Origin of the sequence: Flavobacterium sp. LC2016-01 (assembly GCF_009711135.1) — a bacterium.
Lineage (GTDB): Bacteria > Bacteroidota > Bacteroidia > Flavobacteriales > Flavobacteriaceae > Flavobacterium.
This window is the reverse complement of record NZ_WMIC01000006.1, coordinates 288,358-346,028: the sequence shown is the minus strand read 5'-3', so window position 1 is coordinate 346,028 and position 57,671 is coordinate 288,358. Positions and strand designations below refer to the sequence as shown.

55 protein-coding genes and 1 tRNA gene (1 of these 56 running past the window's edge) are annotated in these 57,671 nt (G+C 32.4%); 26 read left to right on the top strand and 30 right to left on the bottom strand.

What is annotated here, in order from left to right:
* Positions 1-639 precede the first annotated feature (639 nt).
* From GKZ88_RS14570 to GKZ88_RS14550, 5 genes are all read left to right on the top strand, one after another.
* Positions 640-1,473 (top strand): 1,4-dihydroxy-2-naphthoyl-CoA synthase, encoded by an 834-nt coding sequence (locus GKZ88_RS14570; RefSeq protein ID WP_017498510.1) that lies wholly within the window; start codon positions 640-642, stop codon positions 1,471-1,473.
* 95 nt (positions 1,474-1,568) lie between these two features.
* Positions 1,569-2,531: a 1,4-dihydroxy-2-naphthoate octaprenyltransferase gene (gene menA / locus GKZ88_RS14565; protein ID WP_155103083.1), complete on the top strand. Its 963-nt coding sequence runs from the start codon at positions 1,569-1,571 to the stop codon at positions 2,529-2,531.
* 27 nt (positions 2,532-2,558) lie between these two features.
* The gene (locus tag GKZ88_RS14560; protein ID WP_155103082.1) at positions 2,559-3,236 is read left to right on the top strand and encodes a metal-dependent hydrolase; all 678 of its coding nucleotides are present in this window, start codon (positions 2,559-2,561) and stop codon (positions 3,234-3,236) included.
* Positions 3,237-3,492: 256 nt separating this feature from the next.
* Positions 3,493-4,695 carry a hypothetical protein gene (locus GKZ88_RS14555; RefSeq protein WP_155103081.1) on the top strand — a complete coding sequence of 401 codons (1,203 nt, stop codon included), beginning with the start codon at positions 3,493-3,495 and terminating at the stop codon, positions 4,693-4,695.
* A 77-nt stretch (positions 4,696-4,772) separates the two neighbouring features.
* Positions 4,773-5,804: an o-succinylbenzoate synthase gene (locus GKZ88_RS14550; protein ID WP_155103080.1), complete on the top strand. Its 1,032-nt coding sequence runs from the start codon at positions 4,773-4,775 to the stop codon at positions 5,802-5,804.
* Positions 5,805-5,936: 132 nt separating this feature from the next.
* Here GKZ88_RS14550 and GKZ88_RS14545 read toward each other — a convergent pair whose 3' ends face one another.
* Both GKZ88_RS14545 and GKZ88_RS14540 read right to left on the bottom strand, forming a co-directional pair.
* Positions 5,937-6,485, bottom strand: a complete 549-nt coding sequence (locus GKZ88_RS14545; RefSeq protein ID WP_155103079.1) for a hypothetical protein — start codon at positions 6,483-6,485, stop codon at positions 5,937-5,939.
* A 16-nt stretch (positions 6,486-6,501) separates the two neighbouring features.
* Positions 6,502-7,413 carry an OmpA family protein gene (locus GKZ88_RS14540; RefSeq protein WP_155103078.1) on the bottom strand — a complete coding sequence of 304 codons (912 nt, stop codon included), beginning with the start codon at positions 7,411-7,413 and terminating at the stop codon, positions 6,502-6,504.
* A gap of 185 nt (positions 7,414-7,598) precedes the next feature.
* Here GKZ88_RS14540 and GKZ88_RS14535 point away from each other — a divergent pair, with 185 nt between their 5' ends.
* Together GKZ88_RS14535 and GKZ88_RS14530 are read left to right on the top strand one after the other, a co-directional pair.
* A complete protein-coding gene (locus GKZ88_RS14535; protein WP_155103077.1) occupies positions 7,599-8,072 on the top strand; it encodes a CYTH domain-containing protein in 474 nt (157 codons plus the stop codon).
* 7 nt (positions 8,073-8,079) lie between these two features.
* Positions 8,080-9,045 carry a YpdA family putative bacillithiol disulfide reductase gene (locus GKZ88_RS14530; RefSeq protein ID WP_155103076.1) on the top strand — a complete coding sequence of 322 codons (966 nt, stop codon included), beginning with the start codon at positions 8,080-8,082 and terminating at the stop codon, positions 9,043-9,045.
* A gap of 132 nt (positions 9,046-9,177) precedes the next feature.
* Here GKZ88_RS14530 and GKZ88_RS14525 read toward each other — a convergent pair whose 3' ends face one another.
* Complete coding sequence (locus GKZ88_RS14525) at positions 9,178-10,746, bottom strand: protein adenylyltransferase SelO (protein ID WP_155103075.1); 1,569 nt, start codon at positions 10,744-10,746, stop codon at positions 9,178-9,180.
* A 48-nt stretch (positions 10,747-10,794) separates the two neighbouring features.
* A complete protein-coding gene (gene msrA / locus GKZ88_RS14520; protein ID WP_155103074.1) occupies positions 10,795-11,325 on the bottom strand; it encodes a peptide-methionine (S)-S-oxide reductase MsrA in 531 nt (176 codons plus the stop codon).
* Positions 11,326-11,506: 181 nt separating this feature from the next.
* Between msrA and GKZ88_RS14515 the strand changes: the two genes are divergently transcribed.
* Complete coding sequence (locus GKZ88_RS14515) at positions 11,507-12,994, top strand: aminotransferase class V-fold PLP-dependent enzyme (protein WP_155103073.1); 1,488 nt, start codon at positions 11,507-11,509, stop codon at positions 12,992-12,994.
* 207 nt (positions 12,995-13,201) lie between these two features.
* Here the strand turns inward: GKZ88_RS14515 and GKZ88_RS14510 are convergent, their stop codons facing one another.
* The 6 genes from GKZ88_RS14510 to GKZ88_RS14485 form a co-directional block, all read right to left on the bottom strand.
* On the bottom strand, positions 13,202-14,944 hold the full coding sequence (locus GKZ88_RS14510; protein WP_155103072.1) for an APC family permease: 1,743 nt from the start codon (positions 14,942-14,944) through the stop codon (positions 13,202-13,204).
* A 130-nt stretch (positions 14,945-15,074) separates the two neighbouring features.
* Positions 15,075-15,545 carry a nuclear transport factor 2 family protein gene (locus GKZ88_RS14505; RefSeq protein WP_155103071.1) on the bottom strand — a complete coding sequence of 157 codons (471 nt, stop codon included), beginning with the start codon at positions 15,543-15,545 and terminating at the stop codon, positions 15,075-15,077.
* A gap of 52 nt (positions 15,546-15,597) precedes the next feature.
* Positions 15,598-16,122, bottom strand: a complete 525-nt coding sequence (locus tag GKZ88_RS14500) for a hypothetical protein (RefSeq protein ID WP_155103070.1) — start codon at positions 16,120-16,122, stop codon at positions 15,598-15,600.
* 10 nt (positions 16,123-16,132) lie between these two features.
* Entirely contained in the window at positions 16,133-16,606 is a 474-nt protein-coding gene (locus GKZ88_RS14495; RefSeq protein ID WP_155103069.1) for a hypothetical protein, read from the bottom strand.
* A gap of 6 nt (positions 16,607-16,612) precedes the next feature.
* On the bottom strand, positions 16,613-17,290 hold the full coding sequence (locus GKZ88_RS14490; protein WP_155103068.1) for a peptidoglycan DD-metalloendopeptidase family protein: 678 nt from the start codon (positions 17,288-17,290) through the stop codon (positions 16,613-16,615).
* 11 nt (positions 17,291-17,301) lie between these two features.
* Positions 17,302-17,967 (bottom strand): fused MFS/spermidine synthase, encoded by a 666-nt coding sequence (locus GKZ88_RS14485; RefSeq protein ID WP_155103067.1) that lies wholly within the window; start codon positions 17,965-17,967, stop codon positions 17,302-17,304.
* Between the two features lie 65 nt (positions 17,968-18,032).
* Here GKZ88_RS14485 and GKZ88_RS14480 point away from each other — a divergent pair, with 65 nt between their 5' ends.
* The gene (locus tag GKZ88_RS14480) at positions 18,033-18,584 is read left to right on the top strand and encodes a 1-acyl-sn-glycerol-3-phosphate acyltransferase (protein WP_155103066.1); all 552 of its coding nucleotides are present in this window, start codon (positions 18,033-18,035) and stop codon (positions 18,582-18,584) included.
* Between the two features lie 82 nt (positions 18,585-18,666).
* Here GKZ88_RS14480 and GKZ88_RS14475 read toward each other — a convergent pair whose 3' ends face one another.
* Entirely contained in the window at positions 18,667-19,143 is a 477-nt protein-coding gene (locus tag GKZ88_RS14475; RefSeq protein WP_155103065.1) for a helix-turn-helix transcriptional regulator, read from the bottom strand.
* Positions 19,144-19,455: 312 nt separating this feature from the next.
* Here GKZ88_RS14475 and GKZ88_RS14470 point away from each other — a divergent pair, with 312 nt between their 5' ends.
* From GKZ88_RS14470 to GKZ88_RS14455, 4 genes are all read left to right on the top strand, one after another.
* Complete coding sequence (locus GKZ88_RS14470; RefSeq protein WP_155103064.1) at positions 19,456-20,610, top strand: M14 metallopeptidase family protein; 1,155 nt, start codon at positions 19,456-19,458, stop codon at positions 20,608-20,610.
* Between the two features lie 77 nt (positions 20,611-20,687).
* Positions 20,688-21,167, top strand: coding sequence for a winged helix-turn-helix transcriptional regulator (locus GKZ88_RS14465; RefSeq protein WP_007805990.1), 480 nt, complete (start codon positions 20,688-20,690; stop codon positions 21,165-21,167).
* A 91-nt stretch (positions 21,168-21,258) separates the two neighbouring features.
* Positions 21,259-23,841 (top strand): phosphoenolpyruvate carboxylase, encoded by a 2,583-nt coding sequence (locus GKZ88_RS14460; protein ID WP_155103063.1) that lies wholly within the window; start codon positions 21,259-21,261, stop codon positions 23,839-23,841.
* 10 nt (positions 23,842-23,851) lie between these two features.
* Positions 23,852-24,367, top strand: a complete 516-nt coding sequence (locus GKZ88_RS14455) for a DinB family protein (protein WP_155103062.1) — start codon at positions 23,852-23,854, stop codon at positions 24,365-24,367.
* Between the two features lie 86 nt (positions 24,368-24,453).
* Here GKZ88_RS14455 and recQ read toward each other — a convergent pair whose 3' ends face one another.
* From recQ to GKZ88_RS14425, 6 genes are all read right to left on the bottom strand, one after another.
* Positions 24,454-26,571, bottom strand: a complete 2,118-nt coding sequence (gene recQ, locus GKZ88_RS14450; RefSeq protein WP_155103061.1) for a DNA helicase RecQ — start codon at positions 26,569-26,571, stop codon at positions 24,454-24,456.
* A gap of 130 nt (positions 26,572-26,701) precedes the next feature.
* A complete protein-coding gene (locus GKZ88_RS14445; protein ID WP_155103060.1) occupies positions 26,702-27,115 on the bottom strand; it encodes a DNA primase in 414 nt (137 codons plus the stop codon).
* 9 nt (positions 27,116-27,124) lie between these two features.
* A complete protein-coding gene (locus tag GKZ88_RS14440) occupies positions 27,125-28,093 on the bottom strand; it encodes a deoxyhypusine synthase family protein (protein WP_133523891.1) in 969 nt (322 codons plus the stop codon).
* Between the two features lie 104 nt (positions 28,094-28,197).
* On the bottom strand, positions 28,198-29,601 hold the full coding sequence (locus GKZ88_RS14435) for an arginine decarboxylase (protein WP_155103059.1): 1,404 nt from the start codon (positions 29,599-29,601) through the stop codon (positions 28,198-28,200).
* Between the two features lie 299 nt (positions 29,602-29,900).
* Complete coding sequence (aroB, locus tag GKZ88_RS14430; RefSeq protein WP_155103058.1) at positions 29,901-30,968, bottom strand: 3-dehydroquinate synthase; 1,068 nt, start codon at positions 30,966-30,968, stop codon at positions 29,901-29,903.
* 120 nt (positions 30,969-31,088) lie between these two features.
* Complete coding sequence (locus GKZ88_RS14425; protein ID WP_155103057.1) at positions 31,089-33,800, bottom strand: O-antigen ligase family protein; 2,712 nt, start codon at positions 33,798-33,800, stop codon at positions 31,089-31,091.
* Between the two features lie 161 nt (positions 33,801-33,961).
* Between GKZ88_RS14425 and GKZ88_RS14420 the strand changes: the two genes are divergently transcribed.
* A complete protein-coding gene (locus tag GKZ88_RS14420; protein WP_155103056.1) occupies positions 33,962-35,131 on the top strand; it encodes a proline dehydrogenase family protein in 1,170 nt (389 codons plus the stop codon).
* A gap of 286 nt (positions 35,132-35,417) precedes the next feature.
* Here the strand turns inward: GKZ88_RS14420 and GKZ88_RS14415 are convergent, their stop codons facing one another.
* Positions 35,418-37,208, bottom strand: coding sequence for an ABC transporter transmembrane domain-containing protein (locus tag GKZ88_RS14415; protein WP_155103055.1), 1,791 nt, complete (start codon positions 37,206-37,208; stop codon positions 35,418-35,420).
* 264 nt (positions 37,209-37,472) lie between these two features.
* Between GKZ88_RS14415 and GKZ88_RS14410 the strand changes: the two genes are divergently transcribed.
* The 3 genes from GKZ88_RS14410 to GKZ88_RS14400 all read left to right on the top strand — a co-directional run bounded on the left by GKZ88_RS14410 (position 37,473) and on the right by GKZ88_RS14400 (position 40,224).
* A tRNA-Val gene (locus GKZ88_RS14410) sits at positions 37,473-37,550 on the top strand.
* Between the two features lie 258 nt (positions 37,551-37,808).
* Positions 37,809-38,765 carry an SMI1/KNR4 family protein gene (locus GKZ88_RS14405; protein WP_155103054.1) on the top strand — a complete coding sequence of 319 codons (957 nt, stop codon included), beginning with the start codon at positions 37,809-37,811 and terminating at the stop codon, positions 38,763-38,765.
* Positions 38,766-38,919: 154 nt separating this feature from the next.
* Positions 38,920-40,224 (top strand): M20/M25/M40 family metallo-hydrolase, encoded by a 1,305-nt coding sequence (locus GKZ88_RS14400; RefSeq protein WP_155103053.1) that lies wholly within the window; start codon positions 38,920-38,922, stop codon positions 40,222-40,224.
* Positions 40,225-40,427: 203 nt separating this feature from the next.
* On the opposite strand, the gene GKZ88_RS14395 is transcribed toward GKZ88_RS14400, so the two are convergent.
* A complete protein-coding gene (locus tag GKZ88_RS14395) occupies positions 40,428-41,483 on the bottom strand; it encodes a PQQ-binding-like beta-propeller repeat protein (protein WP_155103052.1) in 1,056 nt (351 codons plus the stop codon).
* A gap of 485 nt (positions 41,484-41,968) precedes the next feature.
* On the opposite strand from GKZ88_RS14395, the gene GKZ88_RS14390 reads away from it, so the two are divergent.
* Positions 41,969-42,637: a GNAT family N-acetyltransferase gene (locus GKZ88_RS14390; RefSeq protein WP_230392527.1), complete on the top strand. Its 669-nt coding sequence runs from the start codon at positions 41,969-41,971 to the stop codon at positions 42,635-42,637.
* A 108-nt stretch (positions 42,638-42,745) separates the two neighbouring features.
* Entirely contained in the window at positions 42,746-43,900 is a 1,155-nt protein-coding gene (locus GKZ88_RS14385; RefSeq protein ID WP_155103051.1) for a PQQ-binding-like beta-propeller repeat protein, read from the top strand.
* Positions 43,901-43,955: 55 nt separating this feature from the next.
* Here GKZ88_RS14385 and GKZ88_RS14380 read toward each other — a convergent pair whose 3' ends face one another.
* Positions 43,956-44,801, bottom strand: a complete 846-nt coding sequence (locus GKZ88_RS14380) for a class I SAM-dependent methyltransferase (RefSeq protein ID WP_155103050.1) — start codon at positions 44,799-44,801, stop codon at positions 43,956-43,958.
* 308 nt (positions 44,802-45,109) lie between these two features.
* On the opposite strand from GKZ88_RS14380, the gene GKZ88_RS14375 reads away from it, so the two are divergent.
* The 3 genes from GKZ88_RS14375 to GKZ88_RS14365 are packed head-to-tail and all read left to right on the top strand — an operon-like array spanning position 45,110 to position 47,709.
* Positions 45,110-45,976 (top strand): chromate resistance protein ChrB domain-containing protein, encoded by an 867-nt coding sequence (locus GKZ88_RS14375; RefSeq protein WP_155103049.1) that lies wholly within the window; start codon positions 45,110-45,112, stop codon positions 45,974-45,976.
* A 59-nt stretch (positions 45,977-46,035) separates the two neighbouring features.
* Entirely contained in the window at positions 46,036-46,533 is a 498-nt protein-coding gene (locus tag GKZ88_RS14370; RefSeq protein WP_155103048.1) for a hypothetical protein, read from the top strand.
* Positions 46,534-46,545: 12 nt separating this feature from the next.
* Positions 46,546-47,709, top strand: a complete 1,164-nt coding sequence (locus tag GKZ88_RS14365) for a chromate transporter (RefSeq protein ID WP_155103047.1) — start codon at positions 46,546-46,548, stop codon at positions 47,707-47,709.
* 15 nt (positions 47,710-47,724) lie between these two features.
* Here the strand turns inward: GKZ88_RS14365 and GKZ88_RS14360 are convergent, their stop codons facing one another.
* Positions 47,725-48,333: a class I SAM-dependent methyltransferase gene (locus GKZ88_RS14360; RefSeq protein WP_155103046.1), complete on the bottom strand. Its 609-nt coding sequence runs from the start codon at positions 48,331-48,333 to the stop codon at positions 47,725-47,727.
* A gap of 21 nt (positions 48,334-48,354) precedes the next feature.
* Positions 48,355-48,648 carry a superinfection immunity protein gene (locus tag GKZ88_RS14355; protein WP_155103045.1) on the bottom strand — a complete coding sequence of 98 codons (294 nt, stop codon included), beginning with the start codon at positions 48,646-48,648 and terminating at the stop codon, positions 48,355-48,357.
* Between the two features lie 160 nt (positions 48,649-48,808).
* Here GKZ88_RS14355 and GKZ88_RS14350 point away from each other — a divergent pair, with 160 nt between their 5' ends.
* Entirely contained in the window at positions 48,809-49,372 is a 564-nt protein-coding gene (locus tag GKZ88_RS14350; RefSeq protein WP_155103044.1) for a hypothetical protein, read from the top strand.
* A gap of 57 nt (positions 49,373-49,429) precedes the next feature.
* Here GKZ88_RS14350 and GKZ88_RS14345 read toward each other — a convergent pair whose 3' ends face one another.
* Positions 49,430-49,837, bottom strand: a complete 408-nt coding sequence (locus GKZ88_RS14345; protein WP_155103043.1) for a VOC family protein — start codon at positions 49,835-49,837, stop codon at positions 49,430-49,432.
* Positions 49,838-49,971: 134 nt separating this feature from the next.
* Here GKZ88_RS14345 and GKZ88_RS14340 point away from each other — a divergent pair, with 134 nt between their 5' ends.
* A complete protein-coding gene (locus GKZ88_RS14340; RefSeq protein WP_155103042.1) occupies positions 49,972-50,415 on the top strand; it encodes a PepSY-like domain-containing protein in 444 nt (147 codons plus the stop codon).
* Between the two features lie 279 nt (positions 50,416-50,694).
* The gene (locus GKZ88_RS14335) at positions 50,695-52,146 is read left to right on the top strand and encodes a glycosyltransferase family 2 protein (protein WP_155103041.1); all 1,452 of its coding nucleotides are present in this window, start codon (positions 50,695-50,697) and stop codon (positions 52,144-52,146) included.
* 106 nt (positions 52,147-52,252) lie between these two features.
* On the opposite strand, the gene GKZ88_RS14330 is transcribed toward GKZ88_RS14335, so the two are convergent.
* Positions 52,253-52,627, bottom strand: a complete 375-nt coding sequence (locus GKZ88_RS14330; RefSeq protein ID WP_155103040.1) for a hypothetical protein — start codon at positions 52,625-52,627, stop codon at positions 52,253-52,255.
* A gap of 224 nt (positions 52,628-52,851) precedes the next feature.
* Between GKZ88_RS14330 and GKZ88_RS14325 the strand changes: the two genes are divergently transcribed.
* Positions 52,852-53,976 (top strand): serine hydrolase, encoded by a 1,125-nt coding sequence (locus GKZ88_RS14325; RefSeq protein ID WP_155103039.1) that lies wholly within the window; start codon positions 52,852-52,854, stop codon positions 53,974-53,976.
* A gap of 36 nt (positions 53,977-54,012) precedes the next feature.
* On the opposite strand, the gene GKZ88_RS14320 is transcribed toward GKZ88_RS14325, so the two are convergent.
* The 6 genes in view from GKZ88_RS14320 to GKZ88_RS14295 are tightly spaced (at most 57 nt apart) and all read right to left on the bottom strand, a layout consistent with a single transcriptional unit that may run on beyond the window.
* Positions 54,013-54,945, bottom strand: a complete 933-nt coding sequence (locus GKZ88_RS14320) for a transglutaminase (protein ID WP_155103038.1) — start codon at positions 54,943-54,945, stop codon at positions 54,013-54,015.
* Positions 54,946-54,963: 18 nt separating this feature from the next.
* Positions 54,964-55,815 carry a substrate-binding domain-containing protein gene (locus GKZ88_RS14315; protein WP_155103037.1) on the bottom strand — a complete coding sequence of 284 codons (852 nt, stop codon included), beginning with the start codon at positions 55,813-55,815 and terminating at the stop codon, positions 54,964-54,966.
* Between the two features lie 47 nt (positions 55,816-55,862).
* Complete coding sequence (locus tag GKZ88_RS14310; RefSeq protein WP_155103036.1) at positions 55,863-56,336, bottom strand: DUF4265 domain-containing protein; 474 nt, start codon at positions 56,334-56,336, stop codon at positions 55,863-55,865.
* Complete coding sequence (locus GKZ88_RS14305; protein ID WP_155103035.1) at positions 56,336-56,728, bottom strand: VOC family protein; 393 nt, start codon at positions 56,726-56,728, stop codon at positions 56,336-56,338. The genes GKZ88_RS14310 and GKZ88_RS14305 overlap by 1 nt, the downstream gene beginning before the upstream one ends.
* Positions 56,728-56,973 carry a hypothetical protein gene (locus tag GKZ88_RS14300; RefSeq protein WP_155103034.1) on the bottom strand — a complete coding sequence of 82 codons (246 nt, stop codon included), beginning with the start codon at positions 56,971-56,973 and terminating at the stop codon, positions 56,728-56,730. Before GKZ88_RS14300 ends, GKZ88_RS14305 begins: the two co-directional genes overlap by 1 nt.
* A 57-nt stretch (positions 56,974-57,030) precedes the next feature.
* Positions 57,031-57,671 carry the 3' portion of a nucleoside phosphorylase gene (locus GKZ88_RS14295; protein ID WP_155103033.1) on the bottom strand. It continues 229 nt past the right edge of the window, so 641 of the gene's 870 nt are visible here — the last part of the coding sequence; its start codon lies off the right edge, out of view — the gene reads right to left on this strand; the stop codon is at positions 57,031-57,033.

Genomic DNA, 57,671 nt, shown 5'->3' with positions numbered 1-57,671 from the left:
AAAAAAAAACAGAAATAAAATAATTCGAATCCATTAAAAAAATAATAGCTTTAAAAATTTTAGAAATTACTTTTTCATCTGGGTATGTCTTTTAAACAATCAATACATTCATTTTTATTTTACAAAAGCTCGAATTCACGGCTAATCCATTTGGTTTGATAAAATAACTTTTAGAAAGTTTCAGTTAGTATTTTTTCCTCTTTTCGTAATCAATTCTATACTAATTACATTCAACAATTCTATTGTTTAACCGTAGGTGTTACTATCTCCTTTTTGTAGTTTTCACAAACGCATAAATCATTTGCTCACTGTTTAAGGCTTTTTTACTATTTAAAACCGTAAAAAAATGAGCGACAAATTTTTTAAATTTTCTCAAAAAAATCATTTTTTAGGTTAATAAATCAGTGAAAGAAAATCAATCTTATATCAACAAAATAAATTGTATCTCGTTGATTTCTAGGGTGTAAAATTAATTATTATTTTTCAAAACTAATGTTAAAAATTGTTATTTTTTGTAAGTAAATACTAATTGTTAACATTCAGAGCTTTTTCGAGTTAAGACTTAAATCAAATTGAGTAGGTATAAATGTAAAAATGGTTTATTTTTACACTATAATTTTTTAAATAAACATATAGAAAATGGATTGGATTACCGCCAGAGAATTTGAAGATATAACTTATAAAAAATGTAACGGAGTTGCCAGAATTGCTTTTAACCGACCAAACGTCAGAAATGCGTTTCGCCCAAAAACAACTTCAGAATTATACCAGGCTTTTTATGATGCACAGGAAGATACTTCGATTGGAGTAGTTTTGCTTTCTGCCGAAGGTCCGTCAACAAAAGACGGAGTTTATTCTTTTTGCAGCGGAGGTGATCAAAATGCACGCGGACATCAAGGTTATGTTGGCGAAGACGGACAACATCGTTTAAATATTCTTGAAGTACAGCGTTTGATTCGCTTTATGCCAAAAGTTGTTATTGCCGTAGTTCCAGGATGGGCTGTTGGCGGTGGTCACAGTTTGCACGTAGTTTGCGACATGACGCTTGCAAGTAAAGAGCATGCTATTTTTAAACAAACAGATGCGGATGTAACGAGTTTTGACGGCGGTTACGGATCTGCTTATTTGGCTAAAATGGTAGGACAGAAAAAAGCTCGTGAAATTTTCTTTTTAGGCCGAAATTATTCCGCTCAAGAAGCAATGGATATGGGAATGGTAAATGCTGTAATTCCGCATGACGAACTTGAGGCAACTGCTTATGAGTGGGCACAGGAAATTCTTCAAAAATCTCCAACTTCTATTAAAATGCTGAAATTCGCTATGAACCTTACAGATGACGGAATGGTTGGACAACAGGTTTTTGCTGGAGAAGCAACTCGTTTGGCCTATATGACCGAAGAAGCTAAAGAAGGAAGAAATGCTTTCTTGGAAAAAAGAAAACCAAATTTCGGTGAAAATAAATGGCTGCCTTAAAGAAGTTATAAAATAATTTCAAGTTTCAGGTTTCAAGTTCAAAGCGCGAAACCTGAAATTTGAAACCTGAAACTAAAAAAACTAAAAATAAAATAATGAAACATTGGATTGAAGCCGCGAGACTGCGCACATTGCCTTTATCAGTTTCTGGAATTATTGTTGGAAGTATTTATGCTTTATCAAACCCAACAGAAACTATTAATACGCCAACAGAAGTATTTAGCTGGAAAATTTTTGGTTTTGCACTTTTAACAACTTTAGGATTACAGGTTTTATCCAATTTTGCCAATGATTACGGCGACGGAGTAAAAGGTACCGATAATGCTGACAGAGTAGGGCCGCAACGCGCTATTCAGAGTGGGAAAATTACGCCTCAAGCTATGAAAAAGGCGATTATAATTACGTCATTGCTTACTTTATTGTCAGCTGTGATATTAATTTACTTCGCTTTTGGAAAAGACAATTTCGGATATTCTATTTTCTTTTTATTATTAGGAATTGCGGCTATTATTTCTGCAATTCGCTATACAGTAGGAAATTCAGCTTATGGCTACAAAGGATTTGGAGATGTTTTCGTTTTCATATTCTTCGGACTGGTAAGTACTCTTGGGGTTAACTTTTTATATTCTAAAGAAGTTGATCCGCTTTTAATTCTTCCGGCAATTTCAATCGGTTTGTTAAGCGTTGGTGTTTTAAACCTTAACAATATGCGCGATGAAGAATCAGACAGAAAATCGGGTAAAAACACTATTGTCGTGCAAATTGGAGGAGCAAAAGCCAAAATTTATCATTTTACACTTATCATTACTGCTATGATTTTAGTGGTTGTTTTTGCAATTTTAAGTGATTATAATTTTGACCAATATTTGTTTTTATTAGCTTATATTCCTTTAACTAAACATTTAATTACAGTCGCTAAAAATCAAGATCCTAAGCTTTTAGATCCAGAATTAAAAAAAGTAGCACTAAGTACATTTTTACTTTCTATATTATTAACGGTGTGTATGATTTCATTGATTTCAGACATTATTGTTAATCTTTTTCTAGGTGGAAGATAAAATCAGTTCAACTTAAAAAATAAAATCATGAAAATTACATTTTACGGACATGCATCTTTAGGAATCGAAGTTGGAGGAAAACATATCATTGTTGACCCATTTATTACAGGAAATCCAGCAGCTGCTTCAATCGACTTAAGAGATTTAAAAGCAGATTATATTTTACTGACACACGCTCACGCTGATCACGTTCTAGATGTTCAGGCTATCGCAAAACTGACTAATGCTGTTATTGTTTCAAATGCAGAAATTGCCAGTTATTACGCAAAATTAGGATTTAATTCTCATCCAATGAATCACGGCGGAAGCTGGAAATTCGATTTTGGTAAAGTTAAATTTGTAAATGCCATTCATTCAAGTACTTTTCCTGATGGTACAAACGGCGGAAACCCAGGTGGATTTGTAATTGAAAGCGAACATAAAAATATTTACATCGCTGGTGATACGGCACTTACCTACGATATGAAGCTGATTCCATTGCGAACAGAGTTAGATTTAGCTATTTTGCCAATCGGAAATAATTTTACAATGGATGTTGAAGACGCTATAATCGCTTCTGATTTTGTAGAATGCGACAAAATTCTGGGATACCATTTTGATACTTTTGGTTATATCGAAATCAATCATGAAGAAGCAATCAAAAAGTTTTTTGATAAAGGAAAAGATTTGATGCTTTTAGAAATTGGCGAATCTATTGAATTATAATTGCCATCCTGAGCATAGTCGAAGGAAGGAGCTAATCCCGCTATCCGCTGTATCTTTTGTGCCGAACCCCGGCACAAAAGGATGCCGCTTCTATCGGGGCTAGGGCACTCGGTTTCATAAGGAATATTTTGGCATAATTTTTACTAAGATTATTGAAATCCTTGGAATTAACAACAAATTAAAAATTAAAGAAATTTGTGTAATTGCTTCGCCAATTCGCTATCGCTCGAGTTGTGGCAAAAAACAATCATTCAATATGACTTTCAAAAAAATAATTTTATCTCTTTTAATTACAATTTCTTTTAATTCTTTTGCACAAAAAGACGGTTATTGGGATAAAGAGCGTGCAACAACAAAAGAAATTATTGTTTCTGCTCGTGACCGAATCACCATAAATACGGAAGATCTTCCCGTTGGAACAACTGAAATTGTATACCGAATTACACTTTTAGATGAAAACCAACAAATGGCAAACAGCCTGGTTTCGGTACTAAAATCAATTCCGGATCCAACCGGAGTCAGTCAGGGTTCGGCCGGAGCTGTATTTTTAATGTCAAAAATTTCTGGAGACGATACTTGTACTTACGCAATGTTTACTTCGTCTGAAAATGCTAAAAAGTATATCGAGGACGGAAAAACAGACAAAGCTTGTTATGCACAAGAAGAGCCTTTAAGTAAAGATGCCAAAAGATTATCGCTTGATAAATCGTCTTGTTTAGGACAAAATGTAAGTACACTTTGGTTTGGATTTCACAGCAAAAACTGGGTTTTAAAACAAAAAGTGGTTTTAGAAGTGGTGCCTTGGGTAGATATCAAATTAAATCGTGGCTGGAATCAGGACAACAAAAACGAAATTATCAGCTTGTGCAAAACATCTACAATGGCGCAAAAAATGGCCAATTCTGATGATTTCTGTGTTTGTATTTTAGATAAAATTATAAAACAGTATCGTTATACTGAATTTCAAAAATTGCTGCCAATCGAAAAAAACAAAGTCTATAAAGATTTTGGAAATGCCTGTTATAAAGATGCTGATATTTCTAAAAATGTTTTTAGTGACCTAAGAAATGAAGTTTCAGTTTTAATTAAGCAGCAAAAATATAACGAAGCAATTCCGAAATTAAACACTATAATTAGTGAAGGAAAAGCGAATGCATTAGATTACAGCTCAATTGGTTATTGTTATATTTTGACAAAACAATACGAGAAAGCACTGAAATTTTTGCAAGAAGGTGAAAAACTGGACAATACAGAGTTATTGGTAAAATTGAATTTGGCGCATTTGTATTTAATCAGCAATAATTACGGTGAGGCAAAAACTATTTACAAAAAATATCAAGATCAAAATGTAACGGACAGTATCAGCTGGAAAGACAAAACAAAATCTGATTTTGAGATTTTCCAAAAAGCAGGCCTTCCGTCAAAAGATTTCGAAAAAGTTTTAAAACTTTATAATTAAGTTGCTAAGACACTGAGATACTAAGTTTCTAAGATTTTAGTATCTCGGTGTCTTAGGTACTTAGCATCTAAAAAAAAATGATAGCATCTTACCAAAAATACATGCTCGAGTTCAAACGTCCATCAGGAACGTCACGCGGTGTTATGACTGAAAAAGAAACTTGGTTTATCATTTTAGAAGAAGATGGCAAAAAAGGAATAGGCGAGTGCGGTATTCTTCGTGGTTTAAGCGCTGATGATCGTGAAGATTACGAAGAAAAACTTCAATGGGTTTGTGAAAACATTCATTTAGGAGAAAAAGAACTTTGGGAAAATTTACTTGAATTTCCTTCGATACAGTTTGGTGTTGAAATGGCTTTTTTATCTTTAAAAAGTAAAACTCCTTATCTATTATTTCCTTCTGATTTTACTGATAATTCGAAATCAATTAACATAAATGGTTTGGTTTGGATGGGCGAAGCTACTTTTATGAAACAGCAAATCGAAGAAAAATTAGCTGACGGATTTACGTGCATAAAATTAAAAATTGGAGCCATAGATTTTCAAAAAGAATTGGATTTACTGCAGTTTATTAGAAGTCATTTTTCCCCAGAACAAATCGAAATTCGTGTTGATGCAAACGGTGCTTTTGTTTTAAATGAAGCTTTAGATAAACTTAATCAATTAAGTCAATTTCAGCTTCATAGTATTGAACAGCCTATTAAAAAAGGAAATATTCAAGCCATGTCAGATTTATGCAAAACAACTCCTTTTCCAATTGCATTAGATGAAGAATTGATAGGCATATTTTCATTTGAAGAAAAAGAAAAATTACTGAAGGAAATCAAACCTCAATATATTATTTTAAAGCCAAGTTTTATCGGTGGTTTCAGAGGAACCAAAGAATGGATTGATCTGGCAGATAAATACGGAATTGGCTGGTGGATAACATCCGCTTTAGAAAGCAATATTGGCTTAAATGCCATTTCACAGTGGACTTATATCCAAAACTCAAAAATGCCCCAAGGATTAGGAACCGGAGCACTTTACACCAATAATTTCGATTGTCCCCTTGAAGTTTCTCAAGGGCAATTATGGTACAATACTTCAAAAAAATGGGATTTTTTTTGAAGGTTAAAGGTGACAAAGTAACAAAGAGACAAAGTAACAAAGAGACAAAGTAACAAAGGAGCAAAGTTGTAAAAGTTCAGATTGGAAAAACCTCTGAACCTTTGTTACTTTGTCTCTTTGAACCTCTTAAAGTTACTCTTTCCCTCCAAGTAAATTTTCTTGCCAGTCTTTTAATTCCTGCCATTTCCCTTGATAAGCTAATAATGCTTGTTTAGCCCAAGTGCTCGGATTATGAATCGAATAATTTTCACCGCCAGCATCTAGAATTGACTGCGATTTTTCAGTTGATGTATGAGACAATTCGTGCCAAGTTGTTATTCCGGCTTCATGGTATAAAGCTTCGATTTTTGGACCAATTCCTTCCACTATTTTTAAATCATTTTCTTTTATTTTTTTACCAAAAACAGTTGCGGCCAACGCACCGTCAAATATGATTAGCGGTGCTGATGCAGCAAATGACTGTGGCGTTGCTGCAATTTTTGCTTTTGCAGCTAAATCAGCCTCTAATTGCGCTATTCTTGCATTTAAATTTTTGGTGTTAGCTTTGCAGGCATCTAAATCTTCTTGTAAAGATGTTGCAAGTGAATTGTCGCTTTTTGAATTCATTTTCCCTAGTAAGTAACCTAAAATTCCACAGATTAACCCCACTAATGCCGGTATTAAGATACAAGGTATATTCATGATTATATATTTTTAATTATTTGATTGTAATGACAGTTCTTCTGTTGTTAGCTTTTCCTTCAGCGGTTGTATTTTCTCCCGCTGGCTCATCAGGTCCTTTTGATTCTGTTGTAATTCGAGAAGCGTCAATACCATTTTTAGCTAAATAATCTTTAGAAAACGCTGCCCTTTTTTGACCTAAAACAACATTGGCATCACGATTTCCAACATCATCTGTATGTCCCACAATTAAAACAGAAGCATCTTTTACGTGCTCCATATATTTGGCAATATCGGCTACTTTTTGCTTTTCGACTGCGCTAAGGTTATCGCTGGATTTGTTTGTATTAAAATGAAGAATTAATGGATCAGCATTTATTTTTTCTTTTAAGATGCTCCATTCGTCACTACCAACTGCAGTGGTATCTGCTGTTTCAAATTTATAATCGGCTGGGCCTAAAAGTGTATCTAAATTGGTTTTCCATTTATCTATAATTTCGCCTTTTGTGTCAAATTGAGCTCCAGACAAACCTTTAGAAACAAAATAATTTTTGACATCATTTGCCCTCGCTAAACCAAGATTTTCAAATTTAGTGGTATTGGTTTCATCAGAAGTTGCGTAACCCGTTATAGTCACTTTTTGCTTAGGATTGGAAATTAAAAATGCTTTTAAATTTTCAATACCAATTGCCACAGAATCACCGACAGGCACAATCAATGCAGCACTGTTTTTTAAGAATTTGAGGTTGTCATTAGTTCGGAAATTAATTCCAGAACCATTAAGAATAAAAGGAACAAAGTTATTGTCCTTGACTGCAACTGTTGGTACTTTTTCTGTATCAGCCGCTGGTGCTTCCATGCTGCAATTGCAACAAAATTTTACATACAAAAATGTACCTAAAATAATTGTTAATGCAATGCCTAAGAGATAAAGTGCTTTTTTAGACATAAGTTCACAAGTTAAGATTCTATCAAATTTAGCGAAATAAATACAGCTAACATGTTAATAATCAATTAAATTGGTAATGTTTTAAAGTTAAGAGACCTGTATTTTGCATTGGATCGCCTTTTAAAATCATTTCACGACCTTAATTAAATTGAGTAACTTGCATTAAAATTAATTGAAGTATCAAAATGGTTGAAATTGAAAGAAAGTTTCTTGTAAAATCGGAAGATTTTAAAGAACAGGCTTTTACTCAAAATAAAATTGCCCAGGGTTATTTAAGCTCTATTCCTGAAAGAACGGTTCGCGTACGAATTAAAGGAACAAGAGGTTTTTTGACTATAAAAGGTATTGGGCATCAAGGCGGTATGTCGCGTTTTGAATGGGAAAATGAGATTCCGTTTGAGGAAGCACAGGAATTGCTGAAATTATGCGAAAAGGGAAAAATTGAGAAAACTCGATTCGAAATTAAATCTGGAAATCACGTTTTTGAAGTTGATGAATTTTATGGGGAAAATGAAGGCTTGATTATGGCCGAAATTGAGCTGAAATCAGAAACAGAAACTTTTGAAAAACCAGAATGGCTTGGTGAAGAAGTTACAGATGACGAAAGATATTATAATGCTTATTTGAGCAAAAATCCATTTAAAGACTGGGAAAAATAATTGATTTATGACAGATTATGATTTGATCATTGTGGGCGGTGGACCAATTGGGCTTGCCTGCGCAATTGAAGCTCAGAAGAAAAACTTACGTTATTTAATTATTGAAAAAGGCGCAATTGTAAACAGTATTTTCAATTATCCGCTGTATATGACTTTCTTTTCTACTGCTGAAAGATTAGAAATTGGAGATATTCCGTTTAATTGTCTGGCACCAAAACCTGGCCGCCAGGAAGCATTAGAATACTACAGAAACATTCACCGTTATTTTAATTTCTCCATTAATCTGTTTGAAAAGGTTACAGGAATTGAGAAAAAGGGTAAAAATCATTTTGAAATCGTAACTGATAAAAACATTTATAATTCTAAAAACGTTGTTATTGCAACTGGATTTTATGATATTCCAATTTCAATGAATGTAAAAGGAGAGGAATTATCAAAAGTTCGTCATTATTATAAAGAAGCGCATGAATATGCTTTCCGAAATGTTTTAATCGTCGGAGCTAATAATTCATCTGTTGATGCAGCGCTGGAATGCTGGCGAAAAGGAGCGAATGTAACAATGGTAATTCGTAAAAACGAGATTAACAATAGAGTGAAATATTGGGTAAAGCCAGATATCGAAAACCGAATTGCAGAAGGAAGTATTAAAGCTTATTTTGAATCAAATATTACTGAAATTCGAGAAACTGAAATAGAAATCGAAACTCCTGAAGGGAAAGTTACGATTGAAAATGACTTTGTTTTGGCTTTGACAGGCTATAAACCTGATTTAAATTTTCTTGAAAATTGTGGAATCCAGCTTTCTGACGACGAATTGAAAATTCCGGTTTATAATGCTGAAACAATGGAAACAAATGTTGAAGGACTATTTCTAGCGGGCGTCGTCTGCGGAGGAATGCAAACACATAAATGGTTTATTGAGAATTCAAGAATCCATGCCAAAATGATTGTGGATTATATTACTTCGAAATAGTTTTCAACCACGAATTCATGAATTAAAGGTTGTCAGTTCGAGCGGAGTCGAGAACTTTCGCAAAGCATTTCGACTTTGCTCAATGTGACAAACGTATAAAGTAATTAATGAATTCGTGGCTAAAAAAAAACTTTAAGAACTGCAAGAAAGCATTGAACAGCCTACTTTAGATCTTGCCCAATCTGGACGTTTTGCATACCATTTTTCATATTCTGGCTGCTCGTCATATGGCTTTTGCAAAAGCGTATAAAGCTCATCAATTAGCGAATAATCTTCTTTATCGGCAGAATCGATGGCAAGTTGGGCCATATAATTTCGAAGCACATATTTAGGATTGATAAGGTTCATTTTTTGTGAACGCTCATCATCTGATAGACTTTCAACTTTTAATCTTTCCAAGTAATCAGAAAACCATTTTGTCCAGATTTCTGAAATTTTTCCTGAAACTTCTTCTGGTTTGTAAAATGAATATTTGATTTTTTCAATTGCTTCTGGTGCAAAATCTGACTTTTCAACCGTGCTTAAATTTCTGAAAAAGATGGTCATATCTGTTTCTGTCAATTGTAAATTCTTTTCTAAATCGGCAATTAGTTCATCATCAGTTTCAGTTGAAGTAAATAATCCTAATTTACTCAAAAACATTGCTTTATAATCTGAATCAAAATCATTCATAAATGATTCTAATATTTTTTCTAAAGGTGCGGCTTCATTAATCAGTGGATAAATTGCATTGGCTAATTGAAATAAATTCCACTGTGCGACTTGCGGTTGATTGCCAAAACGATATCTTCTGTTTTGACTGTCGGTTGTATTTGGTGTCCAGTTTGGATCATAATTTTCGAGCCAGCCATATGGACCGTAATCAATTGTGATTCCGTGAATCGACATATTGTCTGTATTCATTACACCATGCACAAAACCTACACGCTGCCAGTTCAAAATCATTTCACGTGTTGTATCGGCAACTTTTTTGAAAAATTGCAGGTATTGTTCTTTTGGTTCACCGGTAATTTCTGGAAAATAATGTTTGATAGAAAATTCAACAAACTGCTTTAAATTTTTAAGTTCATTTCTAGAAGTAAGCATTTCAAAACTTCCAAATCTTATGAAAGAAGGAGCTACACGGCAAACAATTGCGCCATTTTCATATGCAGGATTTCCATTGTATAGAATATCACGCAAAACCTGATCTCCAGACAAGATTAAAGAAAGCGATCGGGTAGTGGGAACTCCTAAATGAAACATTGCTTCTGCACACAAATATTCTCTGGTGGATGAACGCAATACGGCCAGACCGTCGGCAGTTCTTGAATATGGAGTTTTTCCTGCACCTTTTAATTGAAGCGTATAAAATTGGTCGTTATTTTCAATTTCAGTTAAATTGATAGCACGCCCGTCGCCTAATTGACCGGCCCAGTTTCCAAACTGATGACCCGCATAACACATTGCAAACGGCTGTGTTTCTGGAAGAACTTCTTTCCCTGAAAATACATTTAGAAATTCTTCAGACTGAATTTCTTCTTTTGAAATCCCAATTAGTGACGCAACTTCTTCCGAAGCATGAATCAGTTTTGGATTTGATGGTGTTTTTGGATTTACATACGAAAACAAAGTATTTTTTACCTGACGAACTTCATTTGTTGTTTCTGGGTCTGCAGGTAATTCGGCTGTAAATCGATTATTTATTTTTAGATTTTTCATTTGGATTTATTTAGCCACTCCTAAAAGTTATGAGGAGTGGCTGAAAATTTAAATTAATCTGTCGGCGTACATTTTTTTCAGTTTCTGCACTTTTGGATCTATTACGATTTGGCAGTAACGTGCATCCTGATTGTTGTTGTAATAATTTTGATGATCTTCCTCGGCTTCATAAAATACCTCAAAAGCAGTCAGTTCTGTTACGATTTTATCATCATAAAAAGGCTTTACCTCTTCAAAAACTTGTTCTGCGATTGCTTTTTGTTCCAAATCATGATATAAAACAATCGAACGATATTGTGTTCCAACATCTGCTCCTTGACGGTTTAAAGTTGTAGGATCATGACTTGTCATAAATATAAAAACCAAATCGTGATATGAAATTATGTCAGGATCAAATGTGACTTGTATAACTTCAGCATGTCCGGTTCTGCCAGTACATACTTCGCGATACGGCGGATTCTTAATAAAACCGCCAGAATATCCTGATTTTAAGGATTTTACCCCATTTAAACGCTGAATTACAGCTTCAATACACCAAAAACATCCTCCACCAAAAGTGGCTGTTGCTAAATTTCCCATAGAATTGTATTGTTTAAGTTTCTATTGTCCCATTAATCCGATAGAATATTATGATAAATTACTAAAATAATGCGTATTTAGTTAAATATACTAAACGGTTATGTAATATTTGAAGTTTACAATTGATAAATTCGCAATTTTATAAAAAAGCCTTTATATTTGCATTCAAACTCTCACTGTAATGAATAGCAAAAATAGTACCATCACTTTAGAAACTTATTTTCAGGATTTTCGTAAAAATATTGTTGGCATAAATCAAGAATTTACTTCACCTTATGGCAAAAAACAAATCATTTATACTGATTGGACTGCCAGCGGGAGGTTATATCGCCCAATAGAAGAGAAACTTTTGAACCAATTTGGGCCTTTTGTTGCAAATACCCATACTGAAACTACTGTGTCAGGTACTGCCATGACAAAAGCATATCATCATGCCAGACATATTATCAAGCGTCATGCAAATGCTAATCAGGATGATGTTTTAATTACAGATGGAACTGGGATGACTGGCGTTATCAATAAATTTCAGCGTATTTTAGGATTGAAAATTCCTGAAAACCTTAAAAATTGTACAACTGTTCCAGACGAAAAAAGGCCAATTGTTTTTATTTCTCACATGGAGCATCACTCCAATCAGACTTCTTGGTTAGAGACAATTGCAGATGTTGAAATTATTCCGTCTTGTGAAAAAGGACTTTTCAGTCTTGATCATTTGGAAGAACTTTTAGAAAAATACAAAGATAGAACGATAAAAATTGCCTCTATTACTTCATGTTCGAATGTTACAGGTTTAAAAACGCCTTTTCATGAAGCGGCAAAATTAATGCACCAATATCATGGTGTTTGTTTTGTAGATTTCGCCTGTTCAGGACCTTACGTAGAAATCGACATGCATCCAGCAGATCAGGAAGCTTATTTAGACGCAATTTTCTTTTCGCCACATAAATTTTTAGGCGGACCTGGAACTTCGGGTGTTTTGATTTTCAACAAAAAATTATACAACAATATGATTCCGGATTGTCCTGGAGGAGGAACTGTGAGCTGGACAAATCCTTGGGGCGAACATAAATATATTGATAATATTGAAGATCGTGAAGATGGCGGAACTCCTGGATTTTTGCAGGTTATAAAAACGGCGCTTGCAATTGAGCTGAAGGAAGAAATGGGAATTGAAAACATTTTGCAGCGCGAGCACGAAATCGTTGATTATGTTTTCAATGAATTGGAACCTATTGAAAATATTAAAATTTTAGCAGGACAGCATAAAGACAGATTAGGTGTAGTTTCGTTTTTTATTGAAAATCTTCATTTTAATTTAGGTGTAAAACTGCTAAATGACAAATTTGGGATTCAGACTCGTGGAGGATGCAGCTGTGCTGGAACTTATGGACACTTTTTGCTTCATGTTGATCAGGAAACTTCAAATAAACTGGTTAATGAAATTACGATTGGTGATTTGATCAAAAAACCAGGATGGATCAGAATGTCAATTCACCCAACAACAACGGATGAAGAAATTGCTTATGTGTGTGACAGCATTAAAGAATTAGCTAAAAACCACGAAACTTGGGCTTTGGATTATTCTTATAATAAAAATACAAATGAGTTTGTTCATAAAAATGCAACTTCATTTGAAGATGAATTAGTAGAGAGCTGGTTTAAATCTTAAAAATTCTAAAATAGTAAACCCGACAGGTTTTTAAAACCTGTCGGGTTTGTTGTATAAAACAGTTTGTTATTTCTTAAGGAAAAGACATTTCTAGTTTAGCCCCGATAGAAGTGGAAATCCTTTTGTACTGGGGTTCAGTACAAAAGATTGAAACGGATAGCGGGACTTCAGGTCTTGAAAAATCGGATAATTTCTGCTTCAAAAAAATCACATAATTAATCGGACGCCACCTAGGTCTGAAACTCGATAAGAGAACTTGTTTCCGGGTGAGGCAATGAACATGAAGTTTTTTGGAATGTTCCATTTCGTGGAAAGTTCATCAATAAGGTCTGGGCCAAAAGTGCCATTTATTTCAATGTATTCAATATCAATATCGTCGTAAGCTCGGTCTAAAACTTCAAGATCTTTTTTTAAAGCTTCATTGTTTGTTTCGTCGTTTTTAACATGGACAATTTTTAGCTTTTTGGTTGTTTCATTATTTTCGACATATTGGAGCACTTTATTTAGCATTGCAATGTCATCGCCTTTGGTAAAAAATACAAATTCCTGCGAATTAATTTTTACGCTCAAATTTTGGAGATAGCGATTGCTCAAAATCACCATTCGGCGCAAAGGCTGATAGAAATATTCGAGGGCTTCGATAAGAAGTTTGATAAGCGCGACACGGTTGAGCATTATTCCAATGAAAATCAAGGACGGAACCATGTATTTTAAAAAGGTATAAAAGGCATTAATGTTTAATTCCATGTTGCCAATAAATGCTGCAATTACAAAAATTACGGCTGTCACAACTGCAATACCGCGGGCACGCTCGGGTCTGGGAAGTTTTCGGCGCTTGAATTTCAATAATAAATTCCCGATTCCAAATAATGCCATTACAGCCAGAAATGAAAAAGTATAAACTCCGGCAAGCGACTCTAAATGTCCTTGTGTAGCGAAAAGCACTGAAATACAAAGAATTAAAAAACTGACTACAATTCTATAATGAGAACCTCTTTTGTTTTGTTTTAAGAAATAGTTTGGCAAAATTCGATCTAAAGTCATTCGGTTTAAAAGTCCCGAAACACCAACAAATGAGGTTAGTACAGCACCGCATAAAACCAAAACCGCATCGATTGAAATTAACCACGCCAACCATGAACCTCCTGTTGTTTCGCCTAAATGTGCTAGAAGCGATTCTTTGTTTTCGCCAACTTCGCTTAATGGAATTACACTGATTAATAAAATTGCAATTGCAGGATTAAAAAAACTGACAATTGCCCACATATTGCGGAGTGTTTTTGGAAAAACTCCTTGTTCTTGTTCTTCTACAAAATTTGCGGAGCTTTCGAAACCTGAGATTCCGAGCATTGCTGCAGAAAATCCTAAAAAGAGAGCCGTTTTAATATTTCCTGTCGCGAGTGGTGTCTGCCAATTTAAATGAAAAGTTTCAAGACCGTTATAAAATAAAAACCAAATTGAAGCGAGAACCAGTAAAGTTAAAGTGGTAATATGAGTAACAAAAATGATTACGGCAACAAAAGCTGATTCTCCAATTCCTAAGATTGCAAGAAAAGTGAATAGAATTAAAATAATGACCGTAGCAATGGTGACATTTAATCCTTCAAAAATTCCATGCAAATAATGCATACCCTCGGAAGCCGAAATTACTGCGGTCGCCATATAAGACAAAACGGTTAATGTTGCCGCGAGAGAGGCTAATTTTTTTGTTGAAGTATTTAATAAAACATTGTAAGCTCCACCATTTAAGGGAATTGCGCCAACAACTTCGCCGTAAATTTTTCGGAATAAAAATAAAACAACAGCAACAATTAATAAAGAAATCCATGCATACTGTCCGGCATATAAAATAGTCAGCGCCGAAACATAAAGACAGGAAGAACTGATATCGTTACCACAAATGGCTGTTGCCTGTAACTGATTTAATTTTTTGTGTACAATTTCTTTCATGATTATTCAAGATTACAACACGATTTACTTTATAATTAACAGCAGTAATTTTATCTGCAGACAGTTTTCTGAAATATGAAACCGAATTATATCAAGTTAATCTGAATTTTGAATACTCAAGTTACGAAGATTAATTGGATTGCTGGAATTTTTTAAGAGAGAGCAAAGCCTGCTCCTGAATTTTATTGTGAAAAAATCCTGTCCATCCTAATAGATAACCGGTTACTCCAAAAGCTTGTTTGGACCATTTCCATACATCAAAATTATCAGTATGTTTGATAATTAATCCGTCTTGAAAAACAAATTCAGCAGCAATATGGTTGATTACTTTTCTGTTGGTTTTGCTAAAATTGTATGTTGCCACCCATCTTGCAGACCCAGAAAATTCATCGGCTTTTACATTTGAAAATTCAATTTTAATATTGCCTTTACTTTTTAAAATAAGCATTTCCCACATTTGTGAAACTTGTTCTTCTTTAAGTAAGCCAAAAGCGGGATCGATAAAATGCACTTTTGGATGATAGCATTCGCTCATTGTTTTAGCATCGGCGTTTGAAAAAGCGGTATAAAATTTTGTAATTACACTTTCGTTGGCGTTCATATGGCTTTTAATTAGACTATAAATATAATATTTATTACCTTAAGTTTTTTCTTTATAAAACGCTAATTTCTTTTGCCGTATCAAAAGTCTTTTTTGATTTGTCGTATGCCGTTGAAAAATAAGAACTTCTGTTCACGGCAGTAAAATACCCAGTTTGGTTGCCAAATGAATTTGAAGTACCGGCAATAATAAATCGGATTGCCTGAATATCTGTTTTTTTGAGCTTGGCCATTTCGGCCGGAGTGAAGTAATAGTAGGCAGTTGTTTTTCCGTCAACACTTTCCTTAACATTTTTGTCAACACACGGAATCACGTCACCATTTGCCAAATCAACATAAACGCCTCCAGAAATTCGGGCTTGATCATTTGCAGTGGCAATAGTTAGTTTTAAAATGCCGCCTTTTTCTGTTTTTGCGATTTGAACATTTGTCTCGCCTGAGAAAGCATATTTTTCACAAATGAAAATATAATTCTGCGTTGCCGGATAAGGTTTTGAACCTTTTACACTAATGGTTTCCTGAGCATTAGCAAAGTTTGTAATCAACAATAATAAAAACAGCGGTATTTTTAAACTCATATATTTTTTGTTATTCGGTTATTTTAGCATCAAATTTTTCATCCCAATCCATTGATTTTATGGCAGAAATCAAATTATTTTCATCTACAAAAACTCGAAGTTCTTTATTTGCTACTTTTTTAGAATACAAAGCATGATAACGATAAATAACTTCTTGTTTGGTTTTATAAACACCATCCAGTTTCAAATCAATAAAACTTCCATAATACTGTCTAAATTTTGTACAGGTTTTAGTCAGCCTTTCTTCAGTTGTATTTTCCATTACTGATTTGGTTACTTCCGTTTCATTAAATGGTTTAAATTTAGAAGTATTGCAGGTTTCTAAAACACGTTTGCCTAATTCGTATGCTTTTTTTTGCTGGTTCGAATTAATTTCTGAAACCGCAACTTTTTTAATTTTCAAATCGTCAGTATCTCTGCTGACCGTTTTTGATTTACATCCTATAAGCAACAACAAACATATAATCAATCCTGCTTTCTTCATAACTATTTATGTTATTTTTAATAATAAATTGGGGTCGGGGCAATTTTCTATATAAAAATTAAGGTCACTTGAATTGCATACGCCAGGGTAATCTCCCCAAAAATCTTCGATATTTTGTATAATCTGAAAATGAACATGCGGTGCATAATCACCATTTACAGTGGCATTGCCAAGAGTTGCAATTTGTTCTCCTTTTTTAAAAATTTTCCCAACACTTAAGTCGTTTAAACTTTCTAACGATAAATGTCCGTATAAAGTATAAAATTTTACATTTTGTATTTCGTGTTCTAAAATAATTGTTGGACCATAATCGCCAAGACCAACATTATTTTTGAAACTGTGTACTTTGCCGTCTAACGCTGCAAGAACTGTTGTTCCAACTTTGGTCCACAAATCCAGACCTATATGAATATTTCGTTCTGGAATAGAATCATTTCTAAAAATCGTACTCCTCTTATATAAGGTACGGCCTTCAATATAACCGCCAAAAGCTACTTCAGCATTGTTTCTTGATAAATAATCTGAAATAAAAACTTCAAATTCTGCAGCATTTTCTGGTCGGATATCCATTAATTCTTCATTATTAGCTGATAAATCTAAAGGAATATACTTTGATAAATCAATACTCGAATCAATGATTTTAGTAGGTGGTAAGGCATTTAAGATTGCGGAAAGGGGTTTCATAAAAATAAAATTTAAGCTACTTTTTCTATAATAATTAATTCATTATGAACCTCAATGCGAGGCAGCATTTTTGAGGCAAACAATGTAGGATTTATTTCTGAAATGTACTTCCTATTTCTCACATTATGTGCTTCATCTAAAATCATAGTATTGAAAAGTACAAAACCTTGATTGTTTAATAAAGAGCAGACACGTTCACTGAAAAAACTTTCAAAAAGGAAATTAGGCATTTTAATATCTTCAAAAATATCAATAATAATTAAATCGTATTTCTCTTTTGTTTTTAAAACAAACTCAAATGCATCATCGATAACCAATTCGAGCTGTTCTATTTTATTTAAATTAAAATATTGATTGGCAATCTGAATCATTTCAGGATCTATTTCGACTCCAGTAATCTTGCCTTTATATTCAACTTCATCGACTAAAGTTTTTATAACACTTCCGCCGGCAACTCCCAATACTAAAATATGATCCATTTTTAGAATAGTATCGTAGCCAATATTTCGCAGGCCGTACCTTAATATACGCTGCAGACTTCCATACGAATAATTGGTGTTTTCAGAGTCTAAGACCAATTCGCCATTTGCCCATGTAACCTCAATTGTTTTGCTTCGGGCCGATTTTTTTTTGAATATTTTTATTGGAATTAGATAACTGAACAGTTTTTGAATCATTTTATAATGCTTTTACTCAAAAATACATTTTAAATCTTTTATTTTTGTAGAAATAATAAATTTTAATGAAAAAACAGTTATACAAATTCATCTTCTTTAAGCTAATGGGCTGGAAAATCGTAGGATTGGAAAATGCCGAAGTATCAAAATGTATCTTGATGGTTATGCCTCATACGAGCAATCATGATTTCTACCTTGGAATTTTTACAAGAGGGATTTCAGGTCTAGAGATGAATTGGGTAGGGAAGAAGGAATTATTCAAATTCCCTTTTGGTTATTATTTTAGAAACGTCGGAGGCGAACCGCTTGATCGCACCGGCGGGTTGAATAAAGTAGATTCGATTGCAGCAATTTTTGACCGTAAAGAAACTTTTCGTTTGGCAGTTGCTCCAGAAGGAACCCGAAAAGGCGTAACCGAAGTTAAAACTGGTTTTTATTATATAGCGCTCAAAGCAAATGTTCCAATTGTTCCTGTTGCTTTTGATTGGGGAAAGAAAGAAGTTAATTTAGGAGAACCATTTTTCCCGACTGGCAATTATGAAGCTGATTGGGAAATCTTAAAAAATCATTATAAAGGAGTAGTGGGTAAAATTCCTGAAAATGGTCTGCAAGTCTAAAATTCAGTATTTTTTCAAATGCGTGAGAATCTCTTAAATGAAAAATAATTTTGAAAATTTTCAAATACGCAAAATTTCTGAACTACGGGACATATGCCTTAAATGTCCCGTTTTTGTAAAAAATCACGATTTTCTCAATTTCTTTTTCTTCCAAAGAAAAAATAGGATTTTTTTCAAGGGCAATATTTTTATTTTCGACACTATTTTTTTCCTCGTTACTTATTTCAGAAAATAAATCAGTTCCAGAAAAATTTTCATTTAATAAAGTAGGAGGGACGGTTTTTTCCATTTCTGAAGTTGAAGTGACTTTTGAGAATGAAATTTCGTCAGCACTTTTAGGGAAGTTTCCAGTTCCGTTAAGAAGCCAATACAAATCGACATCTGGAAAAACTTCAAGAATTTTCATGACAAAATCCAGACTTGGTTTGTTTCTTCCAGATAAAAGATGAGACATACTAGAACGCTGTACCCCAATTTTGTCAGCAAATGACGAGGCGTTTATAGCATAATAATCCAATATAATTTCCAGTCTTTTTACAAAATCATCGATGTTTACCATTGTAAATTATTTTAAGCGACAGCTATGTTTACAAATGTAACAAAAAGGAATTAGATAAACAATTTTACAGTTGTAAATTATAATAATAGCGTATTTTAGATCTAATTAATACTTTATATAATAACTTATAACTTGTTGAAATACATGTAATTAATAAATATGTATTTAAAGTGTAACATTTGTTAATTCAAGGATTTAAGAAGCCTTTCAAATAATCCTAAATACTGTTTACAATTCTAAATTTTCGATATTTTTTAGAGTTTACAATTGTAAAAATAAAGATGTTTACTTTTGTAAACAAATCAAAAGACAATGAATTTAGAAGAATTATTTAACCAGAACAAGGAGCAATCTATATCAGGCCGTTATCTTACTTTAGATCATATTGAGCCTTTATTAACCAAATTAAATACCAACAATCAAGTTTCAGTTATAGGAAAATCGGTTTTAGGACAACCTATATATAGTTACCAAATTGGTACAGGAAGTACGCGTATTTACCTTTGGTCACAAATGCATGGAAACGAAAGCACAACAACAAAAGCACTATTTGATTTCATTAACGTACTAAATAATGGATCAGAATTTGCTCAGAAAATGCTAGATACATTTACTTTTTACAGCATTCCTATACTAAATCCTGATGGAGCGAAGTTATATACACGTGAAAATGCCAATAAAATCGACTTAAATCGTGATTCACAAAATCTGACACAGCCAGAAAGCAACGTTTTAAGAGAAGTTTTCGAAAGTTTTAAACCTCATTTCTGCTTTAATCTTCATGATCAAAGAACAATATTTGGTGCGGGAGAGACGGGAAAACCTGCAACTGTTTCATTTTTGGCGCCTTCCTATAATGAAGAAAGAGAAATTAATGAGAACAGATTAAAAGCTATAAATGTGATTGCTGGAATTAATGATGAATTGCAAAAATATATTCCAGGACAAATTGGTCGTTTTGATGATTCGTTTAATCTAAATTGTATTGGAGATACTTTTCAATTTTTAGGCGTTCCTACGATATTATTTGAAGCAGGGCACTATGCAGGGGATTATGACAGAGAAATCACGCGAAAGTTCCTATTTTTCTCACTAATTACGGCGTTTAAACTCATCTCCGAAAACGATTTAGTTAATAATAGAATTAATGATTATTTGAATATTTCACAAAATAAAGTGGTTTTTTATGATTTTATGTATAAAAATATCAAAATAAATTATGATGGTATCGAAATTATTACGAATTTTGTCGCACAATACAAAGAAGAATTGATTGAAAATAAGATTCATTTTAATGCTTATATAGTTGAAGCAGGAGAATTAGAAAATTATTTTGGACATTACGAATATGATGCAAAAGGTGCAATTTATTCTGATGACTATGGTAATTTTCCGAAATTGAATCAAAAAGCAGATTTTTATTTAAATAAAAATACTAAATTTGTTAACGGGTTGATAAAAAGTTAATTTTTATGTGAATTTGTTGTTTTTTATATATATTTTTATACTTTGTAATAGCAATTAGTAATATTAATTAAAGAATTATGAGTAAATTTCGTTTAGATGAAGTAGATCACCAGATTTTAGATATGTTAATAGACAATACGAGAGTTCCGTTTACTGACATTGCAAAAAAACTATTGATATCTGCTGGAACAGTACATGTTAGAGTAAAAAAAATGGAGGATGCCGGTATCATCATGGGATCTTCACTAGCCTTAGATTACGATAAATTAGGGTATTCATTTATTGCTTATGTGGGTGTATTCCTTAATAATACGTCTCAAACTAAATTTGTATTAGAGAGAATCAATCAAATTCCTTTCGTAACAGTAGCTTCTGTAACGACTGGTAAATTCAACATTTTTTGCAAAATTAGAGCAAAAGACACTAAGCATGCGAAAGAAGTTATTTTTATGATTGATGATATCGAAGGAGTTTACAGAACAGAAACTATGATTTCATTAGAGGAAAGTATTAACGATAAGAAGCGTTTGATGCATACTATTTTTAAAAATATGTAAGAATTCCTCTTGAATGCTATATTAAAATATACCTCAAGTTTATTCTTGGGGTTTTTTTATGACTAATTAACCAAACAACTACAACACAATTATGTACACGTTACCCAAAATTGAGCGTTTTAACCAAGACGTTCTTTCTAAATACCACATCTATAATAGTGTCTTTATAACTTTGCCATTTGACTCTATAGATAATACGGGGGTTTTATTACCTTTATTTACAGAGACTTGTGAAACGGGATTTAAAAAAGAAGAGACACCCAAAGAAATTTTTGATTTTTTCTCAAATAAGTTTCTGAATAATGCTTCAGAGACGGAAAAAATCGATTTAATGTTTCGTTTTATTCAATATATAGAGCGTCAAATCGTATTGTTTGATGCAATTGAAGATGCTGCTTTTCCGGAAGTTAACAATATGGAAGGGCGAGGTTCTTTGCGTGATATTAAAGAGAAAACGGATGCAAAGGAAAAAGATGAGGAATTAATCGAATTTTTAGAAAATTTCAATGTCCGCACGGTTTTAACGGCACATCCAACGCAATTTTACCCTGGTCCAGTTTTAGGAATCATAAACGATCTGACTGAAGCGATTCGTCAAAACGACCTATTACAGATCAAACAATTATTAGCGCAATTAGGAAAAACTCCTTTTATTCAAAATGTAAAGCCAAATCCTTACGATGAAGCTGTAAGTTTGATTTGGTACCTTGAGAACGTTTTTTATGCAACTTCTGGTGAAATAGTTCATTATCTGCAAAAAAACATCCTTGCAGGAAATGCAATTCAAAACCAATTAATCAAACTTGGATTCTGGCCAGGAGGAGACCGTGATGGAAATCCATTTGTGACTACTGATATTACTTTAAAAGTAGCAGACCGTTTGCGTACTTCTATTTTAAAGTGTTATTATGTTGAAATGAGAAACTTAAAACGTAAGCTAACTTTCTCAGGTGTAGATGTTTTGGTTGCAGAACTTGAACATAAACTTTATCGTTCTGTATTTTATTCTAAAGGTGAGATTTTTATCACTCTAGATGAATTATTAGCGCAGCTGGATAAAATCAGAACAATTATTATTGAAAAACACCAGTCACTTTATCTGGACGAGTTAGAGGCATTATTAGTTAAAATAAATCTATTTGGTTTCCATTTTGCAACTTTAGATATTCGTCAGAACAGTAAAATTCATAATGCTGTATTTAAAGATGTGGTGAATTATTATTTGAACTCAGGTTCATCAATTTTTCCGAAAAATTATTACGAACTGACAGAAGATCAAAAAATAGATGTTTTATCAAAAGTAAAAGGAGACTTAAATCCGAGTGATTTTGAAGATGAAATTACAAGATCAACTTTAGAATCTGTTCAAGCAATAAAAACAATTCAGCAAAATAACGGTGAAGAAGGAGCAAATCGCTACATTATCAGTAATAATGAAAGTGCTTTGAACGTAATGGAAACTTTTGCCATGATTCGTTTGAATAACTGGGAAAATCCAACGGTTGATATTATTCCGCTTTTTGAATCAGTTGATGATTTGCAGAATGCGCATTCGATTATGGAGCAGTTGTATACAAATCCAGAATATGCAAAGCATTTACAGGCGAGAGGCAATAAACAAACTATTATGCTTGGTTTCTCTGACGGAACAAAAGATGGCGGTTATTTAATGGCGAACTGGAGTATTTATCAGGCTAAAATTTCATTGACCGAAATCTCTAGAAAATACGGCATTAAAGCTATTTTCTTTGACGGCCGTGGTGGACCTCCAGCCCGTGGTGGTGGAAAAACACATAAATTTTATGCTTCATTAGGACCAAAAATTGAAAATAATGAAATCCAGATAACAGTTCAGGGGCAAACTATCAGTTCAAATTTTGGAACTTTAGATTCATGCCGTTACAATATTGAAAATTTATTAACTGCGGGAATTACAAATCAAGTATTTAAGAAAGAAGAAAATGAATTAAGTCCAGAAGAAACTGCCATTTTAACGCAATTGGCTTCTTTAGGATATGATAAATATTTGAGTTTTAAAAATCATCCAAAATTTATTCCATATTTGGAAAAAATGAGTACGCTGAAATATTACTCAAAAACGAATATTGGAAGTCGTCCTTCAAAAAGAAGCAAATCAGAATCTTTGGATTTTGCTGATTTAAGAGCAATTCCATTTGTTGGTTCATGGAGTCAATTAAAACAAAATGTACCAGGATTTTTTGGAGTAGGATCTGCTTTAAGACATTTTGAAGAATCTGGACAATGGGATAAAGTAAGCGATTTGTATCATAATTCGTTATTTTTCAAAACACTGCTTGAAAACAGTATGATGTCATTGGCAAAATCATTTTTACCTTTAACGGCCTACATGAGTAAAGACCCTGAGTTTGGTGAATTTTGGCAAATTATATTTGATGAATTTTCTGAAACAAAAAGACTCTTATTGAAAATTGCTGGACATAAAACTTTGATGGAGAATTATCCTGATGGTATTGCATCAATTCAGATCAGAGAGCGAATTGTTTTGCCTTTATTGACAATTCAGCAGTATGCTCTTTTGAGAATTAATGAATTGAACAAAAAAGAAGGCAACGAAGATTTGATCAAAGTATACGAAAAGATTGTTACACGATCACTTTTTGGAAATACAAACGCGAGTAGAAACTCTGCTTAAAAATTATAAAATGAATTCAGATCAATTATTAGAAAACGAATATTCTGGCGGATTTGCTAATTATATTCGCGAAGCTGGAAATGTAAATTTGATTGAAGAATTAGAAATTTCGCTTCATAGCTTCATCAGATTTGTACAAGACATTCCGATGGATAAGTTTGATTATCGCTATGCAGAAGGAAAATGGACGATCAAAGATATCATTCAGCATCTTATAGATTGTGAGCGTATTTTTGTTTATCGTGCTTTAAGATTTTCACGAAATGATAAAACGCCTTTGCCAAGTTTTGAGGAAGATGATTATGCAAATAATACCGAATCAAACAAAAGAAGCATTCAAGATTTGTTAACAGAATTCTCGGCGTTAAGATATTCAACTTTATTGTTTTATAAAAGCTTATCTGAAGAACAGCTTAAAAGAATTGGAACTGCTTCAAACAATCCAATTTCTGTTAGAGCGTTAGGTTTTGTTGTTATTGGGCATCAAAAACATCATCAAAAAGTTTTTGAGGAAAGATATTTATAAAATCAAAAAAAAAAAATCCTGTGAATTAACTTCACAGGATTTTTTTATACAATCTTGTTATTTCTCCTTTGTTAAAAGGATAAAAATTATTGAATAGTTTGATGTTTTCTCTCCAAAAAAGCTAATCCAAAGCGAATTTTATCATAAGACACTTTTTCTTCAAAATATTCAAAGTACGGTTTTAACGCAGTAGGGTTTTCTAATTCTATTTGCGCTTTTTGTATTGCAGCAATTTCTTGATCAGAAACAAATTGGCTTAAATCTAAATCATTCCCGTCAACATATAATTTTGCTAAATGAGAAACAATTGTGGTTTCGCCGAGATTTCTTTGTCCGGCAATTTCTTCTATAGAAAGCCCGTTTTGAAATAACTCTAAAGTTTTTGCGTACGTGCTATCTTTTTTTTCTTTTTTAACAACCGATTTATTTTTATAAAATTGAATGATAGCATTTATAAACTCAGAACCATATTTTTCAAGTTTAGCCTTTCCAACACCTTCAACAGCAAGAAAATCCTCGTCGCTCATTGGTCTTAAGATTTCCATTTGTCTTAGAGATGCGTCACTGAAAATCACATATGCCGGAACTTCTTCTTCTTGTGCAATTTCATAACGTAATTTTCTAAGCGTTTCAAATAATGAATTTTTAGAGGCTTTTGCTTTCTCTTGTTTTATTTCATTTTTATCAATTACTTTCTTAACTACAGTTGTCAGCTTTACTTTTTCACCTTCAAACAAAACTTTTTTAGCAAAAGATGTCAGTAAAATTTTATTATGCTGATGAAAGGCAATTTCGCAATATCCCAAATTAATCAGCTGAATTAAATATTGATTCCAATCGTACCAAGAAATATCAGCTCCAATTCCGTACGTTTTTAGCGTTTGATAATTTTTTTCGTAGATATATGCGTTTTTCGAGCCTCTCAAAAAATCAACAATTACAGCCAAAGGTTCTGATTCCTGTAATCTAGTGATAGCAGAAAGTGCTTTTTGCGCGAGAGTCGTTCCGTCGAAAAATGTTGGAGGATTTTTACAGATATCACAATTACCGCAATTTTCAGTTACTAATTCTCCAAAATAGGAAAGCAATATTTTTCTGCGGCAGCTTAGAGCATCTGCATATTGTTTCATTCGATCTAATTTGGCAAGTTGAACATCAGAGTTCAATCCTTCAGAAGCAAATTTTTGAAGCTGAATCACATCGGCATAACTTTCAAATAAAACAGTTTCAGCAGGCATGCCATCACGACCAGCGCGACCAATTTCCTGATAATAACCTTCAATGTTTTTTGGAAGATTATAATGAATTACCCAGCGGACATTCGATTTGTCAATTCCCATCCCAAAAGCAATTGTGGCACAAACCACTTGGCAGTCATCATTGATAAATTCATCTTGCGTTTTTGCTCGTTTTGTATTGTCTAAACCTGCGTGATATGCTTTTGCAGCAATACCATTTTTGGATAATTTCTCAGCAAGTTCTTCTGTAGTTTTTCTGCTTAAGCAATAGATAATCCCAGATTCGTTGGGTTTGTTTTCAACAAAATCAATAATTTGTTTTACGCGATCTAATGCAGGTCGTACTTCAAGACTTAAATTCGCGCGATCAAATGATGCAACAAAAGTTTTCGGATTTTTTAAATTCAACTGTTTTGTTATATCTACACGAGTTGCTTTATCGGCAGTAGCGGTTAAAGCCAAAACTGGAGTAGAAGGGAAGCGGTTTTTTAAATATCCTAAATTTGTATATGCGGGTCTAAAATCATGGCCCCATGACGAAATACAGTGTGCTTCATCAATAGCAATTAAACTGATAGTCAATTCGTTAAAGGCATTATCCAAATAAGACAAACTTTCAGGTGCAATGTAAACGAGTTTAAAGGTATTTGATCTTAAATTGTCAATATAATACTGCTGTTCCTCAGAAGATTGACTGCTGTTAATAAAACAAGCAGCGATACCATTTGTTTTTAAACTGTCGACCTGGTCTTTCATTAATGCAATTAAAGGAGAAATTACAATTGTGATTCCTGGTAAAATAAGGGCAGGCAATTGAAAACAAATTGATTTTCCGCCACCTGTTGGCATAATTGCAAGCGTATCTTGACCAGATAAAACGGTTGTTATGATCGTTTCTTGATTTGGCCTGAATTTTTCAAATCCGAAATTCTCTTTTAGTTTGGCATGTAATAATTCTGAAGTCATGTAATAATGGGTATAATTTAAATAAATTGCAATAAAAAAATAAATATAATTAATTTCTTACAAATATAAATAGTAGTTGATAAAAAAAAGGAACTCAAAAGAGTTCCTTCGTTTTTATAATTTTAAATGATTAGTCTTCATCGTCTTCATCATCATCTTCTTCATCAGCGATATCGTCTGGGTCTCTGTCTTCGTCATCATCGTCACCGCCATCAGTGTCTGGTTTGTCTTGATTGTCATCATCTTCATCATCGTCAGCAGCATCATCGTCAAGATCAAGTCCTTTTACCGGTTCGATTGTATCAACATCAAGATCGATATCATCATCTTCGTCATAATTTTCAATTCTGTCAGCAAGCTTGGTACTAATTTTTACTAAATAAATAGTGTCTTCAGTACGTACTTCAACAGCTTCTACTAATTCGTTTTTAGCGTTTCTAAAACGGATAACATCCGAATCATCATAACCATCAGGAAATTTTTCAACCAAAAGGTTTAAAATTTCGTTTGTCAGTTTGGCGTAGTCTACTATAACTCTTTTCATAAAAATATCCTATAAATCTAATAAATATGCAAAAATTAACGGCGCAACGATTGTAGCATCCGATTCGATAATAAATTTAGGGGTTTTGATATCTAATTTACCCCAAGTGATTTTCTCATTTGGAACAGCTCCTGAATATGATCCGTAACTCGTTGTTGAATCAGAAATTTGACAGAAATAACTCCAGAAAGGAACATCGTGCATTTCCATATCTTGATAAAGCATTGGCACAACACAAATAGGGAAGTCACCTGCGATACCACCACCAATTTGGAAGAATCCGATACCGTTGCTGCTGTTTTTTGAATACCAATCTGCTAAGAAAGTCATGTATTCAATACCAGACTTCATTGTTGAAGCTTTTAATTCTCCTTTAATTACATATGATGCGAAAATATTTCCCATTGTACTATCTTCCCATCCTGGAACGATAATTGGAAGATTTTTTTCAGCTGCTGCATACATCCAGCTGTCTTTTAAATCAATTTCGTAATATTCTTCAAGAACACCAGACAATAACATTTTATACATGAATTCGTGCGGGAAATAACGTTCTCCTTTATCATCTGCATCTTTCCAAATTTTGTAGATATGCTTTTGAAGACGTCTGAAAGCTTCATGTTCAGGAATACAAGTATCTGTAACACGGTTTAATCCTCTTTCAAGCAGTGCCCATTCATCTTCTGGTGTCAAATCACGGTAGTTAGGAACTCTTTCATAATGAGAATGAGCTACTAAATTCATGATATCTTCTTCTAGATTGGCTCCAGTACATGAAATAATTTGTACTTTATCTTGTCTAATTATTTCTGCAAAAATTTTACCAATTTCAGCTGTACTCATAGCACCAGCCATACTTACAAGCATTTTTGAGCCGTTAGCCAGCTGTTGCTCGTACTCTTTAGCCGCATCTACTAGAGAAGCAGAGTTAAAGTGTAAATAATGTTTTTCAATAAACTGACTGATTGGTCCTTTCATTTCTTTTTTTTTTGTTTTTGTTTGAATTAAAAGTTTTTAACCTTTTACGATCTTACTGCAAATTAATAAATTTAAAGCTATTAACTTTTTAATTTGCCTAATTTTTATATTTTTTTCTTGTAGCCTAAAATTTTCAATACATCATCAGAAGTCTGTTGTTCTGAGAAAACTTCTGTTGCCAGAATACCATTTTCGTCACGATCTATCAAAATGTGTTTTGGCTGTGGAATCAAACAGTGGTGTAAACCGCCGTAACCTCCAATTGTTTCCTGATACGCACCTGTATTAAAGAAACCAATATATAATGGTTTTTCTTTGCTGTATTTAGGCAAATAAATGGCATTCATGTTTTGTTCAGAATTGTAATAATCGTCACTATCACAAGTCAGTCCGCCCAGTAGAACCCGTTCGTAAGTATCATTCCAGCGATTTATCGCCAGCATAATAAAACGTTTATTTATAGCCCAAGTATCTGGCAAAGTAGTAATGAACGATGAATCGATCATATTCCATTTTTCTCTATCATTTTGTTGTTTTTGATACAAAATCTGATAGATTGCGCCACCACTTTCACCTACTGTAAACGAACCAAATTCTGTAAAGATATTTGGTACATCAACTTCGGCTTCATCACAAGCGATTTTAATTTGATTGATAATTTCATCAATCATATATTGATAATCATATTCAAAAGCAAGTGAGTTCTTAATTGGAAAACCGCCTCCAATGTTCAAGCCATCAAGAGTAGGGCATTCTTTTTTAAGTGCAATGTAAACTTTAATACATTTTACAAGCTCATTCCAGTAATATGATGTATCGTTGATTCCGGTATTAATGAAAAAGTGAAGCATTTTAAGCTCTAGTTTATCATTCTCCTGAATTTGTTTTTTATAGAACGAAACAATGTTTTTATAACCAATTCCTAATCTTGAAGTATAAAACTCAAATTTAGGCTCTTCCTCAGCTGCAATACGAATTCCAATTTTGAATTTTCCTTTAATTTCGCCTTGAAGCAAATCAAGTTCTTCGTAATTATCAATAATCGGAATAGTGTTTTTATGTCCGTTATTAATTAATCTAGCAATATTACTAATGTATTCGTCTCTTTTAAAACCATTGCAGATAACATACGTACTTTTATTGATTTTTCCGTTTTCCAACAAATTCTCAACAATGTTGACGTCAAATGCTGACGAAGTTTCAATATGAATGTTATTCTTGAAAGCTTCATTCATAATGTATTCAAAATGAGAGCTTTTGGTGCAATAACAATAGTAATACTTTGCTTCGTATTTGTTCTTTTCCATTGCTTTTCTGAACCAAGATTTTGCCTTGTTGATGTTTTCAGAAATTTGAGGCAAATAAGTAAACTTTAAAGGTGTACCATATTGTTCAACCAGTTTCATTAAATCGATGTTATGAAACTGAAGGTTGTCCTTGTTTAGTTTAAATTCCTCCTGTGGAAAATAGTATGTTTGGTTTATTAGATCAGAATATTTTGTATTCATTTAATTTTCAATATTTTAATTTGTATTTAAATTTAGTAAAAAAACGGCGCTAAATCTAAAATTCAAACTCTAATATTGGCGAAAATAATCGGCAGTTTTTCGTGCTCGGCTTTTGAACATAAGAAAACATCAAAACAAAACGGACTTTTACTATTATAAAAACGGTTCAGCATTCTTAATAAAGAGCTGTTGAGTCTGTTTCTATATGAGCTGAAATGTCTTTGTTTTCTGTTTGTTTTCATCGAGGCAAATGTAAAAAATAATATATACCTAAAGCAATCCTTTTGATTAAAAAATATTTAAGATTTATAATCTTGAAACGCTTCTAGAATTAATTTATTTTCAACTGATTGGTTAATTTTTATTTTTCCGATTCCTTCGATCAGCGCAAACTGAATCAAGCCATATTCATTTTTTTTGTCGTGAATCAGTAATTCTAATATTGGATCAATGTCGTTTTCTTCGACAATTACATCATCATAAATACTTTTTATAGCAGTTTTGATTTCAGAATATTCGGCAACAGTAATTAAACCTTTCTGCAGCGAAATATAACTTTCCAGAATCATTCCGATGGCAATTGCTTCACCATGCAATAATGTTGTTTTAGTTTCGCTTTCTAAAAAGTAGCTTTCTATAGCATGGCCAAGCGTATGCCCGAAGTTTAATGCTTTACGAATATTTTTTTCAGTTGGGTCCTGAATTACAATATCATTTTTAATTTCAACAGAACGATAAATAAGTTCATCCAATCCGTTATAATCAATAGCTTTTATGTCTAAAAACTCTTTCCAGTATGCTGTATCATAAATAAGACCGTGTTTCAGCATTTCAGCTAATCCTGAACGCATTTCGCTTTGTGATAAAGTTTGAAGATATTCGGTATCGATCAAAACCATCTGAGGTACATTGATTACACCAATCTGGTTTTTAAGGTTTCCTAAGTCAACACCTGTTTTTCCGCCAACTGAAGCATCAACCATTGATAATAAAGTTGTTGGAATATTTATGAAATTAACACCTCTTTTAAAAGTAGAAGCAACAAATCCGCCTAAATCAGTAACAACACCGCCTCCTAAATTTATAATAAGTGCTTTTCTGTCGGCTCCAAGTTCAGTAAGTACATTCCAGATCTGAATACAAGTTTCGATATTTTTATTTTCTTCACCCGATTCAAATTCAATAATTTCGATATTTAAATCAGTTTCAATTTGAGGCAAAAGTTTAGAAAGACAATATTCATTTGTTTTATCGTCTACTATTATAAAGAGATTTGAATACTTAGTTTCTTTTAAATGCTTATTTAAAGCTTCGTACGCATTTTGGTTAAAATGCACGAAATAATTATTTGCTTGAATAGATTTCATACTTCCTAGGTTAATTGAGAGCGCAAAAATAAGGCTTTTTAACCTAAATAATATTCAAACTTTAGGCCTAATTTGTTTTAAAACGAATGATTCTAAATTAGGCATTCAATAGCATCAAAACTATTTACAGATTTTTGTTAATAATTGTTCTGCATCAGGATAGTTTTTGTTTTTTGATCTATTTAAATATTTGCAAGCATTAGTTTTATCATCTTCTTGCAAATAACATATTGAAAGAAAATATTCTGTTTTTCCATCATTTAAACCAGGATATTTTAATGCATTCAGCAAATAGGTGATTGCTTTTTTTGATTGTCCTGTCTTAAAATAATAGAAACCAATATTTTGTGCTGCATAAATACTCTTAGGGTCGATCTTTTCCGCTTTTTCATAAGACAAAAGAGCCTCACTCATTTTTTTCTGTTCTTCAAATTTTTGTCCTTCTGTAATATATTCAGCAATCAAAAAATCATTTTTTTGTTTCAATACAGTCTTTTCATCAACCATTTTTATGTTTTGAAAACTGGATATTATTTGCTTGGCTGCAGGATAACCTTTGTTTTTGGAAAGATGGAGATATTTTAAAGCATTCACTTTATCGTTCACTTTTAAATAACAAATGCCAAGATAAAATTCTGTTTTGCCATCATTTAAACCCGGATAATTCAGTGCATTTAATAAACTGCTGATCGCTTTTTTAATTTGGCCTTGCTTCAAATAATTAAAGCCAATATTTTGAAATGCATAAACATTTTCAGCGTCAATCTTTAAAATTTTTTCATATGATTCCAAGGCTTTGTTTAGTTTCGAATCGGATTCGAAATGCTGCCCGCCAACAAGATAATTGGTTATTAAAAGATTGTTTTTCATTTCTTTTAATATACTATCTTTTGGAAAAACTTTTAAACCTTGATTTACAAAAACAAGTAAATTTTTATAATTGTATCCTGATGTTCTAAGGCCTTTAGCGGCTTCTGCCCAGGTTCGACTCGTTGGTCTGTATTGATTAAACAATTTATGTTCTTTTATAATTTCTAAAGTATCTTTTCTAAATATCGCAAATTCGGAAGAAGCTTTATAAAGATCATAATCTCTAGGCCTTAAATAGAAAGCCTGTTTGGAATAAACGTAAGCGCTGTCCAGATTCCCTTTATTTCTGGAAATAATAACTTTATAAAATGGAATGCGACCAGAATAACCATTTATTTTACTTGCTTTTGAAAAACATTTTAGAGCCTTGTCATATTGTTTTTCACGAACATAGTAGATTCCTGCATATTCATAAAATGATTCTGAAGTGTTAAAAACATTTGGATATGCTGGCATTCTTTTAATGACTTCATCACCAGTAAGTACTCCCTTATTGCTCATGTTGATATTGTCACTAAAAATTAAATACTCTAAATGAGACGCTTTATAAATTACATATGCAGAAAAGCTGGTGATTAACGATATTCCAATTAGTATTGCAATTATAATTTTGGTCGGGGAATTGTTTGTAGATAATTTTGTTTGTAGAACTTCCGAATTATTTAATAAACTGAAAGCAAGCATTAAACTGAAAAAAATAGCCATTGTAGGCCTGTACATTGGAAAATTGAACAGGGAATCTATACCATGAACAACTAGTATCATTAAAATTAAAATAGAAAGCAACTCACATTCTTTATTAATTGATTTAATTACATTCTTTAGATTAATAATTAAAAGATAGACGAAAAGTGAAAAGTAAATAAGCCCATTGATAATTCCGGTTTCAGCTAAAATTTCAAGAAAATCATTGTGTGCATGCAACGAAACGACTGAATCGTTAGAAGTTGTTCTTTCATATGGAATTGATTCTATTTGATAATTACCTAATCCAATTCCTAAAAATGGATTTTTTTCACTCATTTTAAGTGCATTATTCCAGTATATCAGACGTGCTTTTGATGAGGCTTCTTCAGTATTTATCTGTTCAACTCTGTTTTTTAGTGAAACATATCGGGCGTTGTCTTTTGATTTATTAAATATTGAACCAGTAAAAATGATTGAAAGAAGAATTGGGAGGATTAAATAAGAAATTCTAATGAACGTTTCTTTCTTAAACGAATATTTTCTCCATACATATATAGTATAAATGATACACAATAAAAATATATTGATTAATGGTGTTCTTGCTCCAGTTAAGAAAATAACCGCCGTAACTGAAAAAAGGGCAACAATTAGAAAAAGCTTTTTGTAGTTTTTAAAGTAAAGTATTCCAATTAGTATAAATGGAATTTTTATTGTTAAACTAGCGGCTAAGATGTTTATATTACCCGTGTTACCTTTCATTCCGTTTAAAAGATTAATAACTGCAACATGTTTTGGGATAATAATAAATTGCGCTAATTGCTGCCAAGCCTGTATAAAAGCACTAAAAGAAACAATAAAAGCTATTTTATAAAATAGATCTAGTTTGTTTCTGAGAAAAATAGAAAGATTTATAAATAAGCAAAATACAATTACAATTTCTGTAATTTTTGTAAATACAAGTGATGTGTTTTTGGCTGTGAGATAGGATAAAGCGCAGAAAAAAACAAAGGAAGCATAAAGTTTTAAAATATAACTTTTCTTGAAAATTTGAATAATATTCTTCGAAATGAGATTTGAATTGAGATATAAATAAATCCCAGTTACTGCATTCACTAAGGATAAATATAAAAACTGTGGATTGATAATTTCCAGACTTTTAAAGTAAGGAAAGAAGTCAATAATTAATAAGGAAACTATAAAACATAAAACTATTAAATTTGGAAATGAACTTTTTCCTTTAGTTTCATTAACTATATTTTCAACAGTATCCTTCATGATGATTTTTATTTTTTTGCAAAAATACACAAAAACAACAGTAAAATCCTACTTTTTAAATATGAAATTTTCCTAAGCCAATTATAGATATTAAAAAATATCATACGATTTCGTGAATAATATTCAAAACACTCTATATCTTTGCACAAAAACTAAACTTAATGGAAAAAATATTCGATAACACTCAAGTAGCATTTTCGCTAAAAAGTGATACTGAACTTGACAGAGCTTACTTTCTTTTTAAAATGATTGACAGCGAGCCTCTTGTAAGAATTGGAACTGCTGTAACTAATTTTGCTCTTAAAGCGCACCTTCCGGTGGAAGGATTGATTCGCGCGACTGTTTTTGATCACTTTTGCGGTGGTGTAAATGAAAATGATTGCCTTTCGGTAGTAGATAAAATGTTTACAAAAGGTGTTTCATCTGTATTGGATTATTCAGTTGAAGGAAAAGAAGAAGAAGAGCAGTTTGATGCCGCTCTTGAAATGACATTGAGAACTATTGATTTTGCTAAAGAACGTTTGGCAATTCCGTTTGCGGTTTTCAAGCCAACTGGTTTAGGACGTTTTGAATTATATGAAAAAATAGGAGAAAAACAAACGCTAACTCCTGCAGAGCAAGCAGAATGGGATAGAGTAGTGGCACGTTTTGATCAAGTTTGCAGTGAAGCTCATAAAAAAGATGTGGCGTTGTTAATTGATGGTGAAGAAAGCTGGATGCAGGATGCTGCTGATGATTTAGTAACCAATATGATGCGTAAATACAATAAAGAAAAAGCAATTGTATTTAATACGTTACAGATGTATCGTTGGGATCGTTTAGATTATTTGAAAAAATTACATGAAATTGCCAAGAACGAAGGTTTCTTTATTGGAATGAAATTAGTTCGTGGTGCTTACATGGAAAAAGAAAATAAGCGTGCAGAAGAAAAAGGATATGTTTCGCCAATTTGCGTTTCTAAAGAAGCTACAGATGTAAATTATGACGCAGCTGTACAATATATGTTAGAGCATTTAGACACTATGGCCATTTTTGCAGGAACTCACAATGAATTGAGTTCTTATAAATTAATGGAAATGATGGCTCAAAAAGGAATAGCTAAAAATGATAACAGAATCTGGTTTGGTCAATTGTACGGAATGAGCGATAATATCAGCTACAATCTTGCTGAAAATGGTTATAATGATGCTAAATACTTGCCATTTGGACCAGTTAAAGACGTTATGCCATACTTGATTCGCCGTGCTGAAGAAAATACTTCAGTTGCAGGACAAACAAGCCGTGAATTATCAATGATTAAAGCGGAACGTAAACGTAGAAAAGGGAAATAGTTTTCCGTTTTCTGTCTCAGTTTACAGTTTATATATAAAAAGCTCCAATTTTTAATTGGAGCTTTTTTTGTTTTATTTGGATATTCCTTTATAAACTGGACTGAAGTCCAGCTCTACAATATGGTTTGTTCCTTCGGAACTGCTAAAGAGTCTTTGGCTCGATTATATTGTAGGGCCGGACTTTAGTCCGGTTTAAATCGATTTTAGATTTTCCCATAAAAAAAACTCCATTTGTAAAATCAAATGGAGTTTTTTTATAATTGGAATTTTTAAATTGAAATTTAATTTAAGAATTACTAAACTGTAAATTACTTAAGTTTTTATAAATTCCGTTTTCAAGATTTATTAATTCCTGATGCGTTCCTTCTTCGGATATTTTTCCGTTATCTAAAACTAGAATTTTATCAGCATTTCTAATAGTCGAAAGTCGGTGAGCGATGATAATACTAGTTCTTCCTTCCATTAATACTTCTAAAGCTTCCTGAACCAGTTTTTCGCTTTCGCTGTCTAAAGATGATGTTGCTTCGTCTAAGATCAAAATACTCGGATTTTTCAGCAAAGCTCTTGCAATTGCAATACGCTGACGTTGTCCACCGGACAGTTTAACACCACGTTCTCCTACTAATGTTTCAAATTTTTCTGGAAAGCCTTCTACAAAATTAAAAGCATTTGCCTGTTTTGCAGCAGCGATAATTTCTTCGTCTGAAGCATCTGGCTTTCCGTAAGCAATATTTTCTCTGATTGTTCCTCCAAATAAAATCACATCCTGAGGAACAATACTCATATTTCCACGCAGATTTTCTAAATCATAATCATGAATATTTTTTCCATCAACAAGAATTTCTCCAGATGTAATATCATAGAAGCGCAGTAATAAAGACGAAATTGTCGATTTTCCTGCACCACTAGGTCCCACAATGGCAATTTTTTGTCCAAATTCGGCAGAGAAATTTACATCTTTCAAAACCTGAACTTCTTTTCTTGATGGATAATGGAATGCCACATTTTTAAAAGTAACATTTCCTTTTATCTTCTCAATTGCATGTACTTTTGAACTTGTATTGATTGCTTCTGGAGTTTCTTCTAAAAGTTCAAAAACACGTTCAGTTGCACCAACAGCTTTTTGAATCTGAGCATACATTTCGGCAATTCCTCCAAAAGAAGCACCAATAAAAGTAGTATAAAGAACAAAGGAAATCAAATCACCAACGCCTTCAACTTCGCCTTTTATCGTTAAGGTAATTCCGTACCATACGACGGCAACCACGCATCCAAAAAGACATAAAATAATAAACGAAGCAAAATAACCTCTGTATTGTCCGCCTTTTATAGCAATTTTTACAATTTCTCTGATCTTGTTTTTGTAACGCTGGATTTCATACCATTCATTGGCAAAAGCTTTAACATTGCTTATTCCTTGTAATGTTTCTTCAACAATTACCTGGCTTTCGGCCACTTTATCTTGCGTTTTTTTTCCGTATTTGCGAATAAATCTTCCAAATATTACTGCAGCAACCGCAACGACTGGAACAATTGCCAGCATCATGAAAGTCAATTTCGGACTTATGGTTCCTAAAATCACAAATCCACCAATAATTAAGATGAATTGACGCAGAAATTCGGCTATTGTTGTGGTGAAAGTGTCTTGCAATTGCGAAATATCAGCACTAATTCTACTGTTTAGTTCACCAACACGTTTTTGCGAATAGAATGACATTGGCAGTTTTACCAGATTTTCATACAATGCAAAACGAATGTTCGACAATGAATTTTCGGTAAAATTTACAAATAATGAGATTCTGAAAAAAGAGAAAATCGCCTGCAAAGTCAAAATTCCCATTAAGGCAATGGCAATTTCATTTGCCTTATCTAGATCTTTATTGGTTACACAGTCAACGAGCATTCCCATTAATTTAGGAAAGGCTAGGGCAGTGGCACTAGTTAATAAAAGGAAAATCAAGCCAAGGAAAAATTTCCATTTGTGGTTCTTGGCATATTTAAAAATTCGGAGTGCTTTTTGAAGGGAGTTAGAGTCTAATTTAGCTTTCGGTAAATCGTTTTCTTGAAATCTAGCCATTTGAATATACAATTAAGGTACGCAAAGGTATGATTATAGCAAGTGAATACAAAAGAATATTATGAATTAGCTTTTGAGTTTTTGATTTTTAACTAAATTTAAGAAAATAAAGATTTTTTTTAGTTTTTTAAATCACTGAAAAATAGCTTTCTAAATATTTTATTAAAATTTTCTTTTACTTTTTTTTGAAAAACGCTTGCAAATTCGAAATCTAGCTGTATATTTGCACTCGCAATCACGAAATGATAGCAACCTAGTAAAATAGGGCGATTAGCTCAGCTGGTTCAGAGCACCTCGTTTACACCGAGGGGGTCGGGGGTTCGAACCCCTCATCGCCCACCAAGAAACTCCTTAAGAAATTAAGGAGTTTTTTTATCTATCATACTTCTATAATTCATTATTGTTTCAAAAATAATCTCAATTTATTAAAAAACACCAATTCTAGCATTTTGTTTTTGCATACTATTGCAAAAGCTTTTACTTGATTACCTAGCTCATATACATTGAAAAAAAGATAGATTTATATTATAAAGTAGTATATATAAGCAAGTTGCTAGTAATTTTGCAAGACAGGAATCTTAACAATATTTAGAAAATTATATGATAATAGATATTTGGAAACAACCTGCAGAAGGTTTTACGGAAAAAACAATTGGAAGAACAGAAGAGCAAATCCTTCAAAAAGAAATCGAAATTGGATTTAAATTTCCAGCACTTTATAAAGAACATATGAAACTACAAAATGGTGGTCTTTTATGGAAAAGTGCTTTGAATTATAACGGAGAAGTAAATGAACTTTTGTGTAATGATGCTCGTTTTGATCCAATAATTAATCACAATGGTTATAAGACCTTAAAGGATGTTTTAGTAGAATATATGGACAAAGAGAAATTAGAAAATTCTTCAGATACAAATTTTCTTTATTTAGACAGACTTCCTATTCTTTCCACTATGAATGGTCATACAATATTGTGTTTTGACTATGGTTATAATGTTGAAAACGAATATGAAACACCCGAAATTGTATATTTTGAATTAGAATGTGCCGAAAATGGCTATGAAGAGAGAATAAGATTAAAATCTTATGATGAATTAATTAATAATTTAGTTTATTATGGCTATGAATCGACTTCATTTTATATTGGTATAAAATCAAATGAATCCATTGATAAAATTGCTGAATTGATTGACAAATCACTTGAGTTACAACTTGAAACAAAGACAGATGATTATTACGGTTGGTACAACTTCGAAAAATGGTATTTGGGAAAATTAAAGCTAAATACAAGCCTGTTGGCAGATATTAAATTAACACCCAATCAATTTTTGAGTAAAACATTCCTTTTTCAAAACAACAAAGAATTTAATTATGTTATTGATATTGATCTAAGACTTGGGGTAGATTCTTTTCAAGACAACTCCAATAATTTAAAGTCAATCATAATGGAAAAGTTTCAACCATTTTTATCGAATGTAAATTGGAACTTTTTAGAAATACCATTTCATAAGGAGAATAAAATTGAATTAGAAAAGGTAATGCAAACGTTCCAATATTAAAAAACAAACGAATCAAACTAAATGACTGGAAATTACTATAACTGAAAGTTACAAAACCTCATATTTTTCAATTAAAAACGTTTTCGGACACTTAATTTTGTAAATAATTAACTTACTTTTGGTTTAACTCAAATGTTATTTATAAAAGTAAAATATGAAAAAAATTATTGTAAGTATTTTTGTTCTAAGTCAATGTTTTAATGTACATGGACAATCGATTGATAAAATTATTACGAACAAGGAAGTAACTCGTATAGAGAAAATACTTTCTGCTGATGATATGCAGGGCAGGAGAACTTTTACTCCGGGTATTGACAAAGCGTCAGCCTTTATAGAATCAGAGTTTAAAAAAATTGGTTTGCAAACTTTTAATGCTGCAACGAATTACAGACAAGAATTTTCGATGACGGCCTCTAAAGCAGTTTCTTCAAAAATTACTATTGATGGCAAAGAAATAAACAATAATCAAGTTGTAACATTCTCATACCTTCCTCAAGTTTCTTTAACTGAAAAAAGCGATATTTCTATTGTAAAAATTAATAAAGGGGATAACATTGGTCAGAAATTTAATGAATATTATAAAAGTCCAAAAAATCTTTTGGTCCTAGTTGACCCTTCATTTGATAGTGTTTTACCGAATATTCAACATATTGATCGAGTAACTGCTAATCCAGGAAACAATACAATTATGTTTGTTTTTGGCACCATCGAAGCGACCACTTTTTCTGTTGAATTAACGAATACAATCTCCAAAAAAACATTGAATAATGTTGTTGGAATATTACCCGGAAAAACGAAACCAAATGAATATGTGATTTTTTCAGGGCATTATGATCATTTAGGAGTAGGCTCTCCTGAAGAAGGTGCTCCGCATCCTGCAACAGATTCTATTTATAATGGTGCAAATGATGATGCCGCTGGAACAACAGCCGTAATTATGCTGGCGAAATATTTTAAAAAACAAAACAACAACGAGCGTACTATTATTTTTACCACATTTGTAGCTGAGGAAATAGGTGGTTATGGAGCCAAATATTTTTCTAAACAGCTTGTGCCAGAAAAAGTGATTGCAATGTTCAATATTGAAATGATAGGAACAGAATCTAAATGGGGTAAAAACTCTGCTTACATTACAGGCTTCGAAAAGTCGAATATGGGACAGATTTTACAAACTAATTTAACCGGAACAAGTTTTACGTTTTATTCAGATCCTTATCCAGACCAACAATTATTTTACCGTTCAGACAACGCTACATTAGCCAGGCTTGGAGTTCCTGCTCATACCATTTCTACTTCAAAAATGGATAATGAGCTAACGTATCACACAGCCGATGATGAATTTGAAACGTTAGATATTGATAACATGACCCAAATAATAAAATCAATTGCATTAAGCTCTTCTTCGATTATTAGTGGAAAAGATACGCCTACAAGAGTAAATACTACTCAATTGAAATAACTATTAAAAGGAGTGCTTTTTATAGCGTTTTCCAATTGTAATTTTCTTCAAATCCTGCATAAAATGGTTCGTAATAACCATCAAGAAACTCCTTAAGAAATTAAGGAGTTTTTTTATAATTTGATACCGAAATCTTTCTTTATTTCTCAAACAATAGTCATAGAAATCCAAAGGAAAGTCAATTTTCAATTCAAGTGGATTGGCTATTTTAAAACCCATATTTCATTACCACCCGTTGGGAAATAAATTTTATTGTTCTCTATAATTGGTGTTATAAGACCAAAATTAAATTGCTGCATAAAATTGATATTTCCAGTTTTCTTATTTACAGAATATAGTTTTCGATTTATTGTTCCAAAATACACGCTTTCTTTAAAATTTACTACACTAGTTTCTACTTGATCATTTTTCAAATTCAATAACCAGTTCGTTTTACCGTTTTCAATATTTATTGATAGAACCTTGTTGTTGTATGTGCTGAAAATTACATTGTCATCCGCTAGATTTGGTTCATAGTGCAGATCACAATTTATTGATTTTGACCAAATTTCATTTCCATTTTGATAGTCTAACATCAAAATTTTTCCTTCTTTTAAATCTTTATTAAGAAAAACTAAAAGTCCTTTGTCTGTTGTATATTGGCTAATCGTTTTAAAATTTTCATATTTGTTTTCCCATATAATTTTTCCATTTTGATTATTAATTGCTGAAAGTTTAGCATTAAAGTCTGAAAAACCTAGATATATCATTTCTTTAAAAAAAGCAGGCCCATTTGTTTCTGTATTATTAGAAGCTTCTGGAAGAAACCAAATTACTTTTCCAGTTGTCTTATCTATTTTACTAAATCCATTTCCTAAGACTGACCCGTAAATGAACTGATTATACTGAGATAAATCATTTCTTAAATTTATTTCACCTTTAATCTTCCACTTTAATTTACTCGTTTTATCAAAACAATTTAGATCCGAATTATATTCTGTTAAAAACAAGTTTTGATCTACTATCAAAGGTTTATGGATTGGATTGTAGTCTGTTTTAAAGTTTAGCTCAACTTTTGCATTTTCTAAGTTTACAGCATAAAAATTTCTGTTTAAATCTGCAAAATACAATAGATTGTCTTTTAAAACTAAAGAAGATGGCATCCAATCAAACGTATCGTTTTTCCAAAGCAGTTGTACATATTCTTTATTAGTTTCTACTTTTTTACAATTTAAAAGAAGTATAAAAAAAGAGCATATTAGATATTTGATGATTTTCATTTTTGATGTGATTTATTTTATGATGCTACTTGTGCGGGTTTACACAAAAATTTAAAAATCCCTTTCATTTTGAATAGCCAACCTTATCATTTTGATAGTTTTTTAAAAGATAAAAATTCTTTTTATTTTATAAAATAATGATATTCAGTGTTTTGTTTCGTTTTGTTTGATATGGCATGCCATTTGTTTTTGTTCGGTAAATCAATAGGATAAGCATTGATTTTGAAACAAGAAAAGTTTTTTCGACAACCGTCATAACTATCAACACTAATTCAGAACAAATATGAAAGCAAATAAAACAAGAAGTAAGGAGATTGCAAAACTATATGCAACAAATAAATCGATGCGTAACAAAGATAGGTTCATTAATTTAATGGTGTTTGGCATCGTTTTTTTTATTGCTGTTTTGCTAATCTCTCAAATCGTGTAATCATATCATTTAGAACTTTCACATTGTATTTCCTCACTATATACCTAAAAAGATTATGAAAATTATAGACCCCATAATAGATCCAAAAATAAACCTAACAAATAAAAACTTCTTTTTTTCCAGCTCATTTCGTAACAGAAACACATTTTCGGCTGTCGAAGAAACTGAGGAATCGGTTGAATTCACTATTGAAAAAGCCAGATCAGCTCATACTTTCTGGATCAGGGAAATCTGCGAAGTAACATTATCCTCTGCACTAGCACGCGGCACCGGTATTTCAGGTCGCTCACCTGAATATCTTGAAACGAAGATGACAAAAGGCGAGGCAGTGATTGCTTTTGCATCAGATGGGCGATGGGCTGGTTTCTCTTTTATTTCTTCTTGGGAGAATGGCAATTTTGTTTCTAATTCAGGACTCATCGTAGCACCAGAATTCAGACATACCGGACTTGCAAAAAAAATTAAAAGAAAGATTTTCGAGCTGAGTCGTGAAATGTACCCTGATGCTCGCATTTTCAGCTTAACTTCGGGTCTTGCGGTTATGAAAATGAATCATGAACTCGGTTTTGAACCAGTTACTTTTGCAGAACTGCCTTCAGATGAAATGTTTTGGGAGAGCTGTAAATCATGTGTAAACTGTCCGATATTGATGAGCAAGGAAAGAAAAAACTGTTTATGCACCGCAATGCTTTATGATCCAAAACAAAATGCTGCAGTTGTTTAATAAAGAATAACCTCTAAAACATTTTAATTATATTTGGCATAGAAATTTATTTGTTTGGCAAATTTATTGCTGAACAAATAAATCAAATCATCAAACCCAAATCTTAAAATGAAGAAAAACCTAATAACGCTGCTGTTTCTATTTACAGTTGTAAATATTTTTGGACAAGCTCCAACACTTACTGACGTAGTCTCTAACAAAGTCATAAGACCGCTTAAAAAAGTGCCGTTAGATGAAGCATCGATTCTAATTTATGATTACGACGGATCTCTTTTTTCGTATGATTTAGAATCGGAACAAATTGGCTGGACTGTAAAAGCTACGGATCACTTTACTGAAATGTGCGCAAATCTGGTAACGCTGCACGATGGCGTTGTGTATGTTCCGTTTATAAATGGTGAAATTTTCGCAGTTGATAACCAAACCGGTGATATTTTTTGGAAATCGAGATTAGGAAATAGTACAGATCAAATTGTCCTAAAAAACCAAATTCCGATCATCAACAATGGAAAACTTTATATAACTGCCCAAAATGGCAACATTTACGCGCTTAACACAAAAGACGGCAGTTTAGCATGGAGCTACAAGCTGGATTCTACTAATAATGATATTCCGGTTCTCTATCTTAATAACAAAATTTTTGCTCAAAGCGCGTCGAGCCTATATAGTTTTGATGCCAATACAGGAAAAGTTCTTGCCCAAAAAAGCTTTGAAACGCCTATCTACGGAAAACCAGCAACTGATGGTGAAAATGTATTTATAGCAAATGAAAAAAATGTACTTTATGCCTTAAGCCCTGATAAATTAGATGTTTTATGGCAATTTAATTTAGATGAAAATCAATTTAATGTGAAGGAGCGCATATTCTGCAAAGACAAAAAAGTATATTTTGCAGCGCAAGGAACCACGGTTTCTACTTTATACGCAGTTGATTCAAAAACTGGAACTCAAATATGGAGAAGAGATTTTGCAGCTGATAATATCGAATATATTACTGAAGACAATGATAATATTTGGGGATATACCCGCAAAAGAAAACTTTTTCAAATTGACATAACAAATGGCGAAATAGCATTTGAAATGAAACTTACAACCATGCCTATTTCAAATATTGAGTTTCCTGTTGACGATACGATATTCTATTATTGTGATGCTGGCTTAATTAAATTTGATTTAAGCACAAAAGATGAAGACATGTATTATATGCGAACTTCTCTTAAAGATGATCCTTACAGCGCCTATTTAAAGATAATCAAACAATAAAAAAAGAAGCCTTCTCCTCATAGAGAAGGCTTTTTTTACTTTAACTAAAATTATTTTATTTCTCTCCATAAATAACCAATGCACTTGAATCAATTACAACATTTCCATCTGGATATTTTTGATTTACTAATGCAAAGGTTTCCTTTTTTATTTTTTCTTTCATTTCATCACTGGCTGTACTGAGCGCAGCTACAACAGGTGCTGCAACTTCTGTCTGCATTCCCCAATAGGCATCGACTGTTTTGCAGTTTAATTTTCCCGGCACTTCGACTTGAGTAATATTTTTTAATCCGGCTTGTGAAAATAAATCGGAAATAAAACCATCTTTTGCGCAGCGAAACATTCCCGGCGCACCAGGAGGAGGGGGTGGAAGTTCTAAATTCTTATTAATTGTCCCCAAAGTTGCAGTGACCCAAAAGTTTTTTTCAGGAACATTCCATACTGATGTTGCGATTCTACCTCCAGGTTTCAGTACCCGAACCATTTCTTTGGCTGCTAATTGCATGTCTGGAAAAAACATAAATCCAAATCGGCAGCTTATAGCGTCAAATGTATTATCACGAAAAGGAAGTTCGCTGACATCGCAAGTCAAAGTTTCAATGTTTTCAATCCCTCTTAACATCGCATTTTGTCGCGCTATTCTTAGCATATCATCGGCAAGATCTGTGAGCATTACTTTACCGCCGTTCAATTTTTCTGCAATTGTCAATCCAGGTTCTCCAGTTCCTGAAGCAATATCTAATATAAAATCTTTATTTTGTGGATTTATTAGCCTGATTATTTCATCTCCCATTGGTTTTAAAAAATCCATTACAAGGTCATCCCATTTCTTCCAGCCTCCAGAAAATTTGTTCCAAGACTGCTTTTGCTGATCGCGAATTTGTTCGAGGTGCGGTTCCATTTTCTTTAATTTTGATGGTTTATAATTGCTTTTGTTTTTACTAAAGTTAGAGGAGGGGCCTAACCGGTTTATATCAATTCAGAAATAGAAGAAATAAGATGAATGAGAATTTGTATTTTGGTATAAATTGATGCTTTTTTGAACATGCGAATATAAGAAATTTTAAAGCATAAATATTTGATTTTCAATTTATTAATTCTTATAACTAAAAACTTAGATTGATTACTAAAAAATCAGTTTAATTTATAAATTCTTGAAACCAAATGATTTTGTTAGATTTGAATATCAAAATCCTAAAGATTTAAATAATGAAATGGATTACCAGAGAGCGACCAAAAATAGACCGAATTGCATGTCCTTGGCTAATAAAAAAGTTTGTTGACAATGAAGCTGAATTTATTTATGTTCCATTTAATGAAGTTTTAGAGAAAGCAAAAGAATTAAATGCTACGCCATTTGATATTCCAGATGTTGAATTTACTCATTATGATGATCAAAGCACCTTCGACTATATCGTAAAAAAATATGAAATTAACGATCCCGCAATTTCAATTATAGCCGGAATTGTCCGTGGAGCAGATACAGACCGACATGATATTGCAAAAGAATCGGCGGGACTTTGGGCAATTTCAGCTGGGCTTTCTTATAATATTACAGACGATCACAAACTTCTGGAGACAGGAATGATTTTGTATGATGCCTTATTCAGCTGGGCAACGCATCTTTATAAACAAAATCATCTTCAGAACAGTCCTTTTGAAAACTTGCTTCATGAAGTTTATAATAAGTTTCTAAAAGACAAGAAATCTGGTATAAAAACGCCGACTTGGGTCAAAGATTTAAAAGAAATAATCCAAGATCAGATTGATGCTCAGTTTGCATTTGATCTAAAGAAAATTTCGAACGAATTAGATTTAAATCCGTCTTATTTATCTCGGGAATTTTCAAAGCATTTTGAAGATTTGAATTTTGGCGAATATGTAAGGAAACTTCGAATCGAAAAAGCAATAAGCCTTATTTCGAATTCATCGCATTCATTAACCGAAATTGCCTACATGACCGGATTTTCAGATCAAAGTCATTTCACCAGAATTTTTAAAGCGCATACTGGTAAAAATCCATCGTCTTATCGAAAAAAAACCGCAAAAAGTAATCCAGATACAAAAGGTAAATAAGATTCTATTTTAAAGGGGTATTGAACTTTAGTTTTGTTGTAATAACTAAAACTAAATCAATGTATTTAAAATTAACCTTTCTATTTACTATATTACTATCAAGCATTACGATTTCAGCTCAAACAACTTATCCTAAAATAACGGGGTATTTTGGTATTATGCATCCAATCGTTACCTTCAGCAGCGATGAAACGACAGTAAACTTTAGAGATTATTATGCTGTAGGTTTTCCAACGGGAATTAATATTTGGAAAAGTCAAAAGATTGGTTTTTCATTTGAGATGGTTCCAAATATAAAAGATGATAATGGCACAAGCAAAGTGAGTAATTTATTGTTTCATCCTGGAGTTTTGGTTGCATTAGGAAATGGCTACACATTTGCCGGACGAGCTGCTTTTGAAACAAGCGGAAGATACGGTTTTACACCTGTTTTTAATAAAACGTTTTTTAAAACCAGCAGTTGCAGTTACTACGCTGCAGTGCCTTTGCCAGTGCGCTTTGGCAACGATCACCCGAGCACTTTTACTATAGGTTTTCAATTTGGAATTGCTTTTTAAGTTTGTAGTATTATGATTGTGAATCCAAAATATACTTTAAGAGAATTAACACTTTATTTTCTGAAATTGGGAACAATCGGTTTCGGGGGACCAGTTGCTTTGGTGGGCTATATGCATAAAGATTTGGTGGAAGATCGGCAATGGATTTCTGACGAAGAATACAAAGAAGGCTTGGCATTAGCACAATTAGCTCCAGGTCCTTTAGCAGCTCAGTTGGGAATATATCTTGGATTTGTTCATTACGGTTTTTTAGGAGCTACTTTAGCTGGATTTGCTTTTATTCTTCCCTCTTTTATCATGGTAGTTTTGCTTGGAATGATATACAAAGTATACGGCGGTCTGGCATGGATACAGGCTGTATTTTACGGTGTAGGAGCGGCTGTAATTGGAATTATTGCAATTAGCTCCTATAAACTTACCTTAAAATCTATCGGCCAATTCAAGTTGGAATCTTTAAAATCAAAATGGCTGCTATGGCTGTTTTTTATTTTAGCCATAATTATAACTTATACAACGGAGCAAGAACAAATACTGCTTTTTATAGCTACGGGACTACTTTATATGACCATAAAGGCACCGCCTAACTGGTGGACTACCAAAACCGCAAATTCATTCGTATTTTTTCAAATTGCTTTTTGGGATTATGAAAGTACAGTCCTTGCTAAAATAGCAATTTTCTTCGCTACAGCCGGAACTTTTGTCTTTGGAAGCGGACTGGCAATTGTTCCTTTCCTGCATTCAGGAGTGGTTACAGAAAATGGATGGCTTACTGAGCAGCAATTTCTAGATGCGGTTGCTGTAGCTATGATTACGCCAGGTCCCGTTGTAATAATAGTTGGATTTATAGGTTTTTTAGTGAATGGGTTTCTAGGTGCATTGGTTGCGGCATTGGCGACATTTTTACCTTGCTATTTGTTTACCATTGCAATGGCTCCATATTTTAAAAAAATTGCACAAAACAAACCTGTCAAAGCTTTTGTTGAAGGGATTACTGCAGCGGTAGTAGGAGCACTTGTTGGATCTGTTATTGTAATAGCCAAAAGAAGTATAATTGACATTCCTACAGTATTCATCGCCATTTTGACTATTTTGGCTTTGATTTATGTAAAAAAAATTCAAGAGCCATACATTATTTTGATTGCTGGAATTATTGGAATATTCATAAAACTAATATAAGCCTAGAAAAATAAATTATTTTTTCTGAACTAAAACAACCCAGTCTCGTTGTGTATTCTCTTCTACAAAATTCTCGATTTCGTATTCTAACCGAAAGCCTAAATCGGTCATTATCCGCAAAACATTATCTCTCGACAAACAGCTGTAATAAAACGGTTCGCCAAACATTTGATCGGTATGTTCGTCATCTTTTTCTTTTCCATGAGTAAAAAGAAAATAGCCGTTGGGCAACAATAAATTATAAACCTTTGAATAAATTTCTTCCTGTCGTTTTTTTGGAAAATGAAAAAGAGAATCCCAAGCAATTATTCCATCGAATTTTTTATCGGTTTCAAAATCAAAAAAATCAGAGACAATAAACTGCGCGTTTTTAATTTCTTGTGATTTTGCAATTTCAATCATCTTTTCAGAAAAATCTATTCCAATTACGGAATGATAGTTTTCTGAAAAATACTTTGCAATTGGATTTCCTGTTCCACATCCAATATCAAGAATATTTCCGTTTGGTTTAATTTTTTGCGAAAAATCTATAATTGGTTTATTTACAGATGAATTATTCCTGATTTTGGCCCATTCGGTTACAATTTTATTATAAGATTTTTTGTTTACAGATGCCTTTTCCATGCTTCAAATGTATTTATTCCTTTATTTTTTCAGCTCAAGTTGACTATCTGAATTTTTACTTTTGGCATTCATCGCCCACATTAAACAAACAAACCATCCCAAAACTGTCCAGCCTGTTAACAGATTTAACAAAAGAATATATTTAAACTGAATCTTGTCACGGGCTATTATTGTTGGTATAAAATAGATTCCTAATGCAAAGAAACCTGCCATTATTTTTTCAATCGTAATTTCGTTATTTTCAAAAGGAAGACTGCTTTCTGGTAAAAAGGACTGAAAAAGAAAAATTTGAAAATCAAGGAAAATTATTTTCATTTAGTTATTTTGATTTATACTTAGTTGATAAAAAATTACTTTAAAATTTAATAATCGAATATAGAATATTTTTTGATTTAAAAATCAAGAAAAACTTTATTAAAACGAGTATATTCGTACTAACTGAAATCCAAATTTAAACCAACCCAAAACATAAACTATGATTAAAAAATTGCTTTTTTCCGTCCTAATAATTGGCGTTTTATCATTTACAAGCAATACTAGTGATGGAACAATTGAATTTAATTACCCCAAAAATAAGGAAGCGGTCTTGTTTATGAAAACGGATCAATTTGAAAATTTTGAAAAAGAATGGCGCGGTGAAGATTACTATTATTTATGCAAAGGCGGAAAAGACGATATTATTTGTTCGGTTCTTTTTTATAAGCTCAATAAGGATGAACAGAAAATGATGGTGGAGCCATTTGATCCTAAAGACCATACTACAAGTCCTATTATTCCATTAACTTATTTCTTGAATGGAAATTTGAAGAAATACGAGAAAAACAATGATATATGGGGCGAGCCAACAGATGATTTTATGTTTAGACAAAACGATATTACAGAAGTTGAGGGAATAAAAACAAAACAAAAACATATGTATGCCTACGGAATGTTTGGCAAAGATTTATTTATAAATGTGCATTTATCAAAGATTAATTATACAGCAAAAGATTCCATTACAATGAGGAAAATTTTAGCCGATTTGCAAAAGAAGAAATAAAAAAAAACTCCAGAATTATTAAGTTCTGGAGTTTTTTTTTATTTCTTCTTTTGTTTATTAAACCGGTTCCCAAAGTTCAATTTTATTGCCGTCAGCATCCATTATATGAGCAAATCTGCCGTAATCGTATGTGACAATATCGTCTAAAATAGTTACGCCGTTTTCTTTAAGTTTATCAATTAAACCTTCAATATTTTGCACTCTGTAATTGATCATGAATTCTTTTTTTGAAGGCGAAAAATATTCATCATTTTTTTTGAAAGGACTCCATTGAAGCGCTTCTTTCAAATCTGGATTATCAATGTTTCTTGATTCAAATGTCGAACCCCAGTCGTTTACTTCAAGTCCTAAATTTTTAGCATACCATTCTCTTGTTTCTTTTGGATTTTCAGTAAAAAAGAAAATACCGCCAACTCCAGTTACTCTTGGAATTGTCTTGTCATGTTGTTTATTTGAATCTTCCATATTTTTTTGGTTTTGAAATTTAAATATACAAAAAAACACTGCGCATAAAAACCAAATGCTTTCTTAAATTGATTTGAATAAAATGTTAGTTGTTGTAAATTAGCTACATATGATAAATTTTAAAAATTAAAATCATGAAAACACAACATATAATTACCGCATTATTATTCAGTTTTGCAATAACAGCCAATGCTCAAAAGAGAATTGAAACTTCTGAATTACCAAAACCTGCTCAGGAGTTTCTTCAAAAGCATTTTAATTACACCACCGTTGACATTGCTAAAAAAGATGCAGAGCACGGCGAAAAAGGATACGAAGTCAAATTAAAAGACGGAACCGAAGTCGAATTCTGGAAAGATGGCTCGTATCGCGAAGTTGATGGAGGAAAAAATCCAATTCCAACTGATTATATTCCGGCAAATATCAGAGATTATATTTCGAAGAATTATCCCAACGAAAAAATTACGCATATCGATTACGGGCATAAGGATGTTGATGTCGATTTGACAAACCAAATTGATTTAGAATTTTCGAAAGATGGAAAAATTCTCAAAGACAAAAACAATAACATTAAATAAATTTCGTTTTTAAAGTTCCGGAAGCTTCATATTTCGGAGCTTTTTTCTAAATTTTGAGTATAAACTTTTTACAACTGTGTAAAGTTTACACAGTTTAATTTTAGCTCAATTTTGCTAAACCTCTCAGTATCAATTTAACATTCATTATGGCACGGCGCTTGTAAAAATGGTTGTGATCAATTCTTTGGTTTAATTTTTTTGTCTTTCTCTGAAAAGAAAATAAAACCAAGAAAAGATCAGTCTAAAAGCCATTTTTACAATTAAAGCAATAGCCTCTCAATGAAAAGCGAAACGATTATTTCAGAACAATTTTATTCTTCAGATAAAACTCTCAACAGAAAAGAACAAACAGCAAAAAGCTCCAATTTTATTTCAAAAGTCCAATTTTTCAAAAACACATCACAAAAATCAGGAACACCTCTGGGTTCTCTTGTACTTGCAGGTACATTTTTATTGATGTTCGGTGGTGCATTTGTGGTTTATAATTTGCAATCCGACTTTGATCAATTTCAGATCGACCGAATAAATTCGAGCTGGGGACTTCCATTTCTAATTTTAGCAACAGCATTATTTTTTTTCCAGACAGGTTCATTTTTATACAATTTGTATCTCTACTTCAATTATAAACCGATTGAATCAGTTTCTGATGATTTATTGCCAACTTGTACGGTAATCGTTCCTGCTTATAACGAAGGAAAATTAGTTTGGGAAACATTATTAAGCCTTGCAGATAGTGATTTCCCTGAACAAAAACTTCAGATACTTGCCATTGACGATGGGAGTAAAGATGATACTTGGTACTGGATGCAACAGGCAAAAATAAAATTGGGAGATCGTTTATCAATTTACCAACAGCCTGAAAATAAAGGGAAACGTCACGCATTACACCGCGGTTTTGAACTTGGAACTGGCGAAATTTTTGTGACTGTAGACAGTGATTCTATTGTTAAAAAAGATACTTTAAGAAACCTTGTAAGTCCGTTTGTTGTTGATGAAAAATGTGGTGCAGTAGCTGGAAATGTTCATGTTTTGAACAATAAAAAAGCGTTGCTTCCTAAAATGCTTAATGTAAGTTTTGTTATGAGTTTTGAATTCATGCGTTCAGCAGAAAGTATGCTGGGTTCTGTTTTATGTACGCCAGGCGCTGCGGCGGCTTATAGAAGAGATGCTGTTTTTGAATGTCTTCCAGAATGGATTAATCAGACTTTTATGGGACAGCCATCGGATATTGGCGAAGACCGAGCAATGACAAATATGATTTTAAAACAAGGACTTCATGTTTTGTTTCAAAGAAATGCCTATGTGCTGACAAATGTTCCAGAAGAATATAAAGGTTTGTATAAAATGTTTATCAGATGGGGAAGAAGCAATGTGCGTGAAAATATTATGATGGCGCAGTATGTTTTTAAAGATTTTAGAATTGAATCTAAATTTGGTGCAAGACTGTTGTTTTTAAATCAATCTTTAAAAATTGTTATGGCATACCCGTTCTTGCTGTTTATGCTGTTTTTTATAGCAGTTCATCCAATATTATTTTTCAGTTCCACACTTTTAAGCATTTTGATTGTGTCAACCTTTTCAGTGTTATTTTATGCTAAAAGATATAGTTTTACAGATGCTTTCTGGGCATATTCATACAGCATTTTTTATACTTTCAGCTTGTTTTGGATTACACCTTATGCAATTGCTACAGCAAATAAGAAAGGGTGGCTGACACGAGGATTATCTTAAAAAAAACAATTTATATTAAAATAAAAAAACTCCTAAATTTGAGATTATTTAGGAGTTTTTTTTTATTCTTTTAATGTGGTTATGTGCTTATTCTCAATGAGAAAAATTAAATCTTCTTAAGTGTAAGTTTTACTTCATCAGCCTCTAATATCAGCTCATCTTTTGTAATCGTGCTGACGCAAGGCCAAGGAGTACCTGTTTCATCTTTAATTACGAGACTTTTTCCTTGTTTTGTTAAGGCATAAGTACCGTCTGTCATTTCTCTTAGTAAAAATCCTGTTACATGACCATCTTCAGTAAACGTTAATTGACCGTTAGTAAGAATTACATTTTTCAATGAATCAGAAAGTGGTTTTTTGCTGGCTTCGACACCAGTAACTTTCCAAGAGCTTACTAATTCATTCCTTTTTGCCATGGTGCATGAAAGAACTAAAACTGCTGATAATAAAATTCCGAAGACAAATAATTTAGATTTTTTCATAATTCTGTGATTAAAAAATTAGACAGGAAAAGTTACAAAAAAAATCAATAGTTAAAATATTTATAATCAAATATTTACAAGACCTGAATCTAAAAAGAGAAAAAACAGCCTAAACAGGCCTATTTTATAATTATTTGAAGATAAGCAAACTATCAAAAATTTAATTAAAGAGTGAAAACTAATATGTAATATTTATATTTGAGATTCTATTTTCAACTCGAATTATGCCGGTATTTAAAAAATGTATTTTCTTTTTTGTCGCTTTATTGTTCTTTAGCTGCAGTTCTAAAAAAAATGTTTTAGAAAAAGTTTTAGCTTCTAAGGATGAAAAAATAAAAGAAGTAATGAAAAACCCGAAGCAATATGAACTTCAAATCATCTATACCCAAATTATTCGAAATAAGGAAAAAATTACGTTTAAAGACTTCACATATCATTTAGATGCATCGAATTATTATTATCCAGCAAGTACGATAAAACTGCCAATCGCAATTTTAGCGCTTGAAAAATTAAATACTGTTGCTAATACTTCTGTCAACAGTACTTTTACTATAGAAGGAAGTTCTGAAAAACTAAAATTTGCAGACGAAATCACTAAAGTTTTTGCTGTAAGCGATAATGTTGCCAGCAGCAATTTATTTGAGTTTACAGGTTTTGATTATATCAATCAGAAAATGAAAGAGAAAGGATTAGCCCCTTTCAGAATAACTCATAGACTTTCTGGTTCTGAACCTTCAAATCCTCTTGTAAAATCGGTTACGCTATATAAAGATGACGGTATAGCCGAAGTTTTTCCTTCAAAACTAAATGAAAAAAGTACCGAATTAGTTCTTAAAAAACTCAAAAAAGGGACAGGTTTTATGAAAGATGAAAAACTTGTAAATGAACCTTTCGATTTTTCTAAGAAAAATTATTATCCGTTAGAAACACTTCATAATACCTTAAAAAGAATTGTATTTCCTGAGGCTTTTAATGAAAATGAGCGTTTTAAAATAACAGATAAAGAACGAGAATTTATTTTATTCTCGATGCAGAATTTACCTCGAAATGCTGGTTATGATCCAAAAGAGTATTATGACAGCTATTGTAAATTTTTCATGTTTGGTGATTCAAAAGATCAAATCCCAGAAAACATAAAAATATATAATAAAATTGGCCAAGCATACGGAACAATGACGGAAACAGCTTATATAATTGACAGCGAAAATAAAGTTGAATTTATGGTTTCAGCAACAATGCTGGTCAATAAAGATGGCGTTTTTAATGATAATATTTACGAATATGATTCGGTTTCACTTCCATTTTTTGCTACGCTTGGAAGAGAACTTTACGCAAAATCAAAAATGTGATTTGTGAAATGCAGAATGAATTTTGAAATTGATTATTTAGTTAAGCGTCAATTCTCCCAAAATCTCTTCATACAAAAATGGACCGCCTGGATAAGTAGCGGTATAATCCAAATTCATCCATACCTGACCGCGTTCATCGATGTGATAATGTATTTTTTTGCCATAACTTTCTTTGACAAAAAGTACATTTTTAATTAGGAAATTGACTTTCTCCAAATCAATTAAAGAACCTATTAAAATTTCTGGATAAATATGCCCTTTGGTATGAATCAGCCTTGGTGTACCGCCAATAGAACGAATTGCCGCTGCCATTAAAATGGAATGGTCGTCGCAGTCTCCAGAAAAATATTCCAATGACTCACTTGCAGTTGCAATATAATCGCCTTCTTTTGGATCATTAACATAATTCCAACGGCTGTTTATTTCTTTAAAAACAGCAAAACATTGAATCGTAGTTCGATAATCAGAATATCCTCTAATGCCTTTAAAATGCTTTGTAGTAGCCATTATAGCAAAATTTCGAACCTTCGGATTCTGATATTCGATGGCGTTTATAATTTTTGTTTTATTTGGAAAAGGAAGCAGTTTTGCCACAATGATATCCTGCGGAAAAGGATTATCAGACATCGTATAAATCATCGAATTATAATCTTCAGAAATCTCACTGAAACCATAATTTCCTATCACACTTCCGTAAAATAATACCAGTAAGTAAACAGCAACGCACAAAATAATTATGGTTCGCAAAAGCATCAGCAGAAAAAAGACGGCTGCAAAAACGAATAAAAAAATAAATACGCGATCTAAATTGAAGGTCCAATTTAAATCGCGGAGATTTTGATGCAGAATAATGAATATCGGGATTGTAATTAAAAGACTTAACACCATAATAATAATCCTATCCCAAGGTGATTTCACCTGTAATTTGGATTTTAATCGCGGAAAGTCAATTTTAGGGAAATTCATCATAAAAAATCAAAGCAGATTTTACAGCGCTTTTACCGTTTCAACAAAAGTACTTTTTTTATCAATAATTCCCAGATCAAATAATTGATTTTGAATTTTTAAAAATGCTTTTTCACTTAAATGTTTTTGAGACCACTGCGTCAATTTTAACCATTCTTGAATATCTTCAATTTTTTGGTTAAAAAGCTCGGCTAAAGTTTTATCTATTTCTGGAATTTCTGCAAAATCATGAGTTGTTTTATTGATGATTTCAAGAATTTTCTCCACAACTTTTGGATTTTTTTTCAAAAATTCATCGCGAACCGTGATAACAAATGATGGCCAAGGAGTAGGGCAGTCGCCAACACGTCTGAAAATGCCTTTGTCAACAAGCGGTTTTGTCATAAAACGTTCCCACATAAAATAATCTGCTGTGCCATTTGTCAAGGCTTCAACAGCGCCATCAATCGTATTGATAATTTCAAATTGAAGATCGTCAGATTCCCAGCCTTGTTCAGCTGCATTTACGTATGCCATTAATTGAGATCCAGATCCTAATCTTGAAATAGCAACTTTTTTGTTTTCAAGATCTTTTACAGAATGAAAATCAGATTTTGAAGCTACATGAATTCCCCAAATTAAAGGAGACTGAACATATATCTGGACAATCTTGCTCGGATTTCCGGCCAAAATATCTTTGACAATTCCTTCCGTCAAAATAACCGCAATATCGGCTTCGCCATCTCGCAGCATCTGGCACATTTTACCAGTTCCTTCTGGAATATCTTTCCATTGCAAATCAATATTTTCTGCTTCAAATTCACCATTTTCAATGCATAAATGCCATGGCAAATTGAAGTGTTCGGGAACACCTACAATGTTTACAGTTTTCATTACAGTTTAAGTTTAAGTTAAGTTTGGTATGCGTATTTTAAGTTTGTTTAGTTTTTTAATAAATCAGCTCGGTGTTTTTCAGAAATGTAAGGTTCTGCAAATTCTATAACTGATTGGTTTTCATATTCAATTAAAACGTTTTTAACAATCGCATAATCAACATCTCTCACAATTTCGACTGCCAAAAATGTATCGTTCAGACTTTCAGATAAACAATTAATTGCCTGAAGTTTTTCTTTAATTATTGCTGCATCAAAACCGGCTTCTAAAATTAATATCTGAACAATCGAGTTTCCTGAATGTTCGATAGTTTCTTTGTAAACCAGTTTTTTTTCTTCTTCTTCGTATTCGGCATAAAATAAATCTCCTGTTGCAATTGATGCTCCAAAAAATGGAATATTATCAAGCCTGAAAAATCCTTTTTCGAGATTAATAATTTCTGACCACATTGTTTCTGAAACTGTTTCTTCTAAAAAACTGCTGTAATATTTAAATAAGATTTTTGTATGTGTTTCCTGCATTATTCAATTTCGCTGATTACAGCTTTTAAAGGTGATATAACAATACGATAACCATCTGGATCCTGAATCATTTTTCCGTTTTCATTCCAAAATGGATTTGCTGCAGTTATGGTTGAGATGTTTAGATGTACTAGTTTATTAATTAAACCATTATAATCTGACATTGCTTTTGGATATAACACAATAACATCATCTTCATCAAAAATATGTTTAGCCTCAGATTCTGATTGAGTAAATTCAAAATGCCAGTCTAAACCCGATTTTCCAATAAAAATGCCACTGTAATTATTATGATTTTGAAATTCTCCTAATTGCTCAAAACCAAGTACATTAACATAAAAATCTTCAATTCTTTTTAAATCATTTGTATGGCGGGCTACTCTTAATGTCATTATCCAAATTTATTAATTAGAAATATAAAACTTATAAATATAATTATTCCGGCAAGAAAATTTTTCTGCGCTACAGTAAAGCCATTTTTATCAACATTTGGGTTTTTCTGGTCCAAATAATATTCTAGATCTTTAGAATATTTTTCCTCAATGGAAACGTTTAACAATTGAAAGAAACTCCACCTGAATAAGCCTCCAATTCCCAGAAAGAATGCTCCAAGTACATGCTGAAATAAGTGCCCCATAAAATATTAAAACTGAATATTAAAATTATCTCATTTTCTAATTGGCAAATTATCTAATTATTTCTCAGCCAGTTTATTCAAAGTATAAGTAATCAGTTCATCAACAGCTTTATAAGGATCCTCACTAAAAGTTCCTGAAGCACGATTGGCAATAATAGCATTTAAAGATAATGCATTATGTCCTAAAAGTGCCGAAAGGCCATAAATCGCCGCCGTTTCCATTTCTAAATTAGTGATTTTATTGCCGTCAAAATCAAAATTATCCATTTTATTGTTTAATTCTTCATCTTGAATATTTAAACGCAACACGCGACCCTGAGGACCATAAAAACCGCCAGCAGTTGCCGTAATTCCTTTGAAAATTTTATCTGATTCAATTATTTTTTCTAAAGTTTCAGAACATGCAATGGCATAAGGTCTTCCTTTTCTGATATCCCAATTGGTATGCGTAGTAAAAGCATCTTCAATTGCTGCATTTGAAACTTCATCAATTAAATAAGAACGAAGCATATTATCTAAACCAAGTCCGAATTTTGACATTACAAAACTATCAACAGGGATATCTTCCTGCAAAGAGCCCGAAGTTCCAATTCTGATGATATTTAGTGAAGTTAAATTTTCTTTTGGCGTACGAGTTTCTAAATCAATGTTTACTAATGCATCCAGTTCATTCAACACAATATCAATATTGTCAGGAC

Bases quoted from the DNA above. Each gene is read 5' to 3' on its own strand.
- GKZ88_RS14570 (WP_017498510.1), top strand. From the start codon at position 640: ATGGATTGGATTACCGCCAGAGAATTTGAAGATATAACTTATAAAAAA.
- menA (WP_155103083.1), top strand. From the start codon at position 1,569: ATGAAACATTGGATTGAAGCCGCGAGACTGCGCACATTGCCTTTATCA.
- GKZ88_RS14560 (WP_155103082.1), top strand. From the start codon at position 2,559: ATGAAAATTACATTTTACGGACATGCATCTTTAGGAATCGAAGTTGGA.
- GKZ88_RS14555 (WP_155103081.1), top strand. From the start codon at position 3,493: ATGACTTTCAAAAAAATAATTTTATCTCTTTTAATTACAATTTCTTTT.
- GKZ88_RS14550 (WP_155103080.1), top strand. From the start codon at position 4,773: ATGATAGCATCTTACCAAAAATACATGCTCGAGTTCAAACGTCCATCA.
- GKZ88_RS14545 (WP_155103079.1), bottom strand. From the start codon at position 6,485: ATGAATATACCTTGTATCTTAATACCGGCATTAGTGGGGTTAATCTGT.
- GKZ88_RS14540 (WP_155103078.1), bottom strand. From the start codon at position 7,413: ATGTCTAAAAAAGCACTTTATCTCTTAGGCATTGCATTAACAATTATT.
- GKZ88_RS14535 (WP_155103077.1), top strand. From the start codon at position 7,599: ATGGTTGAAATTGAAAGAAAGTTTCTTGTAAAATCGGAAGATTTTAAA.
- GKZ88_RS14530 (WP_155103076.1), top strand. From the start codon at position 8,080: ATGACAGATTATGATTTGATCATTGTGGGCGGTGGACCAATTGGGCTT.
- GKZ88_RS14525 (WP_155103075.1), bottom strand. From the start codon at position 10,746: ATGAAAAATCTAAAAATAAATAATCGATTTACAGCCGAATTACCTGCA.
- msrA (WP_155103074.1), bottom strand. From the start codon at position 11,325: ATGGGAAATTTAGCAACAGCCACTTTTGGTGGAGGATGTTTTTGGTGT.
- GKZ88_RS14515 (WP_155103073.1), top strand. From the start codon at position 11,507: ATGAATAGCAAAAATAGTACCATCACTTTAGAAACTTATTTTCAGGAT.
- GKZ88_RS14510 (WP_155103072.1), bottom strand. From the start codon at position 14,944: ATGAAAGAAATTGTACACAAAAAATTAAATCAGTTACAGGCAACAGCC.
- GKZ88_RS14505 (WP_155103071.1), bottom strand. From the start codon at position 15,545: ATGAACGCCAACGAAAGTGTAATTACAAAATTTTATACCGCTTTTTCA.
- GKZ88_RS14500 (WP_155103070.1), bottom strand. From the start codon at position 16,122: ATGAGTTTAAAAATACCGCTGTTTTTATTATTGTTGATTACAAACTTT.
- GKZ88_RS14495 (WP_155103069.1), bottom strand. From the start codon at position 16,606: ATGAAGAAAGCAGGATTGATTATATGTTTGTTGTTGCTTATAGGATGT.
- GKZ88_RS14490 (WP_155103068.1), bottom strand. From the start codon at position 17,290: ATGAAACCCCTTTCCGCAATCTTAAATGCCTTACCACCTACTAAAATC.
- GKZ88_RS14485 (WP_155103067.1), bottom strand. From the start codon at position 17,967: ATGATTCAAAAACTGTTCAGTTATCTAATTCCAATAAAAATATTCAAA.
- GKZ88_RS14480 (WP_155103066.1), top strand. From the start codon at position 18,033: ATGAAAAAACAGTTATACAAATTCATCTTCTTTAAGCTAATGGGCTGG.
- GKZ88_RS14475 (WP_155103065.1), bottom strand. From the start codon at position 19,143: ATGGTAAACATCGATGATTTTGTAAAAAGACTGGAAATTATATTGGAT.
- GKZ88_RS14470 (WP_155103064.1), top strand. From the start codon at position 19,456: ATGAATTTAGAAGAATTATTTAACCAGAACAAGGAGCAATCTATATCA.
- GKZ88_RS14465 (WP_007805990.1), top strand. From the start codon at position 20,688: ATGAGTAAATTTCGTTTAGATGAAGTAGATCACCAGATTTTAGATATG.
- GKZ88_RS14460 (WP_155103063.1), top strand. From the start codon at position 21,259: ATGTACACGTTACCCAAAATTGAGCGTTTTAACCAAGACGTTCTTTCT.
- GKZ88_RS14455 (WP_155103062.1), top strand. From the start codon at position 23,852: ATGAATTCAGATCAATTATTAGAAAACGAATATTCTGGCGGATTTGCT.
- recQ (WP_155103061.1), bottom strand. From the start codon at position 26,571: ATGACTTCAGAATTATTACATGCCAAACTAAAAGAGAATTTCGGATTT.
- GKZ88_RS14445 (WP_155103060.1), bottom strand. From the start codon at position 27,115: ATGAAAAGAGTTATAGTAGACTACGCCAAACTGACAAACGAAATTTTA.
- GKZ88_RS14440 (WP_133523891.1), bottom strand. From the start codon at position 28,093: ATGAAAGGACCAATCAGTCAGTTTATTGAAAAACATTATTTACACTTT.
- GKZ88_RS14435 (WP_155103059.1), bottom strand. From the start codon at position 29,601: ATGAATACAAAATATTCTGATCTAATAAACCAAACATACTATTTTCCA.
- aroB (WP_155103058.1), bottom strand. From the start codon at position 30,968: ATGAAATCTATTCAAGCAAATAATTATTTCGTGCATTTTAACCAAAAT.
- GKZ88_RS14425 (WP_155103057.1), bottom strand. From the start codon at position 33,800: ATGAAGGATACTGTTGAAAATATAGTTAATGAAACTAAAGGAAAAAGT.
- GKZ88_RS14420 (WP_155103056.1), top strand. From the start codon at position 33,962: ATGGAAAAAATATTCGATAACACTCAAGTAGCATTTTCGCTAAAAAGT.
- GKZ88_RS14415 (WP_155103055.1), bottom strand. From the start codon at position 37,208: ATGGCTAGATTTCAAGAAAACGATTTACCGAAAGCTAAATTAGACTCT.
- GKZ88_RS14405 (WP_155103054.1), top strand. From the start codon at position 37,809: ATGATAATAGATATTTGGAAACAACCTGCAGAAGGTTTTACGGAAAAA.
- GKZ88_RS14400 (WP_155103053.1), top strand. From the start codon at position 38,920: ATGAAAAAAATTATTGTAAGTATTTTTGTTCTAAGTCAATGTTTTAAT.
- GKZ88_RS14395 (WP_155103052.1), bottom strand. From the start codon at position 41,483: ATGAAAATCATCAAATATCTAATATGCTCTTTTTTTATACTTCTTTTA.
- GKZ88_RS14390 (WP_230392527.1), top strand. From the start codon at position 41,969: ATGAAAATTATAGACCCCATAATAGATCCAAAAATAAACCTAACAAAT.
- GKZ88_RS14385 (WP_155103051.1), top strand. From the start codon at position 42,746: ATGAAGAAAAACCTAATAACGCTGCTGTTTCTATTTACAGTTGTAAAT.
- GKZ88_RS14380 (WP_155103050.1), bottom strand. From the start codon at position 44,801: ATGGAACCGCACCTCGAACAAATTCGCGATCAGCAAAAGCAGTCTTGG.
- GKZ88_RS14375 (WP_155103049.1), top strand. From the start codon at position 45,110: ATGAAATGGATTACCAGAGAGCGACCAAAAATAGACCGAATTGCATGT.
- GKZ88_RS14370 (WP_155103048.1), top strand. From the start codon at position 46,036: ATGTATTTAAAATTAACCTTTCTATTTACTATATTACTATCAAGCATT.
- GKZ88_RS14365 (WP_155103047.1), top strand. From the start codon at position 46,546: ATGATTGTGAATCCAAAATATACTTTAAGAGAATTAACACTTTATTTT.
- GKZ88_RS14360 (WP_155103046.1), bottom strand. From the start codon at position 48,333: ATGGAAAAGGCATCTGTAAACAAAAAATCTTATAATAAAATTGTAACC.
- GKZ88_RS14355 (WP_155103045.1), bottom strand. From the start codon at position 48,648: ATGAAAATAATTTTCCTTGATTTTCAAATTTTTCTTTTTCAGTCCTTT.
- GKZ88_RS14350 (WP_155103044.1), top strand. From the start codon at position 48,809: ATGATTAAAAAATTGCTTTTTTCCGTCCTAATAATTGGCGTTTTATCA.
- GKZ88_RS14345 (WP_155103043.1), bottom strand. From the start codon at position 49,837: ATGGAAGATTCAAATAAACAACATGACAAGACAATTCCAAGAGTAACT.
- GKZ88_RS14340 (WP_155103042.1), top strand. From the start codon at position 49,972: ATGAAAACACAACATATAATTACCGCATTATTATTCAGTTTTGCAATA.
- GKZ88_RS14335 (WP_155103041.1), top strand. From the start codon at position 50,695: ATGAAAAGCGAAACGATTATTTCAGAACAATTTTATTCTTCAGATAAA.
- GKZ88_RS14330 (WP_155103040.1), bottom strand. From the start codon at position 52,627: ATGAAAAAATCTAAATTATTTGTCTTCGGAATTTTATTATCAGCAGTT.
- GKZ88_RS14325 (WP_155103039.1), top strand. From the start codon at position 52,852: ATGCCGGTATTTAAAAAATGTATTTTCTTTTTTGTCGCTTTATTGTTC.
- GKZ88_RS14320 (WP_155103038.1), bottom strand. From the start codon at position 54,945: ATGATGAATTTCCCTAAAATTGACTTTCCGCGATTAAAATCCAAATTA.
- GKZ88_RS14315 (WP_155103037.1), bottom strand. From the start codon at position 55,815: ATGAAAACTGTAAACATTGTAGGTGTTCCCGAACACTTCAATTTGCCA.
- GKZ88_RS14310 (WP_155103036.1), bottom strand. From the start codon at position 56,336: ATGCAGGAAACACATACAAAAATCTTATTTAAATATTACAGCAGTTTT.
- GKZ88_RS14305 (WP_155103035.1), bottom strand. From the start codon at position 56,728: ATGACATTAAGAGTAGCCCGCCATACAAATGATTTAAAAAGAATTGAA.
- GKZ88_RS14300 (WP_155103034.1), bottom strand. From the start codon at position 56,973: ATGGGGCACTTATTTCAGCATGTACTTGGAGCATTCTTTCTGGGAATT.